A 57671-nucleotide genomic window follows, 5' to 3' on the forward strand; every position below is an offset into this window, starting at 1 on the left:
GCATCAGGATGATCATAATTCGTTTGAGTACGATGCTCTATAGGTAAATGCGATTGATCTTTATAATAGGCGTCCTCTTCGATTACCGCGATAGTGCCTGAGGCAAGCTCATTCACTAATTCGTTGTAGATCGTTTGACTAAAAAGAGACTTACCAGACGCAGATGCGCCAGCTATGGCTATAATAGTTCGTGTCACTAAAGTTCACACCCAGCAGTTGTTTATGTTGGAAGATCACAATAGCAAAAAAGACACGATTAATCTCTTTTGCCTCGCTTAATGAGCAAATTTAACGGGTTTAGCGGACTCAAAACAGGACTTATGTCCGCTTAAGGGCGACAGAGCCAAATTAGCAAGATCGCAGCTTTTCGTGAATTTTGTGACTATTTTATGACAGCGGACTTATGTCCTGTACGATTTTTTTAACCAAACATAAAGTAACCAACGCTTAAGGTAACCATGTATTTAAGAATAAATAACAGCCTGAGCAGTATAGAGAGGTATCTATGGCAAGAGCAATCATTTTAATGGCGGATAGCCTAGGCATTGGCGCAGCACCGGACGCAGAAAAGTTTGGTGACGTAGGCGCGAATACTCTCGCTCATTTATTACAGGCGTATAAAGAAGAAAAAGGACAAGCGTTAGGCTTACCTAATCTTTCTAAACTAGGCCTTATTGCAGCATGTGAAGCTGCAGGTAAAGAAACCTGCGCCGTGGCGCAAACCATAGAGCCAAGTGCTGCTTGGGGATATGCAAAAGAATTATCGAGTGGTAAAGATACGCCGTCTGGCCACTGGGAAATGGCTGGGGTGCCAGTATTGTTTGAGTGGGGTTACTTCCCAAATACTAACCCATGCTTCCCACAAGAATTTATAGATGAGTTGTGCAAACGTGCAGACATCCCAGGTATTTTGGGTAACTGTTACGCGTCGGGCACAACGATTTTAGAACAGCTGGGTGAAGAACACATGCAAAGCGGTAAGCCGATTTGCTACACCTCAGTTGATAGCGTCTTTCAAATAGCCGCTCATGAACAATCGTTCGGACTTGACAAGCTTTATCAAGTATGTGAAATCGCACGGGCACTGCTTGATGAAATGAATATAGGACGAGTGATTGCGCGGCCATTTATAGGCACTTCAAGTGCCGACTTTATTCGTACTGGTAACCGCCGAGACTATTCGGTATTACCGCCTTCGCCGACTGTGCTAGATAAGCTAGCCAATGACGGTGGCGAAGTAATTAGTATTGGTAAAATTGCAGATATTTATGCGCATCAAGGGATCACGCAAAAGCACAAAGCGCCTGGTCTTTTGAATCTGCTAGCAAAGACAAGCGAAGTGATGGACACAGCACCAGACCATAGTCTTATCTTCACCAACTTAGTCGACTTCGATGAAAAGTTTGGTCACCGCAGAAATGCAGTGGGATATGCAGAAGCACTTGCTGAGTTTGACGCATTTTTACCTGAAATTATTGCCAAACTAAAAGCTGATGACTTGCTTTTAGTGACTGCCGACCATGGTTGTGACCCAACCGCAGAAGGCACAGATCATACGCGAGAGTACGTGCCTGTATTGGCGTATACACCGGGTATGAACAATACTCCGTTAGGAGAAAGACAAAGTTTTGCTGACATAGGTCAAACGCTTGCCCAGTGGTTTGATTTAGATGCAACGCAGTACGGTGAAGGCTTTAAGGCCGAGATAAAAGCCTAACTAAAGGAAACAATATGAGCACTCCACACATTAGCGCAAAGCCAGGTGATTTTGCAGAAACGGTATTAATGCCGGGCGATCCACTAAGAGCAAAATACATTGCAGAAAACTTTTTGGAAGATGCTCGTCAGGTAACTGACGTTCGCAACATGTTTGGTTTTACTGGTACTTACAATGGTAAGCCAGTTAGCATTATGGGTTCAGGCATGGGTATTCCATCTATGTCAATCTACGCTCGTGAGCTTATTGTTAGCTTTGGTGTTAAGAACCTGATCCGCATCGGTACATGTGGTGGTATTAGTCAAGACATCAAGATCCGCGATGTGATCTTTGCACAAGGCGCAAGCACAGACTCAAATGTGAATCGTGCTCGTGTACGTGGCTATGACTTCGCTGCAATTGCTGATTTTGGTTTATTAGAAAATGGCGTAAACGCTGCTCGCCGTTTAGGTATTGAAGCAAAAGTTGGTAATGTTTTCACTACAGATACTTTCTATCAAGCCGATGGCGAATTTTATAGAGAATTAGACAAGCTAGGCGTAATGGCTGTTGATATGGAAACAGCTGGTTTATACGGTGTAGCGGCTGAATATGGTGCAAAAGCGATGGCACTATTCACAGTAAGTGATCATGTTATTACTGGTGAGGCAACGCCACCAGAAGAACGTCAAAGCACGTTCAATGAAATGGTTAAAATTGCGCTAGAGTCAATTTAATACGATTTGAAAAGTTCCTTGGTAACGTAATCGCAGAGTTTTGGAGACACGCCTAAAACAACGCGAATCACACCCAAAAAAGCCGCTTGAAGCGGCTTTTTTTTTGATCTTGGCCCATCCAAAATTCCTTCGACTAGTTTAAAGTACACAAAGGTGGTAGAGTTTTCTAATGATAAGGTATTGGTGTTAGGTGATGACGATTCTTGCTCTGGGCTTTTTTGCGTTGATGGCGAATGCCGAAGTTGACTTAGATGCATTTGAATCTCTGGTTAAAAACGCGCCAGATGAAGCGCTTAAGGTATACCAAAACGCGATTGCTCGGGAGGATCTTCCAGTTCAAGATTTATATCAACTTCATTATCTTGCGATTAGAGCGAGTGCCAGTACATTTAATAATGCCATTTTTATTAAAGCGCTAGATACGCTTAAAGCACCACCCTTTAAGACTTTGGCGGACGAAGACAGGGCGAAGATTCTGACTAATATTGGTGTTGGCTATCGTCGCCGTAACCAGAATGAACAAGCTATCTGGCATTATCGATGTGCAATGAACGCTCCAGCCAGCTTCCAGCATAAGTCTGCACTTAAAGTGAACATCGCGATTGCGTACACGCGCCTTGAACAACCCGCGATTGGCTACAATCTCTTAAAAAGCGTGGATAGAGAAATGTTACCAAGCTTTATGCAAGCAGGGCTGTTAACTGCGCTTGGCAATGCAACATTTGCAATGGGCGAAACCGATGAGGCGCTGAGCTACTTTGTTGATGCGGCGATCCATTACGCAGAAGATGAAAACTATAGAGCTGTGAAGCAGGTATCAATCAATAGTCTTGGGATATACGTACTTAACTCAGACTTCTCCAGCTATCGCAAAGCGCTTGCTAATATTGCAGCGGAACCTGCCCTAATAGAAGATAATCAGCTTTACCTTGGTTGGTTAAGGGAGCTGGTACAACAGCTAGAGCAAAACAAACAAGCCTTAACCGTGTCGACAACAATGAAAGCCTATTCGCTAGGCGCTGCGAATGCAGGATATGCGTCCATGGTGAATGCGCATATCGACAAGTTTAATCTGTCGCTGCCGAAAGTCACTTCACAGGTCATCGTCAGAGATCCGCTTCCTGTTGAATTGGGAAAACACTGGTGCCCGAAACTTTGACAAAGCCAATTTTTTTGCCATGGTTATGTTATCGTTAAATAAATACGGCTTGTGAGTTTTGGAGAAATAATGTCGCAATGGGTAAAAGGAGAAATCGTCGAAATCACACATTGGACGCCCACATTATTTAGTATCAAATTTGAAGCGGATATCGCACCGTTTAAGGCTGGTCAATATACTAAATTGAGTTTGCAACAAGGGGGAAAGCGCATTGCGCGAGCATATTCTTTTGTAAACCCGCCGTCAGAACCAATTCATGAAGTATTGTTAGTCGAAGTACCCGACGGAAACCTTTCTGTGCCTTTACATCAGCTACAAGTCGGTGATGAGCTCGATGTAACTTACCAAGCAAACGGTTTTTTTACACTAGATGAGCTACCACCTTGCGATACGCTTTGGATGATAAGTACAGGTACGGCGGTAGGCCCATTTTTGTCTATGCTCAGAGAAGGCGAAGTATGGCAGAAGGTTAAGCGGGTGATCCTTATTCATGGTGTACGCCTAAATGCAGACTTGTGTTACCGTGAACAGCTCGAACAGTTACAACAACAAAGAGACGGCTTTACTTATGTGCCGCTCGTCACACGGGAAAAACCAGAGCTCGGTTGTCAGGGCCGTGTCACCGAACTGATAGAAAATAAGCAATTATTAACTCACCTAGGCTATAAGCAGTTTCCTGATAGTAGCCATTTTATGCTCTGTGGTAACCCCGAAATGGTGAAACAATTAAGTGCTCAGTTGCAGAGTATGGGATATGAACGCCACAGGCGAGCCAAACCTGGACAGATCACCGTTGAGCAATATTGGTGAACCTATGCACGTTCGTGTTATTTATCTCTTGTGCTTGTTGCTGCTGGTAACCGCGAACACTGTGTCTGCAGAGCCTAAGGTCATTAGGGTCGTGGACGCAGCAGAAGAAAATGGCACGCCGCAGAACCAATATTTTTTGTCAGTCTTGCGGTTAGCATTGGATAAGTCACGCGAACGTTATGGCGAGTATTGGATAGAGCCGATTGATTTACCAATTAATCAATCACGACAATTTAAGGAATTGCTAAAGCACAATGTCGATGTGTTTTGGACGGTTTCAACAGCCGCTAGAGACACTCAGGCAAAGCCTGTGGCCATTCCCATAGCGTTTGGCAGCTTTGGTATAAGAGTACTGGCTATGAATGTGGCTGACAGCGGCAAGCTTAATGTGCATTTATCGTTATCAGAGCTACAAAAGTTCAACGTTGTTTTAGGGCAGGATTGGCCTGATGTTCATATTTTTGAAAAGGCAGGTTTTACGGTAGAAAAATATGTTGATGGCTTGGCAAGTTATCGAGTGCTCGCAAATAGTGCCGGTAAGATCTTTCCACGAGGTGTCATTGAAGTAGTACCTGAGCTCAAGGCGTTCGATAACAAGCAAGTGACTTATGGCGAAAAGAACCTGTTGCTCTATCCTTCAATGGTGTACTTCTATGTCCGCAAAGAAGATATTAAACTTTATAAACGCCTAGAGTATGGTTTAACAAAAGTGCTTGAAGATGGCTCTTTGGCTGCCCTTTTTTACGACAGTACGATGATGACTGAGCTGAAAAAGCACTTTAATTTACAAGGTGCCGCCATCCATCAAATTGAAAATCCGTTGATTATCTCTAAAAAGCAGCTCGACGCGATTTCTCAATTACAAGTCGAGCTGCTAAAACAACTTAACTATTCACCAGCTCGTTAAAGCTTTGGTTGTCTGCAAGACTCGCAAACGCTGGCTCGTGTTGCAGCTCGTTCTTTAAGTTAGGCGCATATTCCAAAGCCATACGGATGTCGGCCATCGCATCTGCGTGCTTGTAAAGCATCGAGTAAGCACATGCTCGTTGCCAATAGGCATAACCATAGTCACTGTCTATTTCTAGCGCTTGATTACACAAAGCAATTGCCGTGTTGGTTTGACCAAGCTCTAATAAAGCATCAGCTTTGTAGGCAATTGCCTCTACATCTTCAGGTTTGCGATTTAGGATCTCATCGTAGATCTCAATTTTAGAGTTCATGTCACTCTCAAGATTTGCCCGCATCCACAGAGAGTGTACTTCATTCGTTATGGATATTTTCTTCTGGTTATTGAGGATTTCTTCAGAGCGTTCGCGTAATTTTTCTTCAATAACCTGAAGGCGCTTTTCATATTCATCGGTGATCGTGCCAACGCGCAGGCTAACGATATCTTCTACTTTACTCTTAATATCTCTAAAAGAAGTCCAACCAACAACCACTAAGATGGACGCGGCCGCTGTGATCAAAAAGAGCACATTGTTGATGGTATCTGTGGTGTAGGTAATCGCGCGATCTGCAGTATCTAGCTGAGAGTGACTGATTTTCTTTTCAATATCAGCTCTTAAGCGCATTTGATCTTCTCTGACAGCTCTTAATTCATCAAGAATATAACGCTCAATTAAGGGCCTATACATGGGCTCTTGTAATTGCGACAAAGCCTGTTGTTGTTGGTTTTCTGTCGGCTTTTTTGACGTTGTTTGTTCATTCGCCATGCTAGTAAAACTGCAAGCGACGAGTAGGATAAATAGTACTATGCTTTTCATATTGATGTTCTAGAAACTTTATATTTTTAATATGGTGCATGAGTTAAGGTAGAATTGCAAAAAGCGGAGAAGAAATATTGGCTTATATAATAAAATTAGCGATTTATAGCCTGATTATACTCTCTTTAACGAGTTTAAGTGCCTCTGCAAAAGAGCTACTGGTGGTGACCGAAGAGTGGAAGCCATACAACTTCACCAATGACAAAGGCGAGGTTGTTGGGAGAGCAACAAAAAAGGTGAGGGAGGTGCTTGCAGAAGCCGAGGTTGACTACGAGATAAAAGTTTACCCTTGGGTACGGGCGATGAAAATTGCCAAAGAGCGACCAAACACAATGATTTATTCGATTTATCGTACTGCCGAGCGTGAAGCTGACTACGAATGGGCATGCCCTTTGATCCGCCCTGTAGGCGTGTATTTCTTCAAACTGAAAACGCGTAAAGATATTCAAGTTGCTTCATTGGAAGATGCCAAGCAGTACACGTCCGCAGTTGTGAAGGGAAATCTTTATTATGATTTCTTAATCCAACATGGCTTCGCTCAGGGAGAGCACTTGGTTGTTGCCGCAGATTCAAAAAGCTTTTACAAACTCTTTTTCAAAGGGCGGATAGATCTTGTAATGTCAACGGAATATATCATGAGTGAAGAACTTAAGGCGGCCGGGCTCAATTATGATGAGGTTGTACCTCTGATAGAAGTAACCAAAGCTACACAACAGCGTGGCTGTATGGCATTTAGCAAGGATACAGAACCTATGTTAATAGAGAGAATTAGGCGTGCGCTGGCGAAGCACAATCAAGAGTTTGTTGGGCCATAATGGGCAATCCTCAGGGAAAGGTTGCCCATAGTGATAGGGTACTAATCAATATTAGTAGCTAAGCTCAATTTGACCAACTGCCACGCTGCCTTTATCCCACGTTGTTCTGCACTTGAGGTCCAAAACAGCGCCACTTTCGTAGTTATTGTCTAAAGTGGTGGTATGGCTAACAAATTGCTCTTCTGTTACGTTTGGATCAGATATATCAGTCCAATAGAAACCTTTACCTGTCTCTCTAAACTTGAACCATTTATCGATACCGCCGTCGCTCACTTTACGAATTTTTGAAACCAAACAAAAGGCATTAGTACCAGTTAGTCCTTTAGTGGTTCCATGAACGGTTAGCGTAAATTGGCCTATATTAGCATTTAGCGGCACACTACAGTTGAAGTAACGCTCTGTTCTTAAGTAGGCAGGATTGAAAATAAAGTAGCCATTTCCCGTGGCACCCGCTTGTTCGCTGTGTTTTTGTGTTAACGCTTCTAAGTTACCAACCGCATTTGCATGTTTAGTGAAAGCAGCAGCCTCCAGTTTACTGTCTAAAGCACAGTTATTTGCACCTGAATACAACTCCACAGTAGCGTACGCTGAGTTCGCCGCGAATAATGAAGCGATAATCGCAAGTTTGGTTTTCATACTAATTCCTTGTTTTAGTTAGCGAAGTGGGTACGTTAACAGAGTGAACCGTTCATGTAAACTAAATGTTTTTTAAATATTGGTGAAAGTGTTTTTTAGGAGAGTAAAGAGAAAAGCGCACCACACGGTGCGCCTAATCAGTGCCATGGTGAAGGGGAAATTAACTAAAGGTGTTACACCAATCAAACCCTTCATAATGATAAACGAATGAGCAAAATAAAAAGATCATCATTTTTTAAAGTTTTGCAGCTTGCTGCACCACAATCGCGTGGCGCTTTGCTAATCTTTGGTGATCTTTATCGTATCCGCCACCAATCACGGTTGCGACAGGGACACCATGCTTTTGACATAAGGTCAGCACCAGTGCATCTCGTTTCGCAATGCCAAGCCATGAGATATCTAATTTACCTAAGTTATCACCTTGCCAAACATCGACACCAGCGTCGTACAGCACGATATCTGGATTTAGGTCAATCAATAATGACTCAAGCGTATGTGCAACAATTTCGAGGTAGTGTGTGTCACTGATCCCTATTTCTAAGCCAATATCTAAATCGCTAGCATGTTTACGGAATGGGAAGTTTTTCTCACAGTGGATTGAGCAGGTATAAACATACGGGTTGTGCTTCAACATGGCGGCGGTGCCGTCACCTTGATGAACATCCAAGTCAAAGATTAAGGCATTGGTGATCTGATTATTGTTGAGCAGATGTGTGGTCGTAAAGGCGAGATCGTTTACCATGCAAAAACCAGAGCCAAAATCATAATGTGCGTGGTGCGTGCCACCGGCTAAATGGCATGCAATACCGTGTTGAAGCGCAAGCTCTGCAGTTTTTAGCGTTCCAAGAGGCGCAGTAAAAGTACGTGCCATAAGCTGCTCTGACCAAGGTAGACCTATACGGCGCATCATTTTAGCGTCGAGTTGATTACGCCATAAGTCCCAAATATATTGCTCGCAGTGCACGCTTTCAAGTGGCGATGGGTTGCCGGGCTCTGGGCTATAAACATTGTTATGAATGAGCCTTAATGCATCTACTTCTTGGTATAGACGCGCAAATTTACTCATCACGAAGCGGTGTTTTGGATCAAAATTGAATGAGTAATTAGCGTGATAAACTAGTGGTAAATTTGGGTTGTTCAAAAACGGCTCCAAAAATGGCGATATGGCAGTGTAGCAATATCAATCTCCGAAGCCGAGCGCTTTAGCTTTTAATGTTGCTTGCGTTCTGTCTCGTACTTGCAGTTTTGCGAGCAAGCAAGAAACCGAGTTACGGATGGTACCTTCCGCTTTATATAACGTATTGGCGATTTCCTTATTGGAATATCCTTTCGCGATTAGTTTTAAAATATCCTTTTCTCGTGTGGTGAGCTTATCTAAAGTGGGGTCAGGTTTTAGTAGGGTCTCAGCAAGCTCGTCTTGGATGATGAGTTCACCTTGATGGACTTGTCGAACGGCATCAATTAACTCTTCTAAGTCCACGTCCTTAAGAAGGCAGCCTTTAGCACCAAGTTCTAGGGCTAATTTTAGCTTTGCAGTATCGTTGAAGGTAGTGAGGATAATGACTTTAAAGTTTATAGCCAAAGGCAAAAGCTCGGTGAGCACATCAACACCATCTAGCTCAGGCATTCGCATATCTAAAAGCACAATGTCAGCTGTAATTTGGTTTGATTGAACCTGTTGAATGAACTCACTGCCGCTGCCACAGCTTCCAGAACAAATAATGTCACCACTCAGCGAAAGCAGTGCTTGCATACCTTGGCGCACAAGCGCCTGATCATCGACTAGGTAAACTGATATTTTAGCCATTTGTCGTCCCAAAATGGATAGTTAATGTTACGCCTTGATGAGTTGACACATCAAGACTGCCGCCGAGTTCTTGGATCCGCTCCTGCATACCAGCCAGACCATTTCCAAATCGAATACTATTTAAGGTAATGCCGTTATCGCTTATTTGTACTTTTAATCCTTGTTGACAATACACTCGTACTTGCATTTTATCCGCCTTGGCGTGCTTCAAGGTATTAGTGATGGCCTCTTGGCAGCATTTTAGAATGCAATTGGCATAACTTAGTTTCTCGAGTAATGGGTGATGTTCATAGTCGAGTTCAATGTTAAGACGAGGGATAGATTCAGTAAGCCTCAGCAAAGCATCATGGAGATCGATATGCTCGTTGCTACGCTTGTCGCTGACTAAATCGCGAATACATTTTAGGGTGTCTTTAGCTTGCAAATAGCAGCTATCTAATAGCTCGGTCAATGGTGCCGCTGCAGTTCGTCTTGCGACATCTAAATTTACAATCAGACTGGTTATTTGATGTCCAACGTCGTCATGTAACTCTCGTGCTAATTGAAGCCGCTCTTGTTTAGCAATACTTTGGCTTAGCAGAGACTGCGTTGCAGATAGCTGACTGTGGGCGAGTTGTAGCGCTTCTTTGGCTTCTTGTTCCTTTTGCATTCTTTTACACACCACGTACGCAAATAACTGAAAACAGGCAAATAACACTGCGTTGAGATATTCAAAGCCATGTCCCCAAAAAAAGTATTGCGACGCAACATACAAGCAAGAGGTAACTAGGATATACCCAAGCGCAAAGCTCAAAGGAACATAAAAAGCAAGGATCCCAACGAGTTTTACGTTGTAAATGAGATGAATTGCGGCGGGGGAGGTAAGGTTAATTGACTGGATCAAAAGCGCCAATACAAACAGCATCGAATATCTAACCTTGTAGCCATAGTATTTTTCGGATTCATTGATACATAAAAGCACGAGGATCAAAACACCGATATGCTGTACCCAAGGCAGCCATTGTGCTTTTTGCTGAGCATAAACCAAACTTGGTATTGCAACGGCTAACCAAGTGAAAATGGTTGTTACTAACCAAGCCGTCGGATAGCGAAAAAACGCCGACATCTACTTACTCCGCTAAAAACCTGCTCTGCAGGTATTATTCCTTTATTCTCTTGCGAACCTATCCTAGCAGATATTTGTGACTCTGTGATGATGACGAATGTCATAAGTTTTACATTGTAAATCAAAGTGCAATAACGGTTTTTCATCCTTAATAGTGCATTGATTTGTGGCACCACTATTCCTGTTCTATCTTTATGTAACAATCTTTTCATAATTAGGGATACTCAGAATGAAAAGTGTAAAGGCAAAACTTATTTCTGCGGTAACAGCGGGTTTAGTGGTAATGCTCATCGGGGCGATGGTTACTGTTTTGGTGATGAAACGCGTAGCGGAACAGTATGACAACATGATAGACAATGAATTGGCTGCTCGCGAGCAAATAAACATAGTGCTCGATGATTTCAAAACCCAAGTACAAGAGTGGAAAAATGTACTCATTAGAGGAAGAGATCCTGCCCAGCTAAATAAATATTGGTCAAGATTTGAAACCAAAGAAGCTGAGGTACAAAAACAACTCAGTTCAATTGTTTCAGCCTATACGTTACCACCTACCCTAGAAAATAAGTTGCGTGAATATCAAAAAGAGCACCTCACCTTAGGACAAAAATATCGTGAAGCGGTGGATCTATTCAAAAGTTCAGGCTTTGATATTAACCTTGCTGATGCTTCAGTGAGTGGAATAGACCGCCAAGCAAGTGTGTACCTACTTGAAATTAATGAGCAAATTAACGCGTTAGTAGACACGAGAACGAGTGAAATTGTCGCAACAAAAAACCAACTTATCTTTTTTAGTACCCTAGGACTCATCGTTGTTGCGCTTGTGACTTTAGGATTACTGACTTGGTATATGCAGCATTTAATCACTCGTCCAATCCGCCGTGCATCTGATGTGGCAAAGGCAATTGCGAGTGGTCGATTAGACAACAAAGTCGTTGTACACAGTGACGATGAAATAGGTAACTTACTGACAAATCTACGGCAAATGCAAACTAGCTTACTTGATGCGACCCAAAAGCTAGAGCTACAAGCAAAAGAAAACTTACGGATCCGTTATGCGCTAAATAACGTGGCCGCGCCCGTGCTTTTATGTGATGACAGTAATCAAGTGATCTACGTAAACGCACAATGTGAGTCTTTGTTTGATCGTTACCGCACTGCGCTAAGCGTGCCTACTGAAATCGTTAATCATCCAATTCCCGAAGCTTTACTTCACAGCTCTAAAGCACTACACCAAGCCTCGGGTCAATTAGTACGCCAGTTAGAGTGGGAGTGGTGCGTAGGTGACATAATCATTGCGGCAACCGCCAACCCGGTCTCCGATCAAAGTGGTAGGGTGTTAGGTACGGTATTTGAATTTAAGGATTTAAGTCAGACAAGGCGTGCAGAGCAACAGGTTGAACAGCTCATTAAATCAGCTTCCGATGGCAAACTAAGTGAACGTCTAAACCTTGAGGGATACGTTGGCTCCATGAAATTAATAGCCAGCGGACTTAACAAACTACTTGATGCTGTTGAGCAACCTATTAGTCAAACAAAACAATATCTTACTTCGCTTTCAAAAGGAGAAATTCCTGAGCAGATTAACGGTGAGTTTAAGGGCGAATTTGCGCAAATACATATGGCCTTACAACGTGCCACGTCTTCGCTTTCGTTACTTATTGAAGATACTTACAGTTTAGTTGCCGCTGCAGGAAAGGGGAGGCTTTCTACTCGGGCGGATGAGGCTAAACACCAAGGTGAATTTCGAAAAATCATTCGTGGTGTTAATGAAACACTTGACGCGGTCTCTAAACCCGTTGCACTTACAAGCGGATATCTAGAAAGTATCGCAAAAGGAGAGTTACCTGCCTTCACGAATGATGGTTATAAAGGAGAATTTGATAGCATCTATCGAAGCCTCTTCGCTTGTGTTGGTGCGATAAAATTGATGCTAACCGATGCCGAAAAGCTTGCTGAAGCGGCCAGTGAGGGAGACTTACAACATAGAGCTGATGCCAGTAAACACCACGGCGCATACGCCAGTATAATCACAGCCATGAATGAAACGCTGGACTCGATAGAAGCGCCGCTTAAGGAGTGCATGAATGTGATGGATGGGCTATCTCAAGGCAATTTAACTCGCCAAGTTGAAAAAAGCTATGCAGGTGATTTTGCGCTGTTGAAACAATCTGTGAATACCAGCGTTGGCAACTTAGCCAATATGATGCAAAAGCTACTCGCCATGGCGGAATCCATCACTGTCTCGGTACAGCAGATCACCACAGGTATTGAAGAGTTAAGTGAGCGGTCCTCTTCTCAAGCCGCATCTATTGAAGAAACACGAGTATCAGTCGGTGAAATCACCGAAACCGTGCACTCAAACGCCAATAATGCGCAATCTGCTAATCAGTTGGCTATAGAAGTTAACCAGCAAGCACAGCAAGGTGGAAAGGTTGTTGAGTCAACGATTGAGGCAATGACCGAGATTAGTAAGAGTGCCAAAGAAATACTCACAGTCATTGAGGTTATTGATTCCATTGCATTTCAAACTAACTTATTAGCGCTGAACGCCTCTGTTGAAGCTGCACGAGCGGGAGAAAAAGGAAAAGGTTTTGCGGTCGTAGCCTCAGAAGTAAGAAATTTAGCGCTGCGTAGTGCAAGTGCCTCAAAGGATATCTCTGAGCTGTTGGGAAGCAGTAACATCAAAGTGAAGCAAGGGTCTAAGCTGGCTTCAGAATCCGGTGAGACGCTAAAAACCATTGTGGAAAGTGTATATGGGCTTGCATCGCAAGTGCAAACTATTGCTGAGGCTTGCAATACGCAATCGAGTGGTATTGAGCAAATTAATCTAGCGATTAAACAAATTGATGGTATTACGCAGCAAAACAATACTTTGGTAGAGATGACGAATGCATCGGGGCTGTCGTTGTTGAGTAAAGCCAATGAATTGCGAGAGATGGTTGAGCAGTTTGATATCGGCAAGACTAAAGCGGAGTTGATGAAAGTGGTGAGCTAAAGGTCAGCAAAATCTAGGGCCTGCTGACCTTTATTGTTTTTAGGAACATCACGTGACATGATTGGCGTAATTAGATGGCTTTTTAGCCGCTAACAATGTTAAGGGATAAGGCATAAACCATGGTTACACCAATCATCATTATACTGTTACTTTGCGGCCCGTTATTGTTCGGTGTTATCTATTCAAAGATAAGAGACGTACAGGTAGAGATCACAACGCTTGCCTGTTGGGGTCTCGGTATCGCATTTATGTTCTTTTTTATTGGCCATATCGTAAAAGCACAAGAGATGGTAGAAATGTTACCTAGTAGGGTGCCGTATAGGCTTCCTTTGGTGTACTTCACTGGTGTCATCGAACTCGTAGTAGCGATTCTGTTATTTATACCAAAATACCAATTACCTGCAGCAAAAGCGGCAATTGCCATTTTTATGCTGTTTTTTCCCGCAAATGTGTATGCCGCGCTCAACAGCGTTGGCCTGGGAGGACATCAGTGGGGACCTGTTTATTTGCTAATTAGAGCACCACTGCAAATCATATTGATTGCTTGGGCATATTTTATGTGTGTAAAACCGCTATCAATGCCTGTGGCTGAAATTAAATAAAGCTCAGCTCAAGCAGAACATATAAACAGAAAGGGGTGTGAGATTTACCCGCTTCCCTTTCTGCATTTCGCGACTAGACTATTGGTCATTTGCTTTTTCATTCTCTAAGCAAGGTATACCAGCCAAATGATCAGCCAAAATTTGTGCTATTTTGTCGGTTAGCCAGCTCGGACCTTCGTCAGTCATGTCATTGTGTTTTGCGCTCGCTATCGTGACAACACAATCCTGATATTTGTGCTTTTCAGTACGACTTGGCAACACCCCTTTGTCCGCTGGAAAGTCACTTGCTCGTATCGACAATACCTTTACATCAAGGCTTCTCGGTAATGGCACTCTGCGATGATCTAGCGTAATGATTTGGTTTACAAATTTAGCCCCGTGATTGATTAACCATGCTGAAATGTCGCCGCCATTAGAATGGCCAATTAAGAGGATATGCTCAAAATCAAAGGTGGTGAACTTTGGCTTAAAGTAATCGTGAATAAACACCAGCGTATCAGCGCCTCGTTGCCAGTTTTCTGCGCGTGTTTCGTATAAGTTCCCCTCGACGGAAAGAGGAGGATCAGTTGCAAGCTCATGGCCTACAGTAATAACCAAATATCCAGCTCGGTTTAGCGTCTTGACCAAAAATTGATAGTCAGTATGTGAGACACCATAGCCGGCGCTTAGCAGTGCAACAGGACAAGGTGCCGCTTTTGAACAGGGGTTGGTGTCGGTTGGCAAATGAGTTTCTACTGGAATTGCTCTATCACGAGCTGGATCAATTACGGTTTCAGCGGCCAAAACGAATGGCAGACATAATAATAATAAAAGTGGGCGTAACATATTTATCCTAAAAAATAGTGGCGCTCGGCAAAAGCCAAAAGCGCCACAACTGGTTGGAGTCTTTTACAGATTATTCAAAAATTGATTGACTGAAGCTAGCTCTCTTTGCTTTTGCATGATGCAGGTATTTGTTGCCAGTTCCAGCTGCTTAAGTGATTTACTTAAACCTTCTACTTCTTTTTGCATCGGTTCAAAAAACTGCTGAGCTTGTTTTAATGCATCCGCGTCACAATACGTAAATAGGTAAAAAGGTAGCTGTGGCTTTGCAAAAGGAGGGAAGCGCTCCTTTAAGCGCTCAAAGTGCTGATAAAACCACTTTTGATAAAGCGCTTTTCGCTCATCGCCTTTACCATTCCCGCTTAATATGTAATTAAAGTCGGAGGCCGTTACATGCTCGCTTAGCGCATAATCTAGTACTTGTTGTTGCAGTTCTTGTGGACCAAAATAACCCATTGCAAGCAATAGATTAGTACGTTGAGTTGGGTTATTGGTGGTTTCAAATACTTTTTTGTATGACTTCAACAGCTCAGCATCACCGTAGTAAGCGGCAATTTGCAGGAAGCTTCTAGCCAAGTAGGGGTCAACTTTATCAGGTGACGTTAAATATAAACTCGCTTGCTTTTTTGCATGCTTAATAATGGTTTGATGCTTTGTCTCGAAAGCCAGTGCTCTAACCAATGCTGCACGTATTTCCGATGTGGCAGCTGGTTCATTTGCATTTGCCTCAAGTCCATATCGAGAAAACGCAGGCTCAACATAAGTGGTATAAAGTTTCTCCCAAAGTAACTTATTTGAATCGTCTTCATACTGTTTATGTTGTGATAGTAATTGAGTAAGAGCGGCCTTTGCTACTTTGGGATGAGTGTCGTTAATAAACTCACTGAGCGTTAACATCAACGCATTGGCGTTTATTTTTCCAGACTCCATTAGCGCGTCAACATTGCTTAGTAAGTCTAATCTCTCCCGCTCGTTTAGCTTGTTTGGGGCATGTGATATTAGGCTTGCGAGTTGAGACTCAGAAAGATCCCAGCGATAATAACCTGTCGCGTTGTCGTTTGGTAAGATCCACTCAGGCTCAAAGTCTAATTTAATCTGTTGCGCCTTGGAGTCTAGAAGTATTGTCTTAGTGGCTGTTTTGTCACCTCTACCATAGCGCAGTGTGATGGGGATATGCCAAGTTTGTGCTGCTGCTTCTTGTCCTTTTATTACAAAACGTTGTTGCGATACGGTGGCATTCTGGCCATCTAACTTAACCGTCAAAAGTGGAAATGAAGCTTGTGATACAAATGAGTCTAGCACTGTCGCTACATCTTTATTAGATACTTTACCCAGCTCATTCCATAGATCTTTGGCTTCTGCATTCTTATAAGCAAATTTACGGATATAATTGCGCATGCCTTGCTTAAATACCTCTTCCCCAAGCCACTGCTCAACCATGTAAAGTACCGCGCTACCTTTGCTGTACGCAAGACCTAAGCCGTCTGTTACATCAGACTCTGTAATAACCGGTTTACGGATCGGTGAGGTAGTTGCTTGAGCATCATAGGGCATTGCATTGTGTTGAGATAGGGATAAATTTGTTTCTAGCTCAGGAAATAGCTGCTGGGTGATCTTTGCAGCCATCCAAGTGGCAAACGCCTCGTTTAACCACAGGTCATTCCACCATTTCATCGTAACTAGGTTGCCATACCATTGGTGTGCAAGTTCGTGAGCGATAACATTCACATGTGAGGTTTGAGCTTGTTGTGTTGACGTTGCAGGGTCAATAAGTAGTATATCCTCACGATAAGTCACCAGGCCTGCATTCTCCATTGCGCCGAACGGAAATTCAGGGACTGCAACTTGGTCTAGTTTTTTATAGACATAGGGTAAGTCAAAATAGTCTTCAAGTGCTTTGAGTATCTTGGGCGTGTTTTCGATGGAATAAGCGGCAAGATTTGATTTCTTTTGTGGGGTAATAATGTTACCCGGAACCGACATCCCTTTAACATCAAGTACTTCGAATGGACCAACGGATAAGGCGACTAAGTAAGAAGGAAGAGGTGGCGTCTTGTCGAAGTAATGGGTGGTCATACCATTCGACTTTTTGGTCTCTAAAACAGGCGTGTTGGCGAATACTTTTTGATCGTCTGGGGCTGTAATAGTGAGCTGAAATGGGATTTTATACTCAGGCTCATCAAATGTAGGCATTGCTCTTCTTGCATCACTCATCTGAAACTGTGTAAATAAGTAAGGCACGCCGTTGTCTATGGTTTTGTAGAGACCGACGCTATTACGGTTGAAAGGGGCGGTATAGTCGATAGTAAGCGTGTAGCGACCGGGTTGCAGTGTTTTTTCGCAACTCAATCTCACTTTACCGGTTTCGAGCATTTTATCTCTGAGCTCACACGACGTTTTTCCGACTAGTTCAGCGGTATCTATCGCATAGTCTAATCCGTTGAGCTCAATAAATTGGGTGGCTTTGAGCACCTCAAGTTTTATAGTCGTGTGTCCTGAAAAACGCTCTTTAGAAGGGTCTAAGTTAAATGTGACCGCTTGCTCTATAGGTTTAGCCACGGTGGCTAGACGATGAAGTTCAGCATTTGATTGGGCCTGAGCTGAAGCGCTGATAGACAGCAAAATAGCACTGCATATTAAAGACCTAGATAGCATAAAAATCCTTTATTCATTTTGTTATTGTTGATTTATCTTGCGAATCAATGCTCTGTATGTTGTCACTTGGTGTGATAAAAGCATAGATAGTTAGCGCAATGTTCCTTTTACTTTAACAAAACTTGTTGCAAAAAGAGTGGGGGTAAAGGTTTACTATCGGGCTAATATTTTAAATATTAAGTAATATCAATAAATTGAAGAGGTGGATTAGCCGACTTTTTGTGTAACAAAAATTGTAACAGACTCCACCGTACTTAATTAACCTGAGGTTTGGATAAGGAATGTTCCCACATATTGAAACTACTTATGTTTCACTATGTGTTCTAACTTCAGATAGGCCCCGATTATAGTTAACCAGTGTAATAACTGTGACTTTGGCTTTGGTTTACAATAATTCATTGTTGCTCCTGTCGTAGTAGTGAATAAACTGCGTTTAGGTTAAGTAATTTATGACTGTATCTTGGGTCAAAATATGGCAGGATACCAACGATAGTTAATTACAATTAATATAAGTTGAGCTTATGGATAAGAGGTTAAGGCACTTAAGTGCATTACGCTGTTTTGAGAGTGCAGCTCGGCTCCAAAGTTACACTCAAGCTGCACTCGAATTGAACATTACGCAAGCGGCAGTAAGCCAACAAATGCGGCAATTAGAAAATGCACTTGCAGTTAAGCTTTTTGTAAGAAAAGGCCGCAATATGCACTTAACTGAAGCCGGCGAAGTGTTGTTAATGTCTACTCAAAGTGCGTTTAAGCGCATTATTGGGGGATTGAACCAAATTCAAACACAAGAATTGGCTGGTAGCTTGACTATCACGTCAACCCAGTCTTTTTGCTCTTTATGGTTAATGCCTAACCTGTGCTCGTTTTACGAGTCTCATGACGACATCCAAATTCGCGTGCTTGGCTCTAATCGCTTTGAAGATATTCGTTTAAATCATATTGATATCGCGATCCGGTTTTCTACCAAGCGAGAGTTAGCCTGCCCCGCCGGACTTGAGCAGTTATATCTTGGGGAAGATAGTAACTATCCTGTTTGTTCACCAAGCTACAAAGAATCGCTGCAAATTAAGTCTCCGAATGATTTAGCAAGGTGCAATCTTATTCACCACGACGATGATAAAGTAAGCTGGGAGCAATGGTTTGAGTCTCAGGGGATATGCGGTTCAAGTATTTGTGCCAAAGGCCCACACACTCGAGTCTCTTCTAATGACATGGCATTGAGTGCAGCGCTTAAAGGCCAAGGTGTTGCAATCGTCTCCAAAGAGCTATTTTTAGACTTTCAACAAGCTGGCCTTATTGTGCAGCTTTTTGATACCCCTCACCCTGTGGTATGGCAACGCTATGTGTTATTTGATCCCTATTCACCAAAAAGAGCTCGGATCCAAGTATTTATTGATTGGCTTATCAATCACTTGCCATAAGGCCTCGTTATGGCTCATTTATTGAGCCACTTTCGTATTATTTCATGAATGCGGAAGTAAATGTGAACTTGAAATAAATATTAAACTAAAATTTAACATTTCCGGATTAGACTCCGTTCCCGCAAGGAAAACTAGCAAGGATGCCAACATTCAAATACCGAGGAAACGATGAAAACTTATACTCTCACGCCAGCCGTGTTGATGCTCATGAGCAGCGTCGCCAGTGCAGAACCTGAAGTTCACTACGAGTCTTGTAAATCCACCTTTAACTATCTAGCCGCACAGTATCAAGGGACAACGGATAAAAATAATTCAGGTTCCCAGTGGTGCTATTTAAAACAAAGCATCGAAGGCGCAACATGGGGTCATGTCAGAACAGAAACCATCCCAGAATTCAAAACGGTAACCGGAAAAGCATGTAAAACGCCATCTGAGTATCAAGGTGAAAAGTTTTATGGCTGTACAACCCGAAATCACACCGCACCTTGGTGTTATGTCGAAGAGGGCGGTTGGGAAGAATGTCAACCAGAAGCGCCGCCAACGCTTTTAGCTCACACTCAACCCCTACAAAGTAAACGATTAGATAGAGTTGCGTTAGGTTCATGTTTCAAAACCAAAGGAGATATGCCAGAAGCGCTCGCTAAGTTAATTGGCCAACAACCGGATCTGTTTCTTTGGTTAGGGGACAATATCTACGCAGATACCACTGATATGGCGGTGATGCGCCAGAAGTATGATGATAAAAAGAATAATAGTGAATATCGCAAGTTTTTAGAGGCTAAGATCCCTGTGATGGCGACTTGGGATGACCATGATTTTGGTTGGAACAATGAAGGCAAACATTATCCAGAGAGAGTAAACGCACAAAAAGAATATTTGCGTCACTTTGATGTCGATAAAACAGATCCAAGACTGAATGGTCAAGCTGGTATTTATGAAGCAAAAATGTTGGGGGGATCGGGCGAAACCACGCATGTGATCACATTAGATGCCCGTTACTTCCGCTCTCCAACCTTCTCAAGTTACGGAACGTGTGAGGGGGAAAGTAGCACTATATTGGGAGAGGCGCAGTGGCAATGGCTTGAGCAAGAGTTACAAAAGCCATCAGAAATCAAGCTCATTGCAAGCGGCATTCAAGTACTGCCTCCGCTGCATCAAGGCAGAAGTAAAACTAACTACTGTGCTTATGGAGACGGCAAAACATTTAATGCTGCCATCGCGTCATTAGAAGAAACAAATATGTCTGGTACTAGTTATGAGTCTTGGGCTGAAATGCCAGCACAAAGGGAACGTTTGCTTAGGTTAGTACAGAAATCAGTGAACGAAGGTAAGACTAAAGCCGTTGTGTTTTTGTCTGGCGATCAACATTGGGGAGAGCTTTTGCAAAAGACTATTCCCGCAAGCAGCACATATGGTCAAGCAGTTAACGTCTACGAAGTGACGGCATCGGGTTTTGGTCAAAACTGGCCTTATCATATTGAAAATCCATTAAGATTACCTATTTACGCAGACGACAAAGGGGATGGCAATTTTGCCAAAGCATGTCAGCTACCGTTCAAATATGCAGGCATTACCTATCAAGGTTGTATCACGCGAGACAATGATAAGCCTTGGTGTTATACCCAAGTGGATGATAACCAAAAAGGTATTGAGGGTGAATGGGGCAACTGTGCGCCAGCTGGTGCTAATATCCCAACGGGACGAGTTGGCGTAGTTAGCAAAGATATCGCAAAGTTGACAACATCTAACCGCCATTTGATTAATAAATCGGGAAGTAACTACGGCTTGATAGACATTGATTGGCAAAATCGTGAGCTGAAAATGTCTATTGAAACGGCAAACGAGGAAGCGGTTTCCACTATCATTAAATTTTGATATGTTCATATTAGCTGGGCGCTCGCTCAGCTAATATGGGGCTTACATAGTAACTCTTTGTAAATTATCGAAATAAATTGTATACTGCGTGCAATCTCTGAATAAATCAGTTAGACTTCATTATGGATTGTAGGTCACGCAAATTAAAAGGACATTAATTTGAAATTTATCATTTCTCTTTTACCCGCACTTTTTTTAACTAAATTAGTCTTTTACATCACTGATTTTGAATATTTACTTTTTGAAGAGCCTTTCGATTTTGGCAAATTGCTAATTGATATCAGTGTGTTCGGATTCTTCTATTTTACTTCAGTTATCGTTTACGAATACTTTTTTGGTGAAAAGCTAGAGCTCAAACGTCAAGTGACGAGCAAGCGGACTAAAGGTTCAATGTAAACTTATTGGGAGCTGGAAGGCTTTTTATAAGGCTCAAGTAAGCGAAATACCATAAAGCCCACCGCGCTTAATACAATTGCGATTTCATATCGCTGGTATGCACTAGAGATCCCTATTGCCCCGGTTAACCAGATACCTGCAGCGGTTGCTGTGCCATGTGTGGAATTATCGTTTTTCACAATTGAACCGCCACCAATAAAACCAATTCCAGTAATGACACCGTACATGACTCTCGCTTGTGCTTCATGTGACTCAAATACATCCATACTTGTTAAAATAAAAGCACAACAGGAAATAGCGACTAATGGGAATGTTCTAAGCCCCGCGCTATCAGAGCGACTTTCTCTATTAATAGCTAAAGGTAATGTAAGTAAAAACGCAAAAACAATTTGGTAAAAGTGATACCAAATGAGTGCTAAATCAAGATTAATCCAATCTGGCATTTTTTATCTCCTATACTGTTATTGGGTTAATGCAAAAGGCATTCCTTTGAGTTGGCATAACCCATGCAGGATGAAAGCGTCTATAACTTTTAGGAGAGAACAATGGATTTATTGAGGATCATCATTGCAATTCTGCTTCCACCACTTGGTGTATTTTTACAAGTCGGTCTTGGCGGGGCTTTTTGGTTAAATATTTTGCTGACATTGTTGGGTTATATACCAGGAATTGTGCATGCAGTGTGGGTGATCGCCCGTCGGTAAAAAGCGGACAACAAGTAACAATAACACGGTAATCTTTGCAGGGTATTATCCTGCAAAGATCTCCAGCACAATTGGCATTACTGAAAGCACAAGTAATGCAGCCATCACAAAATTAAACCATCTACGACTTTGCTCATTTTTTAATACATGTTTCAGCGATGAACCAAACACCAACCAGATCCCAACACAAGGAAATGACACCAACAGAAAGACAATGGTGATCATCAAGTTTTGACTCATAAAATCTGCGCCAGTGGAGGTATAAGTTGAAATAGCACCTATTGCCACAATCCATGCTTTTGCGTTTACCCACTGAAATAGCGCGCCTTTTAAAAACGAAAAAGGTTGAGGGGTTGAGTCTGCATCAGTCGTGGGTGAAGATATCGCGACAAGGTAGGCAAGATATAAAAGGTAAATGACGCCAATGCACTTTAAAATAAAGTGCAAACTAGGAAATAGCTCAAAAAGCTGTGCAAAACCCAAGCCGACCAGCAACAGCATGATCGAAAAGCCAACACAAATACCGCTTAACAGGGGGATGCTCCTCTGTAAGCCAAAATTAACGCCAGACGTCATTACCATAATATTGTTTGGCCCGGGCGTTACGGAAGACGCAATAGCAAATAAAGTGATAGCAACCAAATAGTCCATTAAGTAGTCCTTTTTATATAGCCGGAGTGTTACATCAAGGCATTTGTTATCTTGAGAGTGCCTTTTGTCTGGTAATGCCAAGTGGATTTCATACTTCACTATTGGGTTTGCGCGCAAAATAGTCAATAGGTGATTAGTCGAGGTGTTGTTTTTAGTTTTGTTATAAGATAACATATTTAAAGTTATGGTATAACATAAATAAAAATAGGATCTCTCTCATGGTATTAAAAGGTAAACTTTTGGCAGTTGCCATTTCCGCAATTCTTCTTTCTGCATGTGGTGGTACTGAGCACACAATTGTAAAAGTAGACCCGCCAGCACAAGATAATGGCAATGATGACGATGGTCATGATGATCATGATCATGGAGATGCGATCACAGACGCAAATGGTCGCCTGTTAGTCACTAGCGCAGAAAGTAACGTTGTGAATGTGTACTCAACGGCGGATAAATCACTTATCGACTCGATTGGCGTTACACACTATCCAAAATATGTATATAGCTCTGAAAATCACCGCTTTGCTGTCTTGGTACAACGTGACCAAGGTTTAGTGGAGTTTATTGACGGTGGTTTATATGAAGAGGAGCATGGCGACCATCACCATACTCACGAAGAGTCGCCTGCACTTGCTTCGTTCCATTTAGAATCAGTGAAGCCAACACACGTGACTGTCGGTGAGTCTGGTATTGCTGTGTTCTCAGATGGCGACAAAGACAGCCAACAAAATGCCAGTGCCGCGATGTTTAGTGAAGCGCATATTAGCGGCGAGCAAAGCGAAGTCGCTGCATTACATTACGACACTTACATGCACGGTGCGGCGCAAGCTCGAGGCGAATTTCTAATTAGCACGATCAGAGACCCTCAAACCGAAACTTCTCTACCCTCGCAAATTGGTTTGTATCATGCGCATGGTGACCATTTTCATCAAGAGCAGGTATTTAACGTAAGCTGTCCAGCACTTCACGGCAGCGCACAAAATGAAGAAGCAGTGGCATTTGGTTGTGGTGATGGTGTTGCGGTTATCACTCAGCAAGGCGAAAGCTTTAGTGCAGTAAAACTAGCTAATCCAGATTACTTTGCTGACGGGCAGCGAATTGGCACCCTCAAAGGCCACCATGATGCAGAGCAATTTATCGCATCAGCAGGTAATGATGTGCTGATGGTTGACCCAGAGCACGGCCATATCGAGAAGCTTGAATGGCAAGTAAGTGATAACTATCGCATTGCGAGTTTTGGATTTAGCTTTGCGGGTGAGCATGTTGTGGTGATGGATACCGCAGGTAAACTCAGCATTTTTGCCGGTCATGAGCATGATGGTGAACACCATTTTGAAGCTGCAGGTGAAGTACAAGTAAGTGATGCTGATTTAACTACGATGCCAGAAGGTCACGGCTTCCAAATTACATTTTCTCATTCAGAGCAAGCGGTATATGTGAGCGACCCAATCGCAAAACAAATTAAAAAGTTTGATTTAGAAGAAGCCAAACTGGTAGACACATTTGAGCTAGATTACGTACCAGAAAAACTAGTATGGCTTGGTATTACTGCAGAGGAATCTCACGACCATTAACACTTAACCTCATGTAGTCCCTGACAATTTTTAACACTGTAGATAGTGGCTTTGCCACCTTAGTTAAGCTAAGGTGGCTTTTTTTAAGGAAAAAATATGATAATTAGACCAGCCACCATCAACGACTTAACTACACTTCTAGATTTAGAACAGCAAGTGATCGAAGCGGAGCGTCCGTATAACTCAACAATCAAATCACAAGACGCCAAATACTACGGTTTTGAAAAATTACTCACTTGTTCGAATACGTTAGTGGTTGTTGGTGAAGTATCAGAGCAAATAGTGGCAACAGGGTATGTGCAGATAAGAGCATCTAAACAGCAGCTACAGCACACGCAGCATGGTTATCTTGGGTTTATGTATGTAGCACCTGAGCATCGTGGTAAAGGTTTGAATCAAGCGATCATGGAGCACTTAATCGCTTGGTGTAAAACCCAAAACGTCAACGACTTCTACCTTGATGTATACAGTAGTAATGCCGCAGCAATTCATGCTTATGAAAAAGCGGGATTTACACCTTGCCTGCTTGAAATGAAGTTACACCTCTAGATTAACCAAAGTTTACAGCCAACCTTTGTGTTTAAAGAATAAATAAGGAGCAAAACCAGAGAGCAGCATAATAGCAATGGCAAAAGGATAGCCCCAAGCCCAGTTTAGCTCTGGCATATTATTAAAATTCATCCCATACACACTGGCAACCACAGTGGGTGGCAAAAATACGACAGAGGCAATGGAGAAAGTTTTAATAATTTGGTTTTGTTCGATATTGATAAAACCCTGCGTAGAGTCCATTAAAAAATTCACTTTATCGAAGAGAAAGGCGCAGTGCGACATTAGCGTTTCGATATCTCGTGTGACTTCCCGTAGCGTTTCTCGCTCCTCAGATTGCACCCCCACATGGCGCATTAAAAACGAGATATTGCGCTGCGTATCCATCAAACATAAGCGCACTTTACCGTTGGCATCTTCTAGCCTTGAAATACGACTAACAGCTTCTTCTAGATCTGAGTCTTCTTCCTCAAGCACATAGGCACTGAGCTTTTCAAGCTGGTGGTGCATATCCTCAAGCATGTCCGCATGGTTTTCGACTTTTTGGTCGAATAAAGTCACTAACAGCTGTTTTGGGTTATCGCACGCTACTTGCCCTTTACGCGCACGCAGTCGCAGCAACCTAAAATCCGCAAGCTCGTCATCACGAATGGTTAATAAGCAGTTTTTTTGTAATAAGCAGGCCACGGTCACCGTATTAAAACGCCCGTCATTGGGAGACATAAATAAAGCGTGTACATGCAGACCTTCGCTGTCGATAAAACAGCGCGAAGAGGCTTCGATTTCTTCTACGTCATCCGCACCAGGAAGGGTAATATTTAGCGTGTTTGCCAGAGCAACTCGCTCCTCCTCAGTGGGATTAATAGTATCTATCCAATGGGCGTTTTTGATTGCTATTTCAATCGGGGTGTCGGTGCTTGGTTCCATTTCGGAAATTACACCGTGTTCAATCGAAAAAAACCTCAGCATCTCATTACTCTACACGACGACTCTTTGGCAAAGTATAAGAGTGAATGTATTAATCAACAATGACAATCCAAGGATTATCCGCAGATTATTCAGCTTGATAGGTGTAGATATTACGCGCCGCAACCGAGTTATTCATAATTGTTGTGTAATTAGCAACCAATTTAAAGCCATGGCGCTGAAATAAATGATTCACTGCTAAGGCATCTACTCGACAACGAGTGTGGATAGGTTGGCGAGTAGCGGCTAAGGTGTCTTGTAGTAATTGCTTGCCAATCCCTTTGCCGCGAATATTCGCATCAACCATAAAGTTCGAAATGTATAGGCCTGACGTAAGATCAAAGCGCGCTTTATCTTTAAAATGCGCGATTGGCACTAGCGACAAACTGCCTATAAGTTGCTGTGTTGAGTCATCAAAAATAACACGTACTTCGCCTTCTTCGATTTCCTTTTCCATAAGCAAGCGAATAGCTGCTTGGTCTATTTCTTCATTACGTGGCGGCGCTGAAAAGGTCGCGATGTATAGCTCAGTAAGCTGCTCAACAATATCGCGGGTTGGGGTAGAGATTATTTCAATCATGCAGATACGCTCCGTGTTTTTGGATCAGCTTGGTAACTTTCGAGTAAGTGCTCAATATTACGTTTAAACAACTCGCTGGCATGTTCTGTTAGTACCGTATTTTTCGCTATCGCATGGCCTAGATACAAGTTGTATAGCTCGTACGCCGCGCACTGCGCATCAAGCTCAGGATGAAAAATACCGCTTTCTATCCCTTGCACAATTTTATGCTTAATATAGCTAAATAATCGGTTATGTTGCTCGGTAACTTTGGTATGAATAGGGCTGTCTGTATGGCAATTAAATTCAACCAACGCTTTGATAAACGGGCAAGTTGAATGTGGCTCATTAAATAGTTCACGAGTCCAGTCTGCCCAAATAGAAAAGAGCATTTTGAGTTGCACTAGGGGATCTTGGTGCCGTGCCGGTGCGACGACATGCAGCATAAATTGATCTTCACAGTAATCGAGGATCGCCAACTGCATATCTTCTTTACTGTCAAAATGCGAGATAAGCCCGCTGCGAGACAAGCCACAAAGCTTGGCCATAGAACCAATCGTGACTTCTATTAAGCCATATTGGCTACTAAAGCGCATACCTTGCTCTAAAATGGTTTGTCTCGTTCTCTCGCCTTTATTCATCACTTATGCAGTTATTCTTTGAGTAATACGTTGAATAACGCCAGTATCGCCTAAAATGCGGCGATGTCCAAGGCCTGAGGTTTGGATTAAACGCTCAGGAGTGGCAGCGATAAGCGACTCTACGTGTTCAAATGGCGCAAATCGGTCCTCGGTATCGTGAATAAATGTCGGCTTAAACTTAAGTACACCGTCGTGGAATTTATCTCGGATCAAATGCCAATGCGTGCCATATCTTGTGGTGATAGCGCCTAACACTTGGTGCAGCATTTTTTCAGAAATACCCGCTCGCGCAACGCGCTCAAACATCAGCTCAAAAAACTGCACGGGAGTTGCAACATTTATAACCACACGATTTTCTAGGCGATAATCCGGTAAGTTCATCAGCGCCACAGCGCCCATAGAATGCCCCACCAAAGCCACGATATCATGGCGATCGGCTTCTAGCTTCTCAATCAGGGTATCCAGTGCTTCAACAAAAGCCAGTAAATGGGCTTGCTTACCATGAGATTGTCCATGACCAACATGATCAATCGCCACAACGCAAAATCCCGTTGCTACGAGTTCAGGGATCAAAGTATCAAAGCAACTGCTGTTATCGGCCCAACCATGACTTAACACAACGGTCTTCGGACCAAGGCCAAACACGTTTACATGAACGCGACCAAGCGAGGTAAGAATATTGAACTCACCATTGGGTTTTTTATTTTTAAACTGATATTGACGCTTACCATGCGGACTCATCAGTAGTACCTGACCTAACCTCGAAGTAATAGGTGGCGCAAGCGTGCACATAAGCCCTGTGACACCCCGACTTATCTTGGTAATAAGCGAGCCGTCTTTGTCGTTAAAGTAGCTGAATTTCATCCTGACCTCTAAAAAAGAACACTTGTACTTTTATTAAAATAGAACAGTTGTACTTTTTTGTAAAGCATAACAATCACCTTTTAATATTGCAGCTGGTTTACCGAGCGATACATCCCCATGTAGGATCTGGTTCACCCAGCGACACACCCGGCGTAGGAGCTGGTTTACCCAGCGATACACCTCCGCGTAGGAGCTGGTTTACCCAGCGATACACCCCGCGTAGGAGCTGGTTTACCCAGCGATACACCTCGCGTAGGAGCTGGTTTACTCAGCGATACACCTCCGCGTAGGAGCTGGTTTACCCAGCGATACACCTCGCGTAGGAGCTGTTTTACCCAGCGATACACCTCCTCGTAGGAGCTGTTTTACCCAGCGATACACCTCCTCGTAGGAGCTGTTTTACCCAGCGATACACCTCCTCGTAGGAGCTGTTTTACCCAGCGATACACCACCCCGTAGGAGCTGGTTTACCCAGCGATCTTTTTAAAACGCCGGCTGCGGATTACTCAGGGCTATGAGGGGCATACCCTCAATAAGGTTTGTCTTTAAAGAGAGGTTAAACGTGAAAAACGATGAAAATGTTTCAAATTACGTAAAGTTGGTGAAGTATTGAGTGTTTTATTGTTTTTTCATTGCAATTTATCGAGAGAAGCTTGTCTTTATATTTAACTAAATGTAATGTTTGGGTTAATTTCAAGGGAGCTAACGTAAAACAATGGTGGACAGATGCAAACGCCAGAGGAATATGAGGTAAGCCAGCGGATAGGTAGGTTAATACTTGGGTTAAAGCGTACCAGAGGTATGACCCGAGAAGATGTCTGTAAACGTTTAGGTATAGGCTCGCGCACGTTAGATAATTACCTAAACGGGGTGAGCTCATTTAAACTTGGGACATTGTTAAAGTTTGCGGATCTTTGCAAGGTAAAGCTGGCTGATATTTTGGATGATACCGACGCGCTGAAGCGCTTGTATCCTGAGAATATTAAAGACAAAGGCAATATCTTTTTGTTATTTACGGGCTATTTTGTCGGCGTTATGGTGCTTGAATTTACCTTATTTGCTTTTCTTATTTTGTTATTGTTTTATGCGCGTAATGACAAGAATAGCCAAAGCATTGTTGCAATTTTTATATTTGCTTTTTCGTTAGAAATCGTTGTTGCATACTGGTTGAATTATGTCGTCTTCCCAGCTATTGAAAGCTATTACATTGAAAATATCTATGCTTTTGCAACTCAACTTTTACTGAGTTTACTGCTGGCGCTAATGATCAAATACAGAATGTTCTTAGGTGCGTGGTTTACCAAAGGGAATTCAGCCAGCATTTTTGAGAAGAACCAAGTAGATGCGCCGCTTTATGCACTCGCATGTACGTTAGCTTTGATTGATTTTGCCGCATTGATGGAAAACTTTATCCGTAACCTAGAGCGTTTAGGTATAGATGAAGAAGTTGCCAAACCATTTTGGGAACTGACCTTTATTTATGATTACTTTGCTTATATTAAGGCCGTGCCTTATCTGCTCTGTATGTTTGTTTTATACGCAGGAATAACAGCGCGCCGTAAGCAGGTTTTAAATAAAGCAAATGCTGCGCCTACACAATAATGTGAAGATTTTCCCATAAAAATAGAGAAGTTTGTGTGTTTTTAATTATTGATTTTAATGGTCTGCAAAATAACAAATAAGCATGTTTAGAAAGGGTTGCTTGAATCAATTGATACCAAAAATTCAAATATAATGATAAGTTTGTTTCTGTTTTGGGTTTTTGCGAGTGTGCACCTAAAAATAGTACTGTCATCTACTTGTCTTTATATTTAACTGGATGTAAACTTTTGGTTAACTTGGTTGGGGTGATTGAGAGATATGGTGGGGCGATGCAGACGCCAGAAGAATACGAGGTAAGCCAGCGTATCAGCCGACTGATACGGGGGCTAAAGCGCAAAAAAGGGATGACCCGAGAAGAGGTTAGCCGGCGTTTGGGTGTGGGTGACAGGACCCTTGATAACTATTTAAATGGCTCTAGTTCCTTTAAGCTTGGGACATTGCTTCGGTTTGCTGAAATCTGTAAAGTAAAGTTATCAGATATTTTAGAAGATACAGATAAGCTCTCTGGCCTGTATGGAGAAAAAAGTGAGGAAAAGAATAATGAAGGCAACACAGAAAAACCCAATAAAAATAGCCCTTAGTCACTTATTGTGTAAGCAAGTTTATGGTGGCTTGGGCTTGAGGAAAGGGGATAGCATAAAGCCTCTCCACCAGAAAAGTTGAATTGCTGAGGTGTATCTTGAAAAGTTTATTTAGCCTGATTTTGTCAACGGGTCGAAAGAAGTCGATAAAAAGGGTTCTTAGTCGTTCATTATGTAAAAAAGTTGGTGGGTCAGGTATTTTTAAAGGTGATGGCCCAAGAGAGCAGCAAGCTGAAAAGCAAAATTCGGATGGTTAGGGGCTATGAGAAGTTTATTTAATTTGTCGCTGTTGACGAGTATCTTTGCTGTGGTACTTGCTTCATTTATTGGAGCAACGTTGTTCAATCCAATTGTTTGTAGTTTCCTCTTTCTACTAGTGTTTTTATCTAGAGACGATCATAATAGCCTATTGTTAACGGTAATTTTTGCTATGGTGTTTGTTTTGGATTCGTTTTCAATAATAGGTATTAAGTATTTAATTTTTCCCTACGTTACTAGTAATTTTATACAGAACGTCTATGCTTTCGGCTCTCAATTAATCCTTAGTATATTTTTGCTTATACTGCTGAAGTATAGAATGACGGTTGCAGTTTTTCTTACTCGGGGTAAATCGGCATCAGTTTTTGAGAAAAATTATGCTGAGGGGCCTTTATATTTATTAGTGATTATCCTAGTACTTGTAGACTTCTTTGCGTTAATTGAGAACTTCATACGTAATTTAGATAGGATGGGAGTAAGTGAAGAAGTGGCCAAAGCTTTCTGGGAATGGACTTTCTTTTACGATTACTTTGAGTACCTCAAAGCCGTGCCTATTTTCCTATGCATAGCGCTTTTATATGTTGGCTTAGTAGTACGAACCAAAAGAAAACCAATCCAGAATTAGTCTGAGATACAGGGAAGCGCAGTATGTTTCCGATATTGCGCTCGCTTTTATATTCAAAAGCATCCTTTTCTGATAACCATTATAGGTACGTTATTATCACCTATTTGAAAGTGTACGCTTTTTCATAAGTTAGTGTTATTCCACTTGTCTTTATATTAAACAAAATGTAATGTTTGGGTTAATTTTGTGGTTTGGTTAAAGGGGAATGTGGGGCGATGCAAACGCCAGAAGAGTACGAAGTAAGCCAGCGCATAGGGTTGCTAATAAAAGGTCTAAAGCATAAACGCGGGATGTCTCGAGAAGATATATGTCGCCACCTCGGGATTGGCATGCGAACGCTAGACAACTACCTTAATGGTGTTAGCTCTTTTAAGCTTGGTACGTTAATGAAGTTTGCTGACTTATGTAGAGTCAAACTCGCCGATATTTTGGATGATACCGAAGCGCTCTCGCGACTATATCCAGACAATATGAAGGACAAGGGCAGTATTCTAGCCTTGCTAATGACTACGGTAGTAAGTGCTACAGTTTTTGAGCCGATCACCTGTATTTTACTTTTTGTCTTAGTTTATTTATGTAAAGAAGATCAAAATAGCTTATCGCTAACTTTGATTTTTGCTGTTGTGCTTTCACTAGATGCAGTAATGGTATTTTACTTAAAAAATATTGTTTTTCCGGTGGTTGAAAGCTATTACATCGAGAATATTTATGCTTACGGTGGACAGTTAATCTCAAGCCTACTGCTGTTATTTCTGCTCAAATACCGAATGGCACTTTCAGTTTTTTTCACACGTGGTAAATCAGCCTCGGTATTCGAGAAAAATTACGTGGAAGGACCATTGTATTTCTTGGCTTTAACGTTAGTGCTTATAGACTTCTTTGCATTGATGGAAAACTTTCTTCGTAATTTAGATCGCCTAGGTATGGATGAGGAAGCGTCTAAAATATTCTGGGAAGTTACGTTCTTTTTTGACCACTTTGCGTATCTAAAAGCTTTTCCGACACTATTGTGCATTACTCTGTTATATATTGGATTGCTTGCACGTAAGAAGAGCCGCCAGCAGCTATCACACTTTTAATAACAATAGATTAATTATTAGATTCAGGAAACGGTAGGTCGATGCAAACGCCAGAAGAGTATGAAGTAAGCCAGCGCATAGGACTGCTAATAAAAGGTCTAAAGCATAAACGCGGGATGTCGCGAGAAGATATATGCCGCCACCTCGGGATTGGCATGCGAACGCTAGACAACTACCTTAATGGTGTTAGCTCTTTTAAGCTTGGTACGTTAATGAAGTTTGCCGATCTCTGCAGAGTTAAACTCGCTGATATTTTGGATGATACCGAAGCGCTCTCACGACTATATCCAGACAATATGAAGGACAAAGGCAGTATTCTTACGCTTATCTTGGGATCTATTGCTGGGTATTTTCTTATTTTCGAATCTATCGTATTCCTCCTTCTATTATTTTTGTTTTTTTGCTGTTACAAAGATAAGAATAGTCAAACTATCACAGGCATTTTCCTTTTTATTTATGCACTTGAGGTCGCTGTCGCATATCTCTTGAAGTTCATTATTTTCCCTGCTGTTGAAAGCTATTATATCGAGAATATTTATGCTTTTGGACTGCAGTTAACTCTTAGTCTCATGTTACTGTTTTTACTTAAACATAGAATGACGATTAGTGTATTTTTAACTCAGGGAAGATCTGCATCTGTATTCGAAAAGAATGGTATAGAGGCCCCAATTTATCTTTTGGCAATGACGTTAGCACTTATCGATTTTTTGGCTCTAATGGAAAACTTTATTCGAAATTTGGAGCGCTTGGGGGTTAGTGAGGAAACAGCAAAGATATTTTGGGAGCTGAGATTCTTTTATGATTATTTCGAGTACCTCAAGGCAATCCCAATTTTTCTCTGCATCGCTTTACTTTATGTAGGGTTTATCGCGCGAAGAAATGCTCCGCTACAAGTTAGAGCTACACTGTAACTTTAGCAATAACGAATTCAGTATTAATAATAGTTTATATAGAAGGATCGCGAGGCGATGCAAACGCCAGAAGAGTACGAAGTAAGCCAGCGTATAGGACTATTAATAAAGGGTCTTAAGCATAAACGCGGGATGTCGCGAGAAGATATATGTCGCCACCTCGGGATTGGCATGCGAACACTAGACAACTACCTTAATGGCGTTAGTTCCTTCAAGCTTGGTACGTTAATGAAGTTTGCCGATCTCTGCAGAGTTAAACTCGCTGATATTTTGGATGATACCGAAGCGCTCTCACGACTGTATCCAGACAATATGAAGGACAAGGGCAGTATTCTTACGCTTATCTTGGGTTCGGCTTTTGGCGTAATTATTTTTGAATCTACTTTATTTATCTTATTATTGGTTTTGTTCTTTTACTCTTACAAAGACAAAAATAGTCAGCTGTTGACGCTTTGCTTTGTAGTAGTATTTTTGTGTTCAACGGTAGCTGTTTATGCGCTGGTAAATGTTATTTTCCCAATTCTTGATAGTGGATATCATAAGAATATCTGTGCGTTCACCATTCAATTTTCGCTCAGCCTTTTATTACTCTTTTTACTAAAACATCGGATGGCTTTTGCGGTGTTGCTTACCCGAGGAAAAAGTGCCTCAGTGTTTGAAAAAAACTATGCGGAGGGGCCATTACATTTCTTAGTTTTGACCTTAGCGTTAATAGATTTTTTTGCGTTGATGGAGAACTTCCTGCGCAATCTGGAGCATTTAGGTATAAACGAAGAAACCGCAAAGGCGTTCTGGGAAGTAACCTTTTTTTATGACTATTTTGCTTACTTAAAATCAGTGCCTATGCTGCTGTGTGTCGCAGTACTTTATATCGGTTATATCGCACGTAATCAAGTATCAAGATCGGCTGAACATGTTGAGTAATAATGGTAGTATCTGATAAAAAAATAAGTGACACCCATTACTATTAACATCAAAGCTGAGGAAGTGAAGTAAAAAAGTATAAAATTACTTCAATCACTTTGGTCAAAAAAAAATAAGTGACACCCATCATAATTGCATTGATGTTAGGAATAGCTGGTTTGAAATTTGTGGTGGATGCCCTTGATTTTTTATTGGGAATAAATCACAGTGCTCGGCGCAGCCCCCTGTCAAAAGCCCAGATATGAACACCTAACCACACCAATAGTAATGCTAAAAATGGCTTGTAATTGGAAATGTCCATATGAGCGATATTAATTCTTTAGTAGAGTAGTTATTAAGTGCGTAGAACGTGCAAGACCAAACTCCTTTGATTTGGAGGTGTGGTCTTGCAGTGGCTTGTGGACACTGCAATGCCTGACCTGTGCAGCCCATTGAAAAACAGTAACTGGATGGAGTGGATGACACCCATCATAATTGCATTGATGTTAGGAATAGCTGGTTTGAAATTTGTGGTGGATGCCCTTGATTTTTTATTGGGAATAAATCACTGCGCTCGGCGCAGCCCCCTGTCAAAAGCCCAGATATGAACACCTAACCACACCAATAGTAATGCTAAAAATGGCTTGTAATTGGAAATGTCCATATGAGCGATATTGATTCTTTAGTAGAGTAGTTATTAAGTGCGTAGAACGTGCAAGACCAAACTCCTTTGATTTGGAGGTGTGGTCTTGCAGTGGCTTGTGGACACTGCAATGCCTGACCTGTGCAGCCCATTGAAAAACAGTAACTGTCTAAATCAGGCTTAAACTAGTGTACACTAGCACATCGTACTTTACTTCACTTCACACACTCTCCATAAAGATTCGTCTTTATAATTAAATTCAGCTGTTTGAACATATGTAGATCTGTACAAGCTCCCATGATATCTGTCTACGGAAGTTATTTGATATATTCCATCAGAATTAGCATCTTTAATAATCCAACGTGATCGTTCTGAAAAATCAACATCTTTTTTGACAGAGACAGCATCTCCCTTACCATTTGAGAACATTGCTCCTGCACTATTTAAGATCCCGAACTCTCCATCATTGTTTTTGTCTTGAAGAGTCCAAGTTTGGCTCGAACTACTTCTCATAACTAGCTTGCCATTCGATGCTGCAATCGAAGATTTTTTATCAACTGAATACAGTTTTATATTTGATCCTTTATTTCCGTACAAAGTACCTTTTAAACATTTTTCTGTTGGTTTAGGTTTGGGCTTTGGTGGTGGACATATCGCTTTTGTATAACGTGAGTAAGGCTTTTGCTCCCCTACTGTAGTTGGGCATAACTCATCAAAGCTAACAGTATATTCCGCCGACTGCCCTAGACTAGCAACAACATTGCAGTCTCTATCTCTTGAAAAATCACTGGTTCTTTTGGCATACGGAGGGATTTCAGACCCTTTACAAGCACGAAATACTCTTTCCGCTCCTTTCTCATTTAATGAGAAAGGCTCGATTTTGTTGGCAATACGTGGGCGAGTGGTGAGGTGAATTGAAGTCGTATCACAACTCCGAGCTCCCAGAGATGAAACATACCAATCGTAGTGAGGCCCATCACTATTAGCAAATTCAGATGTACCATGTTTGAAAGCATTCGGTACGTCCCCATAACACACTTCAATTGTTGAATCATTTGAATTTGAATCAACAACATGAATTTCATTATAATGAATTGAACCGTCCCAACATTGAGCTTCTATAGATTTACTCTCGATGTAATAGTTGGCTGGCATTGGAACGCTAGGAACATTGCATACTGGCCGCGCATACTCTATCGGCTGGGTAATATAAGACTTCCCATCACAAAAAATGCTCGTTCGGCTTATGTCTGTAACTACTTCGCCCAAAGGAATGTCTGCCGTTCGACAATAAGTACCTGCTTCAGCAAAACTACTGAACCCCATAGCGAATAAAATCGAGGGTATAAAAATAGCTGCAGAAGAATGGTTATAAGTTTTCATATATTGATTTTCCTTAAATATAGCTCTCGTGACAAATTAACAAAGCTGATGTTACGCCATTATACCACGAGCTTTACCTATATTTGTACCCTATATAGTTGGTTTATTCTTAAATCAATTGAATTACTTGATAAATCTAACCGATCTTTCTGCATTAAAATTGCAGATTTTTGAATCACACAACCAAAGTAGAAAATAAGAGAGAGTGAGAAAATAAGAGAGGGTTATCGTGAGAGAAAATAAAGGAAAGAAAATAAGAGTAAGAAAAGAAGTAAAAGAAGTAAAAAGAAAAAAAGTAAAGAAAAAAAGTGAAGAGTAAAAGAAGTGACACCCACCACTATTAACGTCAAAGCTGAGGAAGTGAAGTAAAAAGTATAAAAATACTTCAGTCGCTGGGTACAAAAACATTTTTCTATAGGCTAATTTTTAGCGCCCAAGCGTATCTCTACATCAAAACCGAGTTATCGTGCACGACAAAGCGCTGCAAATACAGAAGTAAGAAATTCTAGAGTTGAAAAGCTTGCTCTGCTAAGCCAACAAACGCTCGCAGTTTGTTAGGTTTGTCCGTCGTCGTTTTTGCAGTGTTTCGCAGTAAGCGGTTATTGTTCGCTCTCGACCAACTGCACCGTGGAATACCCGTGAAAATTGCGTAGTGAGTTTTATCCAGTTCTCAGGTTCTATATTGAGTCGAGTAAGAATCGGTTGTGCTTCATTGATATACCCGCGTTTATCGACTCGAATGCATTTGCCCGTGAGCTCAACTAATTCAATATAGGACTTGAGTTCAAAAGGTAGGCCTTTGGGCATATGTTTTCGCGGGCTACCAGCAAAGCGTAGTAGGCTTTTTGGTTGTTTGCCCAGCTTAGCGTGGTCGATGCGCTTTTTGATGCTGGTGTAGTCTGAGGTTTCAGGCGTTACGGCGATTTTGGCTCTAATGGGGTTTAGGTCTACGTAGGCTAGACAAGCAGCCAGTGCTGCCTCATCCAGTAATGCTTGGGATTTGAATCGTCCTTCCCAAAATCGGCCTGTACAATTATCTTCTTTATTTGCTCGGCGGGCGATGTCTTCGTTGAGTACTCGCATGAACCAGCTAATATCTGCGAGCCTTTCTCTGTATTTGGCGACATGCTCATCGAGTATCAATTGCTCCGACTCATTGAGTGGCTCACCTTCAGTAAATTTTTGGCTTACCCAATTGCCTTTAAACAACTTGTGCCATCGAATAACGATCGCTTTATCAGACAGGCGCTTAGCCTTTTTATCATCAACATATAAAACAATGTGGGTGTGATTACTCATCACGGCATAAGCACAGACATCAATACAAAACACAGACCCTAAGATCAGGAGCTTTTCTTCAACCCAATCCCGGCGGTGTTCATATGATTTTCCAGTAAATTTATCTTCACCGCACAGAAAGGCGCGTCTTACGCAGCGGGAGATACAGTGATAATATTTGGTGTCGGTTAAACTGATTTGTTTTTTACGAGCAGTTGCCATAGTTTGGTTTCCTCAATCCTTTGAGTGCAGAATTAAAGCGTAGGCGGTATCTTAGGAAGGTGCAAATTAAGTGGTGGGTGTCAGCGATTTGGTAACTTGCGATTTGATAATTCTTTCAATTCACAGATCCAAGAATGCCTAGCTTCTTAAAGATGGCTTTGAATGCTGATGATGACGTAATGTAACAAGCCACCACACTCGGAAATTTCACTTACTCCGCTCCCAAAATTCCGGTGAGCGGAGTGTTGGTTACCTTATCAATATTACATGCTCAATTTACTGTACAAGTAGAATGGTGAAGACTATACTTGTTCCATTAAATGTACATGTAGAGGTTCTTATGAGAATTGTATCTTTTACTGAAGCTAGAAATAGTCTTAAAGCTGTTCTAGACGGTGTAGTTAATGACGCAGATACAACAGTCATTACACGTCGTGACTCTGAGGATGCTGTGGTTATGTCTTTAGATTACTACAATAGCCTTATGGAGACTGTCCACTTACTACGCTCTCCTCAAAACGCTGAACACTTAAATCGTTCGATTGCACAGTACCGTGCTGGTAAAACAACAGCACGAGAGTTAATTGATGAGTAGTAGTCAACGTTTACTGTCGTGGACTGATGACGCTTGGGATGACTATCTGTATTGGCAAACTCAAGATAAGAAAACACTCAAGCGCATCAACAAACTCATCAATGATGTTAAGCGCTCCCCATTTGAGGGCATCGGTAAACCAGAGCCGTTGAAAGAGAGTTTATCTGGTTTTTGGTCTCGTCGTATTGATGACACTAACAGGCTTGTTTATGCAGTTGATGATCAAGCGATAACGATAATTTCGTGTCGTTACCACTACTAAATTAGAGGCGGCGATAATACAGCAAGCGACTTAGGTGTATCGAACCTGTGTTCGGCAACATCATAGTGAATAAAGGAATGAATAAACTCACATTACGAGGGCAAGGGAAAGTGAATGCGCAATGGAAGTTGTATTGCTTGGTGCATAATCTAGAAAAGTTGCAAAAAATAATACACTAAGAAGTGTAGCTCATTTTAAACCTCAAAAAGCCACAGAGACCAGCCTTATAGCCTCATAAAACACAGTAAAAAAATGACAGTGACGTTTAGAGTAAACGATTGAATCAAATAAAGAACTCGGCTAAGGTTGATACCACTATGCAAAATGTATTAAGGATGGATTGGTGATACCCATCACTAATTGCATTGACGTTAGGAAAATGAAGGCTTGAAATTTGTGGTGGGTGTCAGTGATTTTTGTAATTTTTGGATTGTATAGAAATGACAATGTTTGACTGGTAGCTTGCTAAAATTATTAAATAAAATTTTCTTGATGATTGCGATTTTATCTCTTGTGGATAAGTGAGATATTCAGAATTTACACTAGTAGGTTGTTATATGCTTAAATGGAATTTGAAAATGCGGTTACTTTTTTTACTCTACTTTCTTCCTTGTTTTGTTTCAGCTGAGATAAATTTGCCATTGCAAGCTCAACTCATTGAAATGGCAAAACAGGATCAGGCTGTACGAAAACAGTTAGGAGATGCCGGTTGGGATAAAGCTCCAAAAGAGCTTCATGCTAAATTATCATCAGTTGATCATCAGAATACTGAAAAACTCAAAGCAATATTAAGCAAACGACAATGGCTAACACATGCTGAGGTCGGAAATGAGGGGGTTGGAGCAGCATTTCTTATAATACAGCACTCGTCAGATACTGAGTTTCAAGAAAGAATGCTTCCAATCTTAAAGAGAGCATATTTAAATAATGAAGGCGTATCAGGACAAGAAGTCGCATTATTGACCGATCGCGTACTTATACATAGGGGGCAAAAGCAACTGTACGGCACACAAGCAGATATTAAAAATGGTAAAGTCACTTTCATGCCAATCTCAGAAGTTGATAAAGTGGATGAAAGGAGGGCTGAAATGAATATGCCTCCATTAGAGTTTTATAAAAAGATAATGGAAGAAATGTATGGTATTAAAGATCACCCCGAAATAGAGCTGAATTAGAACGCATACAAGAGACTATGGCGTCAATGACTAAAGGATGGATTGGTGACACCCATCACTAATTGCATTGAAGTTAGGAAAATGAAGGCTTGAAATTTGTGGTGGGTGTCATTGATTTTTGCTTCTTGATTTTTGAGCTTGGGATATATGAAGCGTCATTCGACTTTGATTGTTTGATATGATATTAGCAATCTAATGATGACTCAGGCTCCTTGTAATGCTAGCTTCGTGTGTGGGTCATTTTGCTATGTGCCTGAAAAACTCAGAGGACAACATGTCTAATAAAAGTCTTCGTGCTCGAATTCCAGCCTATAAAATGGCATTTGCAAGTGGCGAACTACGGAGAACCTATAAGGATCTTGTCTCTATTGTTCAAAGTCTCAGAGCTGAATTCAGTAAGCAGTATAAAGGCCAGTTTACAGTCGCAAACGTGTTACACGGATATATTGACTTTACATACTTTTATCTGCAAAACGATTACCTTAAAAAACACAAGCTCAAATTGGCAGTTGTGTTGAACCATCAAGAAGTGCAATTCGAACTTTGGCTCCTTGGGCAAACAAAGGATGTTCAGATTGATTATTGGGCAAAGTTACAGGGGGTTAGGTGGGTGGATCAAGATGTTATGCCTGAGTGGTCAATCTTTGAAATTTTAATGCTTGCTGACCCTGATTTCGATAATGTAAAAGCGCTATCTGAGCGGATCCACGGTGTGTTTGCAGAACTGTCCGAGGAGATCTTTACTACATTGAAGGTGTACCAATAGTACACCTAACACACATGAATTTTCGCAGGTTATCCGCGTCGTAAAGTATGTGCAGCTAATTTTCAAACTTTAAATCTGTTTAACTCTATTTCTAGCGAAAAAAAAGAGTGCTAGTAGTAGCACTCTTGTCAATGCAAAACTCAACAGCAATAACCCTTAGTTACTAGTCCATGCTTGGGGCGCTGGAATATACCAACTCAATTAGGTTATTCATCGTTCTTGATTTTTGCATATAAGCCTTTTCCATATGGGCAAGCTCTTGTAATTCAAATAAGGTCGTTTCTACGAGTGCCAGCCATTTTTCTGTGGTGTCTGGTACCGCTTCACTTTGCTTTGTTGCTTTTTTTAGTGCGTCGTAATAAATAGTTAAGTCACGATATTGGCTTTGATAGTCCATTGATGCTCCAACCCGTCTCTTTTAATTTACAGCAAGGTAACAGGAATTCTCAGCAGAAATCTGCGGAAAATAATTTTTTTACAACTTTTTAATTCGAAAGATAATTAATATTAGCAAAGGCGGAGATCACATCTTTTGCAAAAGCAATGCGTGGGTGTTTTAACGCGCCCTTTTTCCATACTAGATAGATATTGTTTTCAGGGCCTACAGGGCCAAGTTGGATCAGTTCACCTGCTTTTATGAGATCTCGGCAGAGATAATCGGGGAGGACGGAGTAACCTATTCCAGAGCGAATGATGTTAGCAATTGCTCTAATGTCTGGGCAAATAGCGATGACATTAGAGTTGCAGCCCGCATTAAATACACGGTCAAAGTATTGTCTAACCAAAGGTAAGTCTTGATCGTACGTGACGACATTATAGCTTGAGAGTAAGTCGGCGGTAATATCGCTGTCTTGAATTTCTCTGCCCTCTAAACGGTTCATCACTAGCCACAATTGCTCTTTGTCTAGAACTAAATAGTCAAAGCTTGTGGGATCTGGCGCAGAGGCGGCAATGGCAATGTCGGCGGTGTCGTTTATTAGTGCGTCGAAAATGTTAATTTTATTGCCAATATGAAGTACCACGTTAATGTTGCCCGCTTGCAATAAGTTGGCGATTTGTGGACCGGAGACAAAGCTTAAATACTCCGCGGGGCCGGCAATATTTAGTGTGCCAAACACCGCATTGGAGCGTGCCCGAATTGAGGTGATCTTCTGCTCTAAAATATCGATATGACCAGATACCTGCAGCGCTAAGTCATGTGCTGTTGGCGTTGGCTTTACCCCTCTTGCTTGGCGTTCAAACAGGGCTTTTCCTACGACCGCTTCCATGGTTTGAATATGTGCCGTGACAGCTGGCTGCGACATCCCCAAGTTGGCCGCTGCTTTGGTGATATTTTTGCAGCGGTATACTTCCACAAAGGTTTTTAGTTGGGTGAGATGAGACATAAATTACTTGAGCCATAAATATTCTGATTGCTCCTACCAATTTATCCGAATTCTCCTGTGTCCGCAAATCGCCTAAACTCGTCGATATTGAACTGGTATGAGGAGCCGGGATGAAAAAGAGTATACTGAATACGATAGTGTGGGTGTCATCGTTGTTGGGTGCAACACATGTGCTTAGCGTTCATGCAAGTGAAGGTGAAGTATTAGTGTTACTTTCGAGCGAAACCTCGATGGAACTTGCCAATGGTGAGACAATAGAAACAGGTTATTACCTCAATGAGTTTGGGATACCTGCAAAGGCTTTAGTGGATGCTGGATATAAACTGATATTAGCAACACCAAAAGGCAATGCCCCTGCTGTTGATCAAAAATCAGTGTCGGTTAATTACTTCGGCGGTGATGAGACTAAATTACAAAGCATCAAAAAATTTATTGCTAACCTGCCAGATCTTAATGATACCGCAAGTTTTAGCGAGATCCTTGCTGCGGGGCTAGACGAATTTGATGCGGTATTTATTCCAGGCGGACACGCACCGTTAATTGATTTGGCGAATAATCCGCAGGTGGGTGAAATTTTGCGCCATTTTAACCGCGAGAATAAACCAACAGCTGCGATTTGCCACGGCCCAATTACGTTGCTTTCGGCACAAAGTGAACCAAAAGCGTATTATCAGAGTTTAACAACACAGTCACCTGTTCAAGCGAAAAACTGGATTTATGACGGATATCAAATGACGATATTTTCGAACCCCGAAGAACAAGTATTTGAAAGCACGTTAAATGGCGAAAAACTCAACTTTTACCCAGCAGCCGCGATGTCTCAGGCTGGAGGAAAAATGCAGTTTGCAAATGCATGGCAGCCAAAAGTGGTTGTTGATAGAGAGCTAATTACAGGGCAAAACCCGTTTTCAGACACATTACTAGCAGAAAAGCTGCTAGAAATGTTAGCTGAAGAACCGAATATTAAACAGTAAGGAATTGAGCATGCTTAATTTTGTATTTAAAAATCAAACCGAAATTCTTTTTGGTAAAGGCCAAATGAGTGAAATCACCTCACGATTACCAGAGGCTGCAAAGGTGTTGCTACTGTACGGCGGCGGCTCGATTAAAAATAATGGTGTATACGACCAAGCAATGAATGCATTGACAGATGTTGAGGTTGTGGAATTTGGTGGTGTGGAGCCAAACCCAACATATGAAACGCTAATGCAAGCGGTCGCGACGGCAAAGCAAAATAATGTGAATTTTATTCTTGCGGTTGGCGGCGGCAGCGTTATCGACGGCGCAAAGTTTGTGGCGGCAGCCGTGAATTTTGACGGTGAGCCTTGGGACATTTTGGTAAAGGGCGCAAGCTTTAGCAATCCATTACCGATTGGTGCTGTGCTCACTTTACCTGCTACAGGCTCTGAGAGTAACGGCAACTCAGTGGTTACAAAAAAGGCAACTTCGCAAAAGCGTGCGTTTTCGTCACCAACTGTGCAGCCGCTGTTTGCGGTACTTGACCCAGAATACACCTATTCACTGCCGCCTCGCCAAGTGAGTAATGGGGTAGTGGATGCGTTTGTTCACGTGATTGAGCAGTATTTAACTTATTCAGTAAATGCGCCACTGCAAGACAGATTTGCAGAAGGTATTTTACAAACGCTTATCAGCGAAGGGCCAAAGGCATTAAGCGAGCCTAACAATTATGATGTAAGAGCAAACGTTATGTGGTCTGCAACTATGGCGCTAAATGGCCTTATTGGTCAAGGCGTACCACAGGATTGGTCAACCCATATGATTGGTCACGAGCTAACGGCATTGTATAACCTTGACCACGCGCAAACGCTTGCGATTGTATTACCTGCGGTGATGTATGTGCAACGAGACAAAAAAGCCGAGAAAATCAAGCAACTTGGTGAGCGTGTATTTGGTATTACAGCCGCAGACGAAGCGCAGCAAATTGACCAAACAATAAAAGCAGTTCAAGACTTTTTTGAGTCGATGGCGGTGCAAACCCGTTTAGCGGATTATCAATTAGACGAAAAAGCAGTACAAGAAGTTATCGCTAATCTAGAAAAGAACGGCATGACGGCACTAGGTGAGCACGGCGATATTGATTTAGCGAAGGCGAAAGAAATTTTAATGCTGGCGTTGTAAAACAAGTAATCAGTGGCAATGTGTTACCCTTTGATAACAAAAGTAAGATGGTTTAGAGGTAACTAAACCATCTTACTCCATCGGCTTTTTATAGGCTTCTTAGTTGATCAATAACAGCCTGAATTTTGTTAAATTTGGTTTGCCTGTATTCTGTTTCAGCTTGGGATTTTTTGCGATTCCAGTATTCAACATCATCTGGATATTGTGGCTCTACCACGTACGATGCTAAATAGTTACCATACGGGTCTTTAAGCCAGCATTTATATTCAACGATTTGAGAATAAGGGTCAGGTGCTTCACAGCCGCTTCTAAGTGGCAAGTCCGCCTGCTTTTTCTGTGCCAGCATTATGCTTAACTGATCCGCTAGATTTTTAGCTGCGGTAACGACGGTTGTTTTTGGCACCATGCCAGCCAAATAACGCTCAGTATACACTGCCACTACAACCGATGCTGCTAAGGCATAGGTGTCTGCAAGGTAGAAAAAGTCATCATTGTAGCTACTATTTAAAGCTCGGTGATTTATCAGATCGTTAGCTTTTAGTAATAATCCACCAAGTAATACAGGGTCTTCTCCATTGTATTTTACGGTATCGCCATAGTGTTTTAAGCTTGCTTCAACGCTTCTAAACTCAGAAAGAAAGTCGAACTCCGCATCACGTACAATTTCTTCTCTAACGCGCTCTTGTATTGCCTGCAGGCTCTCTTCGCTCAGCATAACGTATTGTGGTCCACCAGAACCAAATACAGCATCAGCTAAAAGTGAACCAAACCCCGATAGTAATTTACTTTTTACTTTATCTAAAATCTGCTCACCGATTGTCGCGGTTTTTTCTTCTTGTTCAGTAGCACCAACAGTAAATGTTGCACTACATAACGCTAAGCTTACTACTGCGGCGATTGAATGAAATTTCATAGAAATAATCCTTTTATATTAGAAAGTATGTTTTTATAGACCTTAGCACCCACAACCCACATCAAATACAGGCTTTTTACCTAGCTTTAGAATTGTTATGCTTACTGCTTTTGGATTGGTTTGATTTATAAACTTAGTTCCAAAGGCTGGGTCTTACCTATGTTAGGTGAGTTGTGTTAAAAAAAGATTAAATAAACGATGTTTTCTTTTACGATGTGGCTAAATTGGAAGGTGTTATTAGTTTGAAAACATTTTTCATACTGCAAATGGCTTAGTCCGGATATCGCAAAATACGTAGTTTACCTAGCTTATCTTCAGTGCTACTCTACGGTGATATTCAAAAAAGTTTAAGGAGAATTTGATGATTGTTTTATTGAGCCACCCGGTAAAAGTTGTAGCTAGGTGTGATTAGTAGACTTTAACTTTCGTCTTTTCTAAATTTTTTACTCCTTTTACCCGGTGTGATGCCTAATGGGCTTATCCGGGGTCAATGATATTCATTAACCCTGCTTGATTTTTGCAGTCTTTCTGCATTTTTGAGATTTTATAATGAATACATCTTATTCGCCAACACTGCTTGGTTGGCAAGCATTTTTTCAACAGCAACTGACACTAACAGAACTAGAATCATCAAATCTTGGCCGCGTGATAGCGCACCACAGAAGTAATTATTTAATCCAGTTGCAATCACGACAAATTTCTTTAGCTACTCATGTATCACTGCCTAGTATGACGGTTGGTGATTGGGTTTTGTTGGATGAGAATTATCAATTTATTAGGCTATTATCCCGCAAATCGGTTATTTCAAGGAAAGCTGCGGGCAGTAAAGTCGCGGAGCAATTGATAGCCGCAAATATCGATAGCCTGTTTATTGTTTGCTCGCTAAATCAGGATTTTAATCTAAACCGGATCGAACGTTACTTAGCACTGGCTAACGAAGCTCAAGTGGAGCCAATTGTTGTTTTGACCAAGAAGGATTTGGTCGATTGTTGGCAACAGCAAGTACAACTCGTTCAGGAGTTGGATCCATTTTTGACAGTCGAAGCGATTAATGCGTTGGAGCCGAGCTCCGTTGAGTGCCTAAAAGCTTGGTGTAGCGTGGGAAAAACGTTGTCATTTGTAGGTTCTTCTGGTGTGGGTAAGTCCAGCTTGGTGAACACGCTGTTAGAGTGTAAAGAGCAGCTCACCGGTTCAATCCGTGAAGATGATGCAAAAGGGCGGCACACGACAACCTCTCGCTCGTTACATTTTATGGACAATGGCTCAGTGTTGCTCGACACACCAGGAATGAGGGAGATCCAACTAGCCGATTGCCAACAAGGGATTAGTAAAACATTTGCAGAAATTGAAGTGTTAGAAAGCGCTTGCCGCTTCAGTGATTGCTCACATCAAAATGAGCCCGGATGTGCTGTTCAGCAAGCGATAGAGAGTGGCGAACTTGAAGTTAGGCGCTTCAACAACTTCATAAAACTAAGAAGTGAACATCAAAGAAACAACGCCAGCCTAAAAGATAAGAGAGACAAGGAAAGAGCACTTGCAAAGAAATATCGTTTTGTACAAAGCGATACTAGAAGACTAAAAAAGGGCTACTGAGCAGTAATTGCTAGTTCTGTTTATCTTAAACCAAAGTGGACTCGCTCCACTTTGGTTTTTGCTTTTCTACGCTAAAGTACAGCTAAAGGGCAAGTACGGCTAAAGAGACACCCACTTATCTTTTGAGGTGATAAGTTAAAATGATAAGTTAAAAAGACACCCATTTTTAAACTGTGACGCTAGAGTGGGTGTCTGCATATGCCAACATGAAATTGTATCGTTTCAGCAAAGCTCAGAAATAATTAATGACCAAATTTAATGCGGATCCCTGCATTGACCGTAAATCCATCGTTACGAGACCAAATATCAGTTGTCCATCGTCCACTTGGAGCCTGTTGGGTTAGCAATATTGGCTCTTCTTTAGTTTGCCGAACATTGAGCAAGTTCTCTGCATTTAAGAAGTAACTTACGCTACCAAGAGTGATTTGACCAAGTAAGCCTAAGTGCCAGTAAGCGTCGCTTCTATCACGGTAAGGGTTATTTTCGAGATGCTGTGTACCAGTATAATAAGCTTCAAAACCTAGTAGGTGACTGCCATGCTTTTCCCACATAATTACTGCACCAGCAGAATGTGTTGGTGTTAGGGTTAAGGGAGTTCGGCCAGTGCCTAATCCGCTAAGTTTTGTTGCGTCAGTATATAAATAGCTTCCAGTTATTTTGATGTCATGCCAGCGGTATCGCAAAAGCAATTCTGCGCCACGAATTTCGGTCTGGCCTGGGTTATTCACTAATCGAACGTGGTTATTTGTATTCGGGCTTTGGGCTTCGATGATCTCAAGCTCAGTGACATTGTCGACATCCGAGGCAAACAGGGTGACACTTGTTTCAATGTCATCAAATATATAGCTGAGATCAATAGACGCTGTAGTCGCCAGTTCCTCCTTTAAGTTACTTAAAGGCTCAAGGCGAGACAGGCCACTGTCTTCAATATCTTCAATAAAAGGTGTCGGCGCAAAGAAGCCTTGACCGTAGGATCCGCGAATTGTCCAGCTGTTTGGATTGTACAAAATGGATGCGCGTGGACTAAACTGAGTGCCGTATTCACTGTGCCAATCGGTTCTGGCGCTCAATGATATTGAAACGTCTTTTTCTGTGTCATAGTCTATCTGTGAAAATAACCCAGGTACTTGATAGTTATAGTTAAACTCTGAAAAGTCATCAGACTCAAAGCGGTCAGACTGATAAGCTATTCCAACAAGCCAAGCAATAGCTTCACGATAACCCGATACACTAGATTCAAATAAGTAACTTTCATGGTTATCTGTTTCTTGAGTCAGCCCATAAACATGGTCATGCTCCTGATGCATAGCTGAACCACGAACACTGAGGTTTATTTCTTCACTAAGTGGTTGGTCGAAAATAAAACCGCTATCTAACCTTAATGAGTCTTGGTGTTGAGGAAATGATTCGCCAGTAGGTAATGTATCCGTTTGTTGCGTACCACCTTCACGATTTTCTTTCATCGCACCAAACGTCCAATAAAGGTTGGCACCGTCTTCATCTTCCCAATAAAAACGTGGGCGAACGGTCGCGCGCTCATAGCCTGCTATATCAAGCCAGCCATCCTCATCTAAATCTTGCTGAGCTTGATGATGAAGTCCCAGAGTAATTGACGCACGAGTACTTGGGGTCAGTGGGGTTGCAAAATAGGAGGTAATATCTTGACCACTTTTTGATGTTGCATTGAGTAGCACTTCACCTTCAAATTCATCCCCTGGTGTACGAGAGATAAGATTAATCACCCCGCCTAAGGCTGACCCACCATACAAAGAAGAAGCTGATCCTTTGATAATTTCAACATTGGCTAAGTCGGTTGGAGGGATTTGAAGCAACCCAATTGACGCAGTTTGTCCACCATATAATGGCAAACCATCACTAAGTAGCTGGGTATAGCGACCATACAGGCTTTGCAATCTTATGTTGGCACTGCCTAAAGCCGGAGAGGTATTTTGTACTCGTACACCGCCAGTTTCAGCAACTAGCATAGAAATATTTCCGGGCCGCATTAAGGCTTTTTCTTGGATTTCTTCATTATTGATAATTTCAGTTCTAGTTGCCGATTCGTTCACGATCCGACCAAGTCGTGACGCGGTTACTTGAATTCTCTCTATTTTATTCTGGTTATGTTCGTCATGATGTTGGTGTTCTCCTGCATAAGATACAGACGGGCCAAGTAAGATAGCCAGCGCCACCTTTGAATATTGATTAAGCATGTTTTACCTCAGGTAATGCAAAACACTGTGAAGTTTTTTATTAGTTTAATACCAGCTCAAATTGAGGAAAAAACCTGACGCGAGCTACGTTAAAGGCTTATTATTTAGAACGACTAAATAATAATATTTTCGTCTTGCCCACATGGGTGTAGATACCTTGGCGATAGCAGGGCGCGGTAGCTGTGTTATCGACAAGATTTTTTCGCCTCAAAATAAACCGCTTAATTAAGTCAATTGGTATAACTTTCGCAGCATATAAATTAAATTTTTAGTAAGAATTTAGTTTGGCTGTAGCCTAAGCGGTAAAATAGGAGGCCGATAGAATGAGGTCACAATACTATGAATATCTGGAGTCTGAGTCGATCGTACAGGACCACCAAAACGAATGAGTTCTGAGGCAATAGGGTTTATAGGAATGTATGCAAAGGTTGCACAGGCGTTTTCTGGGCAAATGCAATCGTTCTCACAGCAATCTGTGTCACAACAATCATCTGCACCTTGCTGGTATTCGTTTTGAGATTCAAGTGTGATTGATTGCGTGATAATAATGTCATCATCAGATACAAAAAAGGGTGATGCTAATGCTTGCCCAACAAAGGCAACCAAGATTGTCATCATAATAAGTAGTTTTGACATTCCCTTACACATAATAATCTCAACTCGAAACTGCTGCACATTGTAGGGAATAATTTTATATAAGTGAAGTGTATCGGAGACGATAAATGAGCGCTGATTATAAAAGCCTGTGGCGTAGCGATACTAAAAAGTTAAGAAAGGCTGTTTATTATCCAATATGAACTCAGGTTTTGGGTCAAGGTGGACTTATTCCACCTTTTTTGAAATACGTATAGCGACTTAAAAATTATGTAAACTAGAAAGTAAATTTCAGATCTTTAATAACTCTTGATTGGATACCTCTAATCAAGCTATTTTCTTTAAGTTCACCGTTAAAATGACCTGTTCTAACTCTCTGAATTTCCATGTCAAATTCACATGGTTTTGAAGTTGAAATCTGTTCTAGATCTATGAAGCCAGCGCTTTTTGCATTGAATGTATTGCTTGTCGAGCTTCCAAACTGTGTTGAGAAAGAGCCTGTCACTAACCCCCCCGTATTATTTGAACATGCATAGTTAACGATAAGAGATGTTTCACTAGCTGAGTCTATTCCATCAATATGAATTTCAATATTTTCATCATATCGAAAAGTTTTCTCTGCTTCGGGGGTAAGCACCAGAAAGCCTAAAAGAAGCTCAACAGACGCTGAAGCATTTGCTTCTTTCTTGCGATTTAACTGGATAGTATATAGGCTGTTACCAGTTACAACTGAGGATCTGCCCTCGTAATCAATATCAAGAATGTCAGTATCTTTAGCCAATTGGATCGTCTGGCCATTTACGATCGCTCTTAGCGTATCACCTTCGCTTAAGTTTACATTAGAGCCGAACGAGTCCCCGACGTTTAGCTCGGCCACAATTCGGGCTCTCTCCCCATTTGAAGTTATTGATATATCAGCACTAATTGCGTTTGTTTTCAACAGATCAGATTCTGTCTCAGATGTACAAGCCGTAAGAAATGTGCTGACACTGGCTGCGGTTATAAGTAACAGAGAAGATTTGGTTGATTTCATTTTTTACCCGTGATTCATTTAAAAGCAGATTCTCCGATTTAGAAACAGGGATGACAAGTTAAAAAATGTAATAGGGTTGTACAGTAAAAGGAAATAATCACTGTTAATCGCAGGGGTATGTGTTTATCCAACTATGTTGCTCGTCGCTTTCCTCGGAGAGAAAACGTTAAAAAGACACCCATTATTAAACTGTGACGATAAAGTGGGTGTCTGCATATGCCAACAATACAGGCGCTACAGTTAGTTTGATGTTTGAAACTTAATTGTCGTCAAAGCAAACTTTTTACGGCCTCAATACGACAATAATATTTTAGTGTTTGAATAGGCCGATATATGAGAGTCATGAAAATCACACTGCTGGCAGCTCTGGTTACTGTGGCGAGCTGTGCAGAACAAAAGTTGAAAGCTGTAGCACCAGATTATGTAAATAAACAACGAGTATTCGAGCAGAGTATTCGCGAAATTAATGATAACGGGGTGAGTAGTGAAACAGCGAGTACACTTCAATCCAGAATGAGCACATACCGCGTCCCTGCTGTTAGCATTACTGTTTTTGATAATAATCATATTCTTTGGTCGAAAGGTTACGGCGTTACAGATGAGTACTCAAAAGTGAATGTAACGCCGGATACGCTGTTTCAGGCTGCTTCCATTTCTAAAGCTGTAACGAGCTTTGGTGCTTTTAAGATGATAGAGCTAGGTCGTTTTGGACTACATGAAGATGTAAACAGTAAGCTTACACGCTGGCAGGTCCCCAATAATAAATTTACTAAAGAAAATAAAGTGACACCCAGTCGAATTATGAGTCACACCTCAGGGCTCAATGTACAAGGGTTCGCTGGTTATGGCAGAAACCAAAAAACTCCTTCGCTCGTACAGGTTTTACAAGGGAGTGAGTTGAGTAATTCCCCATCAGTTAGAGTGTTTCAAACACCTGGGAAGTCTGAATTTTATTCAGGTGGTGGCATGACAGTTTTGCAACTGTTGATGGAAGATAGTAGTGGGCTGTCATTCTCTGAGTTAATGGAAAAGCAGGTATTAAAGCCCCTAAACATGAATAACAGCTCTTTTGAGTTAGCGTCGCTGAATCTGCCTCAATATAGAGTTGCTAAAGGTCATGATTTACAAGCAAATATGATCGCTGGAGGTTATCGTCTATATCCTGAAAAGGCAGCTGCGGGGTTATGGAGTACTCCTTCTGATTTAGCATTATTTATGATTGCTCTAGGTAAGTCCTATCGTGGTGATGAAGAAAGCTTATTATCTCCACATCTTGCGAAAGTCATGCTTACTAGAGTTCCCGGTGCTGGTGGTACAGGAATAGGACTCGATGGAGAAGGTAACGCTTATAGATTTAGACATAGTGGTGGGAATGCCGGGTATACTTGCTATGCTGTGTCTTTTGCTAGTGTTGGCCGAGGTTTTGTCGTTATGACAAACTCAGACAATGGCTTTCAATTAATCCATGAAATCTCTAGAGCCATTTCTGAAGTTTATGATTGGCCTGCATTATGGATGCATGAATAAGCAAGCTATATTGCTTCTCGCTAAGGTGCAATTGGTCTAGGCTCTCAATTATTAATTAATTTGATGATTAACCAAAAAGTGCTAAACAATTGGAGATATTCGAACGCCGTTGAATTGAGAGTGAATCACAATATTTTTGCTTTGCTGCTGAGCTACCTGCAGCTCCATGGATCACAGTACTAAATTGTGTTGTCAGGGTTATCCAGTTCTTAGAGGTTAGATTTAACCTGTCTAAAATCGGTTGTTTGTTTATAATGCAACCTATTTTGTCACTTCTTATGCAACGCCCTGTGAGTTCGACCAGTTCGAGATATGATGACAGCTCAAGCGGTATACCTTTAGGCATATGCTTTCTCGGATTGCCAGCAAATCGGAATAGTGAGCGAGGTTGCTTACCTTGTTTGGCTAATTCAATACGCTTTTTTACACTCGTGTATTTAGATTCTTCAGGTAGCTTAGCTAGGTTAGCGCGAATGGGATTTAGATCAACATAAGCCATGCACGCAGCAAGTGCAGCTTCATCAAGTAGTGCTTGTGATTTGAAGCGCCCTTCCCAAAACCGACCTGTGCATTGGTCTTCTCGATTTGCTCGTCGTGCAATATACTCATTAAGAGTTCTCATAAACCAGCTTATACAGGTTATGCGTGATCGATATATATTGATAGTGTTATCAAGTATTGATCTTTCCGCATCTGATAATGGCTCATTACGAATAAACTTATGTGTGAGCCAATTGCCTTTAAACTGCTTGTGCCAGCGAATGATAATAGCTTTGTCAGTTAGACGTTTGGCTTTTTGAATATCAACGTGCAGAACTATATGAGTGTGGTTATTCATAACCGCATATGCACAGACATCAATGCAAAACGTTTTTTTAAGGGCGAGTAGCTTTTCTTCGACCCAATCTCTGCGATGCTCGTAAGAACGCCCAGTGGCTATATCCTGACCGCAAAGGTAGGCTTGCCTAACACAGCGAGAAATACAGTGATAATATTTGGTTTCTGATAGACAAATTTGTCGGCAGCGTGCAGTGGCCATATTAGATACCTTCAATCCTTTGAATGTATCTTAAGAGTAGATTGCCTTAGCCAATTTAACAAATGAAATACTAAATAACCTGAGCTGTGGATAATTAATGCCTTTCTAGCAGCCAGTTTTAGTGCTAACTGCGTTGAATTCACTTCCAATAGCCAGCTATTGGCGCGTAAATTCGCCTTGCCTACAGGATGTAGGTACCTTAGCGAGAGCAGGACGCGGAAGCGGTGTTTTCCCTAAAACTCTCTGGCTAGACAAGGAAAAAACTAAGTTGTGCTTTAGCAACAATGAGTTGGAACATTCCTTATCCAAACCTCAGGTTAAATAGGTGGGTGTCTTTTTAAAAGCTTCTTTTTAAAAGCTGTTTTTAAAGTTTCTACTGAGCAGAATTTAATAAGACACCCATTTTAACCTTTAAGGATCACGGGTTTTGTTTGAGCTGCTCGATGCGTTGCTCAAAACTTGGGTGTGTGCTTAACCAACTATGCTGTTCATCGCTTTCCTTGGCGAGTTTTTCGAATATAGAGATCATTGCGTCACTATTACCATACAGCGCCATTAGCTTGTTATGCGCGTACAAATCAGCCTCGAGTTCAGCTTGCTGAGAGTAATTTTGGTTGATACCTAACATTGCGCCCTGCATCATAAGATCTGAGAGCGCAGAGATGTCACCCAATACGACACTCAAACTGACAAATACGATGGACGAGCTCACAAGAGATTCCATGACGTGATTATGCTCGACATGACCAATCTCGTGGAGTAATACTGCGCTAAGCTCTTGCTGAGTAGATGCCAGTTCGACCATGTTATCGGTGATCACAATGCTACCATCGGCCAATGCCATGGCGTTGGCTTTATCTTTCCACTGCCTAAATTCAAGTTTAAATTCACGTTCACTCGATGCATTGGTGCCAAGCAGTGAGACAAATAAAGCGCGAGTCTCTTGCTGTTTGATTTCACTTAGCTTTGACTCCGAGAATTCCGAGTTATCTAGCTCGTTTAGGCTTCCTTCGTCGATGATTTGGTAGATTTGTTTGGGCAATGAGGCCGAGATCTCTTCAGCGAAGTACGGCACGCCTTTGGTATAAAACTGATAACCACTAAATAAAACGACCACTACTGTGGCCGCTATAATCCAAAGCCACTGCGTTTCTTTAGATTGTTTGACTCTGTTGTGTATCTTTGAGCTCATCTAGTACTTCTCGCATTACATCGATGTTGTATTTTCTCACTATTTTTTGGCTGTTAAATAACTGAGGTAGCTCAATTAAACACACTAAAATTAGCAGAACCCAGCCATAAAAGAGAATAAATACAAGCCCCAATAGCATTAAGGTGAGGTTAATTACACCTCGTGCTGTTTTACCCAGATAAAAGTGATGTAAACCTGCGGCAAAAAAGTAATTGAGTACGGCGTAAGTATCAGGATCTTTTACTAGCTGTTCTTCAAGTTGGTAGTACTGCTTGCGCGCTTCAGGACTTAGCTGAGCAACTTGGTTTCTTAACGATTCTTCTTGTTCTCTTAATGCTATTTCGTCCATGCAAACTCCTAGGATTGGTCACGGTAGGGGGTCTGACTTTACTTCAATACAATCTGGGTCATTACAGCGCTTGATACGACAAAAGCCGATACGCACGCCTTTAAAGAAGCCGTATTTTTCGATTGCTTGATAGGTATATTCAGAGCATGACGGCGTAAAGTTACAACTTATATTGAAGTGGGTTTTTGCTCCACCATTCGCTTGATAGCGGCGAATGGCAGACAGAGCAAAGCGTTTAAGCACGTTTACGACCAAGTGTTAAGATCACGGCTTCACGGCTCCAAAATAGCAGAAAACGTTTGTTTTCGATAACTTGGAAAACAAGCTGCCAGCCATCTTGCGCTTCCATGTTTAAAGTTGCTTCAAGTTTTTTTAACGGTAATCCACTTGAGCCAAGTAACAGTGTGCCGCAGCCACCTTCAACTACATGGATAACTTTATATTCGTCGTATTGGGTCATAATACATCCCTGATTTAATTAGGGCCTGTTGACCTTTCAAGTTTGTTTTTGCAGCAGTTTGATTGGTATTTATACAAGGCAGAGCCTGCGTAGCATAGTTATTCTATGTAAGTTAGGCGATAACACAGTAGAAATGCCAATCAAGCGCTGCCCTTTGGGTTCCCCTGAGTGCGCTTTGTTCATTGTTGCTCAACTTTTGCCTAGATTACTAGGCGACAAGTCGAGCGTCGCGATCAAAACACACTCAGGAGAACAAAAATCAAACAGCAAAGGTCAACAGGCCCTAGAGTAAGTGAAATTTTATTCTATAGGAGCCAAGTAATCGCGACAATAGCGATTTCGTTGTTATTTTTTAATTACAACAAAATTTGATATTACTCATGAATAAAGCAAGATGTAGCCCCGAGTGACCACTCTACAACGGCTTCGGCATGAAGTTTGGTTGTGTCATAAAGAGGGACTTGAGTATGCACTTGTTGAACGAGCAAACCGATTTCTGTGCAACCTAAAATAACCCCTTCAGCCCCTTGTTGATAGAGTGCATCGATGATGTCTAGATAAGTTTGCCTTGAGCTCGCGTTGACTTCACCGCGACATAATTCGTCATAAATTATGTGGTGAACTAAAGCTTGTTGGTCCCCATCAGGTGTTATGACCTCAATGCCGTGAAGATCTTGTAATCGTGCTTTATAAAAGTCTTGCTGCATCGTAAATCTCGTACCTAACAGCGCAATGCGTTTTATGCCGTCATTTTTAAGTCGCTTCGCGGTTGCGTCGGCAATATGCAGTACAGGCAATCCTGACGCTGCGCTAATTTCATCTGAAATTTTATGCATGGTGTTGGTACAGATCACAATGGCATCTGAGCCGGCAAGCTTCAATGAAGTAGCAGCACCTGCCAAAATGGTCGTCATTTTCTGCCAATCACCAGCTGCTTGAAGCTCTGCAATTTCGGCAAAGTCGACGCTATACAAGCAAAGCTTAGCACTGTGTAGTCCGCCAAGCTTTGCTTTAACGGTTTGATTGATAAGCTGGTAGTAGCTTTGTGTTGACTCCCAACTCATACCACCAATTAGCCCAAGTTGTTTCATAGTGATTGCTCGTTATTTGCTGATAATAACGACAATAACGGATCTGGATTGAAACTTGAACCGTCAGCTTAGGGCGAGTTGCCGGTTTTTCTTACTCTTGAGTTTCTTACGCTTTCTTTGCCACCATAAATATAACCCAGTAAAGCCAAGCAATACGGGGGCGAGTCCCATAATGCACCAAATTATTTTACTGGTAAGCCCTGCAAAGTGGCCAAAGTGAAGTTTTCTAAAACTGTCGATTACCCTGTCTACAGTAGACGCCGTTCGAATATCGTAGGCAAAGGTTTGTATACCAGACTGCGCGTCAAAACTAACCGTTGCTGCATAGTTACTAATGAACGGGTTGGCATCGGCGACGCTACCAAAAATGGTAATGTTGGTTTGCTCTGGCTCAAATGGAAATAGCCAGTAGGTTGGTTTAAGTCCGTTAACCGCACGATGGCTTTGGGTCATCATGGCATCAAAATCTAATGAGTGATTAAACATTGCGTGGCTGACAATATGGTGCTCATCTTCTTGGTGTTCAAAAGCCTCGTGGTAATACTCCACTGCATTAAAGTAAACGCCAGTAATACCGAGCGCGAGCAATACTGGCGCACTCCAAATGCCAATTACCTTATGCAGGTCGCTCATCATGACGAGCTGAGGAGCTTGTCGCCTAAAGCTAAAGAATCGCCGCCAAAAGCGCCGATATATCACTAAACCGGAAACACCGAGCAGGGTAAAAAGTATAGCCACAGCTAAACCGATAACGACACCCATGTGTGGAAAGGTTTTACTCACATCATCGAGTAGTAAGGTGTAATGTAGGTGAAGAATAAAATCAGTAAAGTCGCTGTGAATACCCACAGGCTCGCTTAGCATTTTGCCTGCGTACGGATCTAGATACGTTTTAAACCACGTGTCTGTGCCATGCTTTAATAAATAGACTCTATCAGCTTCATAGCCATCATCGAATATTTCCCAGCTACCAATTTCATAATTTGGATGGGTGTCTGCGACATAATTAACGAGCACCTTCATGGGCTGACGTTGGACGTCTTGGTCTTGATAAGTCAATGTCGCTTGCTTTGGAAGTAATAGGCTATCTATCTCGAATTTAAACACCAACATGCTACCTGTGACTGACATAACGGCGAGCGGCAGTATCGCGATTAATGCCATTGCACTGTGCCATTTAAATAGTGTTTTACGCATTGTTTTCCTTTGAGTTAAAGCTAAATGAGAATGAATAAAGGGATGAATAAACAGGCTGAATTAACAAGGACACCCACCTTAATGAATTAACAAGGACACCCACCTTAATGCTTGCAGGCGCGTTAAGGTGGGTGTCCGTTTAAATCTTTCAGTCTATGTCCTTCCGTAAATTCTCCTAGATGAGTGACTAAAAGCGGTAGTGAAGACCGATATCGGCTTTACGCTCAGCACCCATCCAGCAGTTACTTTCGTCATAGCATGCACCAACGTATCGCTTGTCACTGAGGTTACTAATGCTAAAGGTGAGCCTGGCTTGCTCGCTGAGTTCATAATCAAAGGCGATGTCGAATAAGGTATAGGATGGCACGGTATCTGAGTTGTATTTGCCAACATAACTCTCGCCAACATACCGAGCACCAACACTTACTTTAAGTGCGTCTAGCAGGCTTGGATAATAGTTCAACCAAAGCGATGCGGTGTTATCTGCAACCCACACTAAGCGTTTCCCCACCAAATCTTGATCTAATTCGTTTTTAGTGACTTTCTGGTCCAGATGCGTGGCATTGAACTGCACATCAACTTGTTCGTTAAAGGTGTGAGAAGCCTCAAGCTCAATACCTTTGGACTGGATTTCACCGGCTTGAGTTTTCGTGACAAAGTCTTTGCTGTTAATGATTTCGTTCTGCTTGGTGAGATCGAATAGCGCAAATGTTAGCTGTGTATCGCGAGATTGATATTTAACGCCAAGTTCCCATTGTTCTGCTTCAGTTGGTTTGAAGGCTTGTTGAGTTACGCTATCTTCTCCTGCAACGGGCTCAAATGACTGACTATAGCTTACGTAAGGTCGCCAACCAGAATCCA

Annotated in this window: 57 protein-coding genes and 2 pseudogenes (2 of these 59 running past the window's edge); 29 read left to right on the forward strand and 30 right to left on the reverse strand. The window is 41.8% G+C overall.

The window, feature by feature from the left end:
* On the reverse strand, positions 1 to 197 hold the 5' portion of the coding sequence (gene udk / locus ABMY45_RS04950; protein ID WP_010603723.1) for a uridine kinase. Its footprint begins 433 nt before the window's first position; only the first 197 of its 630 coding nucleotides appear in the window; its start codon is at positions 195 to 197; its stop codon lies beyond the left edge, outside the window.
* A gap of 308 nt (positions 198 to 505) precedes the next feature.
* Here udk and ABMY45_RS04955 point away from each other — a divergent pair, with 308 nt between their 5' ends.
* The 5 genes from ABMY45_RS04955 to ABMY45_RS04975 all read left to right on the forward strand — a co-directional run bounded on the left by ABMY45_RS04955 (position 506) and on the right by ABMY45_RS04975 (position 5309).
* Positions 506 to 1717 carry a phosphopentomutase gene (locus ABMY45_RS04955; RefSeq protein WP_206472489.1) on the forward strand — a complete coding sequence of 404 codons (1212 nt, stop codon included), beginning with the start codon at positions 506 to 508 and terminating at the stop codon, positions 1715 to 1717.
* A gap of 14 nt (positions 1718 to 1731) precedes the next feature.
* The gene (deoD, locus tag ABMY45_RS04960; protein ID WP_102058407.1) at positions 1732 to 2433 is read left to right on the forward strand and encodes a purine-nucleoside phosphorylase; all 702 of its coding nucleotides are present in this window, start codon (positions 1732 to 1734) and stop codon (positions 2431 to 2433) included.
* A gap of 193 nt (positions 2434 to 2626) precedes the next feature.
* Positions 2627 to 3592 (forward strand): hypothetical protein, encoded by a 966-nt coding sequence (locus ABMY45_RS04965; protein ID WP_010603720.1) that lies wholly within the window; start codon positions 2627 to 2629, stop codon positions 3590 to 3592.
* A gap of 69 nt (positions 3593 to 3661) precedes the next feature.
* Complete coding sequence (locus ABMY45_RS04970; RefSeq protein ID WP_349288515.1) at positions 3662 to 4402, forward strand: ferredoxin--NADP reductase; 741 nt, start codon at positions 3662 to 3664, stop codon at positions 4400 to 4402.
* Positions 4403 to 4406: 4 nt separating this feature from the next.
* Complete coding sequence (locus ABMY45_RS04975; protein WP_206472483.1) at positions 4407 to 5309, forward strand: hypothetical protein; 903 nt, start codon at positions 4407 to 4409, stop codon at positions 5307 to 5309.
* On the opposite strand, the gene ABMY45_RS04980 is transcribed toward ABMY45_RS04975, so the two are convergent.
* Positions 5287 to 6165, reverse strand: a complete 879-nt coding sequence (locus tag ABMY45_RS04980) for a tetratricopeptide repeat protein (protein ID WP_102058410.1) — start codon at positions 6163 to 6165, stop codon at positions 5287 to 5289. The two genes, ABMY45_RS04975 and ABMY45_RS04980, sit on opposite strands and share 23 nt — an antisense overlap.
* A 77-nt stretch (positions 6166 to 6242) precedes the next feature.
* Here ABMY45_RS04980 and ABMY45_RS04985 point away from each other — a divergent pair, with 77 nt between their 5' ends.
* Complete coding sequence (locus ABMY45_RS04985) at positions 6243 to 6980, forward strand: transporter substrate-binding domain-containing protein (protein ID WP_211200921.1); 738 nt, start codon at positions 6243 to 6245, stop codon at positions 6978 to 6980.
* Positions 6981 to 7031: 51 nt separating this feature from the next.
* Here ABMY45_RS04985 and ABMY45_RS04990 read toward each other — a convergent pair whose 3' ends face one another.
* The 4 genes from ABMY45_RS04990 to ABMY45_RS05005 form a co-directional block, all read right to left on the reverse strand.
* Positions 7032 to 7616, reverse strand: coding sequence for a hypothetical protein (locus ABMY45_RS04990; protein ID WP_174169509.1), 585 nt, complete (start codon positions 7614 to 7616; stop codon positions 7032 to 7034).
* 235 nt (positions 7617 to 7851) lie between these two features.
* A complete protein-coding gene (locus ABMY45_RS04995) occupies positions 7852 to 8757 on the reverse strand; it encodes a histone deacetylase (RefSeq protein WP_206472480.1) in 906 nt (301 codons plus the stop codon).
* 39 nt (positions 8758 to 8796) lie between these two features.
* A complete protein-coding gene (locus ABMY45_RS05000; protein ID WP_010603713.1) occupies positions 8797 to 9423 on the reverse strand; it encodes a response regulator transcription factor in 627 nt (208 codons plus the stop codon).
* Complete coding sequence (locus ABMY45_RS05005) at positions 9416 to 10528, reverse strand: histidine kinase (protein WP_039496529.1); 1113 nt, start codon at positions 10526 to 10528, stop codon at positions 9416 to 9418. The genes ABMY45_RS05000 and ABMY45_RS05005 overlap by 8 nt, the downstream gene beginning before the upstream one ends.
* 229 nt (positions 10529 to 10757) lie before the next feature.
* Here ABMY45_RS05005 and ABMY45_RS05010 point away from each other — a divergent pair, with 229 nt between their 5' ends.
* Both ABMY45_RS05010 and ABMY45_RS05015 read left to right on the forward strand, forming a co-directional pair.
* Positions 10758 to 13523 (forward strand): methyl-accepting chemotaxis protein, encoded by a 2766-nt coding sequence (locus ABMY45_RS05010; protein WP_349288516.1) that lies wholly within the window; start codon positions 10758 to 10760, stop codon positions 13521 to 13523.
* 119 nt (positions 13524 to 13642) lie between these two features.
* On the forward strand, positions 13643 to 14125 hold the full coding sequence (locus ABMY45_RS05015) for a hypothetical protein (RefSeq protein ID WP_211865111.1): 483 nt from the start codon (positions 13643 to 13645) through the stop codon (positions 14123 to 14125).
* Between the two features lie 78 nt (positions 14126 to 14203).
* Here the strand turns inward: ABMY45_RS05015 and ABMY45_RS05020 are convergent, their stop codons facing one another.
* Together ABMY45_RS05020 and ABMY45_RS05025 are read right to left on the reverse strand one after the other, a co-directional pair.
* Entirely contained in the window at positions 14204 to 14950 is a 747-nt protein-coding gene (locus ABMY45_RS05020) for an alpha/beta hydrolase (RefSeq protein WP_211865109.1), read from the reverse strand.
* 63 nt (positions 14951 to 15013) lie between these two features.
* Positions 15014 to 17602, reverse strand: a complete 2589-nt coding sequence (locus tag ABMY45_RS05025; RefSeq protein ID WP_349288517.1) for a M1 family metallopeptidase — start codon at positions 17600 to 17602, stop codon at positions 15014 to 15016.
* A 521-nt stretch (positions 17603 to 18123) separates the two neighbouring features.
* Here ABMY45_RS05025 and ABMY45_RS05030 point away from each other — a divergent pair.
* From ABMY45_RS05030 to ABMY45_RS05040, 3 genes are all read left to right on the forward strand, one after another.
* Positions 18124 to 19026, forward strand: coding sequence for a LysR substrate-binding domain-containing protein (locus ABMY45_RS05030; protein ID WP_010603707.1), 903 nt, complete (start codon positions 18124 to 18126; stop codon positions 19024 to 19026).
* Positions 19027 to 19194: 168 nt separating this feature from the next.
* Positions 19195 to 20901 (forward strand): alkaline phosphatase D family protein, encoded by a 1707-nt coding sequence (locus ABMY45_RS05035; protein WP_174169503.1) that lies wholly within the window; start codon positions 19195 to 19197, stop codon positions 20899 to 20901.
* A gap of 159 nt (positions 20902 to 21060) precedes the next feature.
* The gene (locus ABMY45_RS05040) at positions 21061 to 21297 is read left to right on the forward strand and encodes a hypothetical protein (RefSeq protein ID WP_010603705.1); all 237 of its coding nucleotides are present in this window, start codon (positions 21061 to 21063) and stop codon (positions 21295 to 21297) included.
* 2 nt (positions 21298 to 21299) lie between these two features.
* Here ABMY45_RS05040 and ABMY45_RS05045 read toward each other — a convergent pair whose 3' ends face one another.
* Positions 21300 to 21740: an MgtC/SapB family protein gene (locus tag ABMY45_RS05045; protein WP_010603704.1), complete on the reverse strand. Its 441-nt coding sequence runs from the start codon at positions 21738 to 21740 to the stop codon at positions 21300 to 21302.
* A gap of 102 nt (positions 21741 to 21842) precedes the next feature.
* Here ABMY45_RS05045 and ABMY45_RS05050 point away from each other — a divergent pair, with 102 nt between their 5' ends.
* Complete coding sequence (locus ABMY45_RS05050) at positions 21843 to 22001, forward strand: YqaE/Pmp3 family membrane protein (RefSeq protein WP_010369885.1); 159 nt, start codon at positions 21843 to 21845, stop codon at positions 21999 to 22001.
* Between the two features lie 45 nt (positions 22002 to 22046).
* Here ABMY45_RS05050 and ABMY45_RS05055 read toward each other — a convergent pair whose 3' ends face one another.
* Positions 22047 to 22652, reverse strand: coding sequence for a LysE family translocator (locus ABMY45_RS05055; RefSeq protein ID WP_349288518.1), 606 nt, complete (start codon positions 22650 to 22652; stop codon positions 22047 to 22049).
* Positions 22653 to 22870: 218 nt separating this feature from the next.
* Between ABMY45_RS05055 and ABMY45_RS05060 the strand changes: the two genes are divergently transcribed.
* Together ABMY45_RS05060 and ABMY45_RS05065 are read left to right on the forward strand one after the other, a co-directional pair.
* Positions 22871 to 24223 (forward strand): hypothetical protein, encoded by a 1353-nt coding sequence (locus ABMY45_RS05060; RefSeq protein WP_174169502.1) that lies wholly within the window; start codon positions 22871 to 22873, stop codon positions 24221 to 24223.
* Positions 24224 to 24319: 96 nt separating this feature from the next.
* Positions 24320 to 24772 carry a GNAT family N-acetyltransferase gene (locus ABMY45_RS05065; protein WP_349288519.1) on the forward strand — a complete coding sequence of 151 codons (453 nt, stop codon included), beginning with the start codon at positions 24320 to 24322 and terminating at the stop codon, positions 24770 to 24772.
* 12 nt (positions 24773 to 24784) lie between these two features.
* Here the strand turns inward: ABMY45_RS05065 and corA are convergent, their stop codons facing one another.
* From corA to ABMY45_RS05085, 4 genes are all read right to left on the reverse strand, one after another.
* Positions 24785 to 25741, reverse strand: a complete 957-nt coding sequence (gene corA / locus ABMY45_RS05070) for a magnesium/cobalt transporter CorA (RefSeq protein ID WP_045988330.1) — start codon at positions 25739 to 25741, stop codon at positions 24785 to 24787.
* An 85-nt stretch (positions 25742 to 25826) separates the two neighbouring features.
* Positions 25827 to 26318: a GNAT family N-acetyltransferase gene (locus ABMY45_RS05075; RefSeq protein ID WP_010603699.1), complete on the reverse strand. Its 492-nt coding sequence runs from the start codon at positions 26316 to 26318 to the stop codon at positions 25827 to 25829.
* Positions 26315 to 26938: a TetR/AcrR family transcriptional regulator gene (locus ABMY45_RS05080; protein WP_029215706.1), complete on the reverse strand. Its 624-nt coding sequence runs from the start codon at positions 26936 to 26938 to the stop codon at positions 26315 to 26317. The genes ABMY45_RS05075 and ABMY45_RS05080 overlap by 4 nt, the downstream gene beginning before the upstream one ends.
* A 3-nt stretch (positions 26939 to 26941) precedes the next feature.
* On the reverse strand, positions 26942 to 27802 hold the full coding sequence (locus ABMY45_RS05085; protein ID WP_349288520.1) for an alpha/beta fold hydrolase: 861 nt from the start codon (positions 27800 to 27802) through the stop codon (positions 26942 to 26944).
* Positions 27803 to 28528: 726 nt separating this feature from the next.
* Between ABMY45_RS05085 and ABMY45_RS05090 the strand changes: the two genes are divergently transcribed.
* From ABMY45_RS05090 to ABMY45_RS05115, 6 genes and pseudogenes are all read left to right on the forward strand, one after another.
* Positions 28529 to 29404: a helix-turn-helix transcriptional regulator gene (locus tag ABMY45_RS05090; RefSeq protein ID WP_349288521.1), complete on the forward strand. Its 876-nt coding sequence runs from the start codon at positions 28529 to 28531 to the stop codon at positions 29402 to 29404.
* A gap of 269 nt (positions 29405 to 29673) precedes the next feature.
* Positions 29674 to 29940 (forward strand): annotated as a pseudogene (locus ABMY45_RS05095) (helix-turn-helix transcriptional regulator); the annotation flags it as partial.
* A 307-nt stretch (positions 29941 to 30247) separates the two neighbouring features.
* The gene (locus ABMY45_RS05100; RefSeq protein ID WP_349288522.1) at positions 30248 to 30868 is read left to right on the forward strand and encodes a hypothetical protein; all 621 of its coding nucleotides are present in this window, start codon (positions 30248 to 30250) and stop codon (positions 30866 to 30868) included.
* 215 nt (positions 30869 to 31083) lie between these two features.
* Positions 31084 to 31947 (forward strand): helix-turn-helix transcriptional regulator, encoded by an 864-nt coding sequence (locus ABMY45_RS05105; RefSeq protein ID WP_045988337.1) that lies wholly within the window; start codon positions 31084 to 31086, stop codon positions 31945 to 31947.
* A gap of 41 nt (positions 31948 to 31988) precedes the next feature.
* Positions 31989 to 32858: a helix-turn-helix transcriptional regulator gene (locus ABMY45_RS05110; RefSeq protein ID WP_349288523.1), complete on the forward strand. Its 870-nt coding sequence runs from the start codon at positions 31989 to 31991 to the stop codon at positions 32856 to 32858.
* Between the two features lie 57 nt (positions 32859 to 32915).
* Positions 32916 to 33782, forward strand: coding sequence for a helix-turn-helix transcriptional regulator (locus tag ABMY45_RS05115; RefSeq protein ID WP_349288524.1), 867 nt, complete (start codon positions 32916 to 32918; stop codon positions 33780 to 33782).
* Between the two features lie 832 nt (positions 33783 to 34614).
* Here the strand turns inward: ABMY45_RS05115 and ABMY45_RS05120 are convergent.
* Complete coding sequence (locus tag ABMY45_RS05120; protein WP_211865094.1) at positions 34615 to 35787, reverse strand: hypothetical protein; 1173 nt, start codon at positions 35785 to 35787, stop codon at positions 34615 to 34617.
* 528 nt (positions 35788 to 36315) lie between these two features.
* Complete coding sequence (locus ABMY45_RS05125; RefSeq protein ID WP_349288525.1) at positions 36316 to 37287, reverse strand: transposase; 972 nt, start codon at positions 37285 to 37287, stop codon at positions 36316 to 36318.
* A gap of 340 nt (positions 37288 to 37627) precedes the next feature.
* On the opposite strand from ABMY45_RS05125, the gene ABMY45_RS05130 reads away from it, so the two are divergent.
* The 5 genes and pseudogenes from ABMY45_RS05130 to ABMY45_RS05150 all read left to right on the forward strand — a co-directional run bounded on the left by ABMY45_RS05130 (position 37628) and on the right by ABMY45_RS05150 (position 40085).
* Positions 37628 to 37882, forward strand: a complete 255-nt coding sequence (locus ABMY45_RS05130) for a type II toxin-antitoxin system prevent-host-death family antitoxin (protein WP_053397282.1) — start codon at positions 37628 to 37630, stop codon at positions 37880 to 37882.
* Positions 37875 to 38144: a Txe/YoeB family addiction module toxin gene (locus ABMY45_RS05135; RefSeq protein WP_010603677.1), complete on the forward strand. Its 270-nt coding sequence runs from the start codon at positions 37875 to 37877 to the stop codon at positions 38142 to 38144. The genes ABMY45_RS05130 and ABMY45_RS05135 overlap by 8 nt, the downstream gene beginning before the upstream one ends.
* A gap of 29 nt (positions 38145 to 38173) precedes the next feature.
* A pseudogene (locus ABMY45_RS05140) lies at positions 38174 to 38323 on the forward strand (transposase); the annotation flags it as partial.
* A 378-nt stretch (positions 38324 to 38701) separates the two neighbouring features.
* On the forward strand, positions 38702 to 39319 hold the full coding sequence (locus ABMY45_RS05145; protein WP_226899018.1) for a DUF6624 domain-containing protein: 618 nt from the start codon (positions 38702 to 38704) through the stop codon (positions 39317 to 39319).
* Between the two features lie 274 nt (positions 39320 to 39593).
* On the forward strand, positions 39594 to 40085 hold the full coding sequence (locus ABMY45_RS05150; protein WP_239422844.1) for a hypothetical protein: 492 nt from the start codon (positions 39594 to 39596) through the stop codon (positions 40083 to 40085).
* Between the two features lie 163 nt (positions 40086 to 40248).
* On the opposite strand, the gene ABMY45_RS05155 is transcribed toward ABMY45_RS05150, so the two are convergent.
* On the reverse strand, positions 40249 to 40482 hold the full coding sequence (locus tag ABMY45_RS05155; protein WP_010369844.1) for a hypothetical protein: 234 nt from the start codon (positions 40480 to 40482) through the stop codon (positions 40249 to 40251).
* Between the two features lie 88 nt (positions 40483 to 40570).
* Entirely contained in the window at positions 40571 to 41470 is a 900-nt protein-coding gene (locus ABMY45_RS05160; protein WP_010603674.1) for a LysR family transcriptional regulator, read from the reverse strand.
* Between the two features lie 110 nt (positions 41471 to 41580).
* On the opposite strand from ABMY45_RS05160, the gene ABMY45_RS05165 reads away from it, so the two are divergent.
* Complete coding sequence (locus ABMY45_RS05165) at positions 41581 to 42444, forward strand: type 1 glutamine amidotransferase domain-containing protein (RefSeq protein WP_349288526.1); 864 nt, start codon at positions 41581 to 41583, stop codon at positions 42442 to 42444.
* Between the two features lie 10 nt (positions 42445 to 42454).
* Entirely contained in the window at positions 42455 to 43609 is a 1155-nt protein-coding gene (locus ABMY45_RS05170; RefSeq protein WP_349288527.1) for an iron-containing alcohol dehydrogenase, read from the forward strand.
* Between the two features lie 88 nt (positions 43610 to 43697).
* Here the strand turns inward: ABMY45_RS05170 and ABMY45_RS05175 are convergent, their stop codons facing one another.
* Complete coding sequence (locus ABMY45_RS05175) at positions 43698 to 44522, reverse strand: hypothetical protein (RefSeq protein WP_010603671.1); 825 nt, start codon at positions 44520 to 44522, stop codon at positions 43698 to 43700.
* Positions 44523 to 45071: 549 nt separating this feature from the next.
* On the opposite strand from ABMY45_RS05175, the gene rsgA reads away from it, so the two are divergent.
* On the forward strand, positions 45072 to 46115 hold the full coding sequence (gene rsgA, locus ABMY45_RS05180) for a ribosome small subunit-dependent GTPase A (RefSeq protein WP_206472449.1): 1044 nt from the start codon (positions 45072 to 45074) through the stop codon (positions 46113 to 46115).
* A gap of 242 nt (positions 46116 to 46357) precedes the next feature.
* Here the strand turns inward: rsgA and ABMY45_RS05185 are convergent, their stop codons facing one another.
* The 3 genes from ABMY45_RS05185 to ABMY45_RS05195 form a co-directional block, all read right to left on the reverse strand.
* Positions 46358 to 48328, reverse strand: a complete 1971-nt coding sequence (locus ABMY45_RS05185; protein ID WP_206472447.1) for a TonB-dependent receptor — start codon at positions 48326 to 48328, stop codon at positions 46358 to 46360.
* Between the two features lie 279 nt (positions 48329 to 48607).
* Positions 48608 to 48964, reverse strand: a complete 357-nt coding sequence (locus tag ABMY45_RS05190; protein WP_206472445.1) for a hypothetical protein — start codon at positions 48962 to 48964, stop codon at positions 48608 to 48610.
* Between the two features lie 235 nt (positions 48965 to 49199).
* Positions 49200 to 49955 (reverse strand): hypothetical protein, encoded by a 756-nt coding sequence (locus ABMY45_RS05195; protein WP_349288528.1) that lies wholly within the window; start codon positions 49953 to 49955, stop codon positions 49200 to 49202.
* Between the two features lie 342 nt (positions 49956 to 50297).
* Here ABMY45_RS05195 and ABMY45_RS05200 point away from each other — a divergent pair, with 342 nt between their 5' ends.
* A complete protein-coding gene (locus tag ABMY45_RS05200) occupies positions 50298 to 51482 on the forward strand; it encodes a serine hydrolase domain-containing protein (RefSeq protein ID WP_248298710.1) in 1185 nt (394 codons plus the stop codon).
* A 67-nt stretch (positions 51483 to 51549) separates the two neighbouring features.
* Here the strand turns inward: ABMY45_RS05200 and ABMY45_RS05205 are convergent, their stop codons facing one another.
* The 8 genes from ABMY45_RS05205 to ABMY45_RS05240 all read right to left on the reverse strand — a co-directional run.
* Positions 51550 to 52521: a transposase gene (locus tag ABMY45_RS05205; RefSeq protein ID WP_174169485.1), complete on the reverse strand. Its 972-nt coding sequence runs from the start codon at positions 52519 to 52521 to the stop codon at positions 51550 to 51552.
* Between the two features lie 418 nt (positions 52522 to 52939).
* Complete coding sequence (locus tag ABMY45_RS05210) at positions 52940 to 53713, reverse strand: M48 family metallopeptidase (protein ID WP_010603667.1); 774 nt, start codon at positions 53711 to 53713, stop codon at positions 52940 to 52942.
* The gene (locus tag ABMY45_RS05215) at positions 53676 to 54062 is read right to left on the reverse strand and encodes a TM2 domain-containing protein (protein ID WP_174169484.1); all 387 of its coding nucleotides are present in this window, start codon (positions 54060 to 54062) and stop codon (positions 53676 to 53678) included. The genes ABMY45_RS05210 and ABMY45_RS05215 overlap by 38 nt, the downstream gene beginning before the upstream one ends.
* Before the next feature lie 18 nt (positions 54063 to 54080).
* The gene (gene yidD / locus ABMY45_RS05220; protein ID WP_095727766.1) at positions 54081 to 54305 is read right to left on the reverse strand and encodes a membrane protein insertion efficiency factor YidD; all 225 of its coding nucleotides are present in this window, start codon (positions 54303 to 54305) and stop codon (positions 54081 to 54083) included.
* The gene (locus ABMY45_RS05225) at positions 54298 to 54522 is read right to left on the reverse strand and encodes a DUF4177 domain-containing protein (protein WP_010603664.1); all 225 of its coding nucleotides are present in this window, start codon (positions 54520 to 54522) and stop codon (positions 54298 to 54300) included. The genes yidD and ABMY45_RS05225 overlap by 8 nt, the downstream gene beginning before the upstream one ends.
* Positions 54523 to 54896: 374 nt before the next feature.
* Positions 54897 to 55613, reverse strand: coding sequence for an aspartate/glutamate racemase family protein (locus tag ABMY45_RS05230; RefSeq protein ID WP_174169483.1), 717 nt, complete (start codon positions 55611 to 55613; stop codon positions 54897 to 54899).
* Positions 55614 to 55676: 63 nt separating this feature from the next.
* Positions 55677 to 56810, reverse strand: coding sequence for a PepSY-associated TM helix domain-containing protein (locus tag ABMY45_RS05235; protein WP_349288529.1), 1134 nt, complete (start codon positions 56808 to 56810; stop codon positions 55677 to 55679).
* A 187-nt stretch (positions 56811 to 56997) separates the two neighbouring features.
* Positions 56998 to 57671 carry the end of a TonB-dependent siderophore receptor gene (locus ABMY45_RS05240; protein WP_206473144.1) on the reverse strand. It continues 1432 nt past the right edge of the window, so only the last 674 of its 2106 coding nucleotides appear in the window; its start codon lies off the right edge, out of view; the stop codon is at positions 56998 to 57000.

The organism is Pseudoalteromonas sp. XMcav11-Q (assembly GCF_040104525.1).
Classification (GTDB): Bacteria; Pseudomonadota; Gammaproteobacteria; order Enterobacterales; family Alteromonadaceae; genus Pseudoalteromonas.

Coding starts and splice junctions, on each gene's coding strand:
- ABMY45_RS05050 (WP_010369885.1), top strand. CDS start 21,843: ATGGATTTATTGAGGATCATCATTGCAATTCTGCTTCCACCACTTGGT.
- ABMY45_RS05230 (WP_174169483.1), bottom strand. CDS start 55,613: ATGAAACAACTTGGGCTAATTGGTGGTATGAGTTGGGAGTCAACACAA.
- ABMY45_RS05205 (WP_174169485.1), bottom strand. CDS start 52,521: ATGGCCACTGCACGCTGCCGACAAATTTGTCTATCAGAAACCAAATAT.
- ABMY45_RS05145 (WP_226899018.1), top strand. CDS start 38,702: ATGCTTAAATGGAATTTGAAAATGCGGTTACTTTTTTTACTCTACTTT.
- rsgA (WP_206472449.1), top strand. CDS start 45,072: ATGAATACATCTTATTCGCCAACACTGCTTGGTTGGCAAGCATTTTTT.
- ABMY45_RS05005 (WP_039496529.1), bottom strand. CDS start 10,528: ATGTCGGCGTTTTTTCGCTATCCGACGGCTTGGTTAGTAACAACCATT.
- ABMY45_RS05025 (WP_349288517.1), bottom strand. CDS start 17,602: ATGCTATCTAGGTCTTTAATATGCAGTGCTATTTTGCTGTCTATCAGC.
- ABMY45_RS04965 (WP_010603720.1), top strand. CDS start 2,627: ATGACGATTCTTGCTCTGGGCTTTTTTGCGTTGATGGCGAATGCCGAA.
- ABMY45_RS05225 (WP_010603664.1), bottom strand. CDS start 54,522: ATGACCCAATACGACGAATATAAAGTTATCCATGTAGTTGAAGGTGGC.
- corA (WP_045988330.1), bottom strand. CDS start 25,741: ATGCTGAGGTTTTTTTCGATTGAACACGGTGTAATTTCCGAAATGGAA.
- ABMY45_RS04955 (WP_206472489.1), top strand. CDS start 506: ATGGCAAGAGCAATCATTTTAATGGCGGATAGCCTAGGCATTGGCGCA.
- ABMY45_RS05055 (WP_349288518.1), bottom strand. CDS start 22,652: ATGGACTATTTGGTTGCTATCACTTTATTTGCTATTGCGTCTTCCGTA.
- ABMY45_RS05035 (WP_174169503.1), top strand. CDS start 19,195: ATGAAAACTTATACTCTCACGCCAGCCGTGTTGATGCTCATGAGCAGC.
- ABMY45_RS05150 (WP_239422844.1), top strand. CDS start 39,594: ATGTCTAATAAAAGTCTTCGTGCTCGAATTCCAGCCTATAAAATGGCA.
- ABMY45_RS04990 (WP_174169509.1), bottom strand. CDS start 7,616: ATGAAAACCAAACTTGCGATTATCGCTTCATTATTCGCGGCGAACTCA.
- ABMY45_RS05090 (WP_349288521.1), top strand. CDS start 28,529: ATGCAAACGCCAGAGGAATATGAGGTAAGCCAGCGGATAGGTAGGTTA.
- ABMY45_RS05200 (WP_248298710.1), top strand. CDS start 50,298: ATGAAAATCACACTGCTGGCAGCTCTGGTTACTGTGGCGAGCTGTGCA.
- ABMY45_RS05210 (WP_010603667.1), bottom strand. CDS start 53,713: ATGAGCTCAAAGATACACAACAGAGTCAAACAATCTAAAGAAACGCAG.
- ABMY45_RS05065 (WP_349288519.1), top strand. CDS start 24,320: ATGATAATTAGACCAGCCACCATCAACGACTTAACTACACTTCTAGAT.
- ABMY45_RS04975 (WP_206472483.1), top strand. CDS start 4,407: ATGCACGTTCGTGTTATTTATCTCTTGTGCTTGTTGCTGCTGGTAACC.
- ABMY45_RS05190 (WP_206472445.1), bottom strand. CDS start 48,964: ATGTCAAAACTACTTATTATGATGACAATCTTGGTTGCCTTTGTTGGG.
- ABMY45_RS05215 (WP_174169484.1), bottom strand. CDS start 54,062: ATGGACGAAATAGCATTAAGAGAACAAGAAGAATCGTTAAGAAACCAA.
- ABMY45_RS04970 (WP_349288515.1), top strand. CDS start 3,662: ATGTCGCAATGGGTAAAAGGAGAAATCGTCGAAATCACACATTGGACG.
- ABMY45_RS05060 (WP_174169502.1), top strand. CDS start 22,871: ATGGTATTAAAAGGTAAACTTTTGGCAGTTGCCATTTCCGCAATTCTT.
- ABMY45_RS05105 (WP_045988337.1), top strand. CDS start 31,084: ATGCAAACGCCAGAAGAGTACGAAGTAAGCCAGCGCATAGGGTTGCTA.
- ABMY45_RS05160 (WP_010603674.1), bottom strand. CDS start 41,470: ATGTCTCATCTCACCCAACTAAAAACCTTTGTGGAAGTATACCGCTGC.
- ABMY45_RS04980 (WP_102058410.1), bottom strand. CDS start 6,165: ATGAAAAGCATAGTACTATTTATCCTACTCGTCGCTTGCAGTTTTACT.
- ABMY45_RS05195 (WP_349288528.1), bottom strand. CDS start 49,955: ATGAAATCAACCAAATCTTCTCTGTTACTTATAACCGCAGCCAGTGTC.
- deoD (WP_102058407.1), top strand. CDS start 1,732: ATGAGCACTCCACACATTAGCGCAAAGCCAGGTGATTTTGCAGAAACG.
- ABMY45_RS05185 (WP_206472447.1), bottom strand. CDS start 48,328: ATGCTTAATCAATATTCAAAGGTGGCGCTGGCTATCTTACTTGGCCCG.
- ABMY45_RS05130 (WP_053397282.1), top strand. CDS start 37,628: ATGAGAATTGTATCTTTTACTGAAGCTAGAAATAGTCTTAAAGCTGTT.
- ABMY45_RS05165 (WP_349288526.1), top strand. CDS start 41,581: ATGAAAAAGAGTATACTGAATACGATAGTGTGGGTGTCATCGTTGTTG.
- ABMY45_RS05075 (WP_010603699.1), bottom strand. CDS start 26,318: ATGATTGAAATAATCTCTACCCCAACCCGCGATATTGTTGAGCAGCTT.
- ABMY45_RS05015 (WP_211865111.1), top strand. CDS start 13,643: ATGGTTACACCAATCATCATTATACTGTTACTTTGCGGCCCGTTATTG.
- ABMY45_RS05100 (WP_349288522.1), top strand. CDS start 30,248: ATGAGAAGTTTATTTAATTTGTCGCTGTTGACGAGTATCTTTGCTGTG.
- ABMY45_RS05085 (WP_349288520.1), bottom strand. CDS start 27,802: ATGAAATTCAGCTACTTTAACGACAAAGACGGCTCGCTTATTACCAAG.
- ABMY45_RS05020 (WP_211865109.1), bottom strand. CDS start 14,950: ATGTTACGCCCACTTTTATTATTATTATGTCTGCCATTCGTTTTGGCC.
- ABMY45_RS05010 (WP_349288516.1), top strand. CDS start 10,758: ATGAAAAGTGTAAAGGCAAAACTTATTTCTGCGGTAACAGCGGGTTTA.
- ABMY45_RS05125 (WP_349288525.1), bottom strand. CDS start 37,287: ATGGCAACTGCTCGTAAAAAACAAATCAGTTTAACCGACACCAAATAT.
- ABMY45_RS05155 (WP_010369844.1), bottom strand. CDS start 40,482: ATGGACTATCAAAGCCAATATCGTGACTTAACTATTTATTACGACGCA.
- ABMY45_RS05115 (WP_349288524.1), top strand. CDS start 32,916: ATGCAAACGCCAGAAGAGTACGAAGTAAGCCAGCGTATAGGACTATTA.
- ABMY45_RS05175 (WP_010603671.1), bottom strand. CDS start 44,522: ATGAAATTTCATTCAATCGCCGCAGTAGTAAGCTTAGCGTTATGTAGT.
- ABMY45_RS05170 (WP_349288527.1), top strand. CDS start 42,455: ATGCTTAATTTTGTATTTAAAAATCAAACCGAAATTCTTTTTGGTAAA.
- ABMY45_RS05080 (WP_029215706.1), bottom strand. CDS start 26,938: ATGAATAAAGGCGAGAGAACGAGACAAACCATTTTAGAGCAAGGTATG.
- ABMY45_RS05000 (WP_010603713.1), bottom strand. CDS start 9,423: ATGGCTAAAATATCAGTTTACCTAGTCGATGATCAGGCGCTTGTGCGC.
- ABMY45_RS05120 (WP_211865094.1), bottom strand. CDS start 35,787: ATGAAAACTTATAACCATTCTTCTGCAGCTATTTTTATACCCTCGATT.
- ABMY45_RS05235 (WP_349288529.1), bottom strand. CDS start 56,810: ATGCGTAAAACACTATTTAAATGGCACAGTGCAATGGCATTAATCGCG.
- ABMY45_RS05030 (WP_010603707.1), top strand. CDS start 18,124: ATGGATAAGAGGTTAAGGCACTTAAGTGCATTACGCTGTTTTGAGAGT.
- ABMY45_RS05135 (WP_010603677.1), top strand. CDS start 37,875: ATGAGTAGTAGTCAACGTTTACTGTCGTGGACTGATGACGCTTGGGAT.
- ABMY45_RS05110 (WP_349288523.1), top strand. CDS start 31,989: ATGCAAACGCCAGAAGAGTATGAAGTAAGCCAGCGCATAGGACTGCTA.
- ABMY45_RS05045 (WP_010603704.1), bottom strand. CDS start 21,740: ATGCCAGATTGGATTAATCTTGATTTAGCACTCATTTGGTATCACTTT.